We start from the raw sequence: 52,934 nt of genomic DNA, 5'->3' as shown, positions 1-52,934 counted from the left end.
GGACGTCGCAGAGCCGTCCCGACCCAAGCTGGACGTCGCAGAGCCGTCCCGACCCCGAGCGCGTCGCATCTGCGGGAGGAACAGAATCGCGGCCAGCACGGCCGGCACCGCCCAGATACCCATGGCCCATCGCCAGGATCCGTCGAAGAGCGGCAGCATCGGCACAGTCAGGCCGGACGCCAGGGCTGCGCCGAGGAACAGTGCGGTCGAGTACAGGCCCATCATCAGTCCCGCCCGATGAGAGAAGTCGCTCTTGATCGCCGTGGGCAGCAGGACGTTGCCGATGGCGATGGCCGCGCCGACGAGGATGGTGCCGCCCAGAAGTGCCACCAGGCTCGGTTGCAGTCGCAGGGCGATACCGGCAGCGAGGACGATCATGATGATCCCGAGGACCCGGTGCATCCCGAATCGCCGTGTGAGGCCCGGTGTGAGGAACGCGAACGCGCCGAATGCGAACACAGGGATAGTCGTCAGCAAGCTCGCAGTCGTGGCGCTCAGCTGCAAGTCATCGAGGATATCGCCGAGCACCGGTCCCACCGATGCGACTCCGATGCGCAGGTTGAGTCCGATGAGGATCAGCCCGGCCCCCAGAAGCAGCAAACTGCGTCTGCTGTGTCCGCCCGTTGCCCTCCGTCGCCGAGGTGGTTCGACGAGGGCACTGCAATCTGCTTCCAGCGCGAACTCCACATCGAAGTTCGGGTCACGTCTTTTCATAGCGTACTTTCCATACTCCCCATTCAAACCGGCTTCGCCTCGGCGGGGAACCGATAAACTGACTACCAATGGACAAATTCAGCCACAAAACGACGAGTCCCGAGTTGATCCACCTGCTCGGTCATGATGAACGCACCCCCGCTCACACCCACGATCTCGGGCATCTGGTGTATCCGGCTACCGGGGTCCTGTCCCTTGTGACGCGAGACGGTTCGTGGATCGCCCCGTCGAACCGGGTCGTCTGGGTTCCGGCAGGGTTCGAGCACCAGCATCGGGCCCACGGGGAGACCGATATGCGCATCGTCTTCCTCCCGGATGGAATGGCGGAGCCTTTGGGCCCGTACCCAGCAGTCTTGGCCACGACCCCGCTCGCTCGGGAATCGCTGCTTGCACTGACCGGATCCAGACAACGCTCACGGGAGGGCACGGACCGGCTTCGCCTCGTCGCCATCGACGAGTTGAGTCTCACCGGTGAACAGCCGCTCTACCTGCCTGAGCCCCATGATGATCGCCTCTTGGCAGTGACCCAATTGGTCGAGGAGGATCTGTCGAATGTCGCTACGCTAGCCCAGCTGGGCCGCCAGGTCGGTGCGAGCGAGCGCACTCTGTCTCGGCTGTTCCAGCAGGAGACTGGAATGACTTTTCGGCAATGGAGGGCAGAGCTGAGAGTTCATCGCGCCCTCCTCCTCCTCGCCGATGGAAGAAGCGTCTATGAGACGGCAGCCGAGTGCGGTTGGGCAAACCCGAATTCGTTCATCACAGCCTTCACCGCCTTGGTTGGGATGAGCCCAGGGCGATACCGGCATTCAATGACGTCAAAGTGACCCTTCACGTCGCGGCCCTCCTGTTCCGCCGAGGCGGCCGTCCCTACTCTGCGTCAGCACCCCGATACGTCCCGAAGCTCCACAGCACCCCTTCAGGATCCTGAACGCTGAAGTCCTTGGATCCATAGTCCTGTTCGGTCAGCCCCATGACCTCGGTGGCACCGGCTGCCATCGCCCGGTGGTAGAGCTCCTCAACCCGGTCCGAGGCGATGTAGACCGAGCCTGCGGGGACTCCGGTCTTCGTCATGACACCGCCGTCATCGCGGACCGAGCCGAGCATGACTCCCCCACCTTCTGGCCAACGCAGTTCGGCGTGATCGACTCGCTGCGGGTCATCGGCGTTCGTGTATTCGGCGGCGACTTCGAAGCCGAAGGCGTCCTGCAGGAACGCGATCGCGGTCTTTGCATCTCGGTAGCGGAATGTGGGCCAGACATTGGCTCCGCCGGCGCCTGAGTGCTCCGTGTTGTTCGACATGTCAGTTCCTCTCTTTGTGGCTGGTATCCCCACCATCATCGGTCGATGGGCAGCACGGGGTATTGGACAAATGGGAACTATCGGGAAATCCGGCCGGAGTCGTCGCTGAATGACACCGCACCTTCGGGGCTCGAACGTCGCGCGACCGGATCGTCATCGAGCCAGCCAGTCGGGCTCGTGCCGGTCAGCAACCTGAAATCTCGATTGAGGTGCGACTGGTCCGTGTAGCCGCAGACCGCTGCGACCTCGGCCAAGCCTGTTCTCCCAGAGGCGATGATTCTCCGGGCGCGGTCGAAGCGGATGACCCGAGCCGCCTCCTTGGGACCAATGCCGAACTCAGCACGGAACTGCCCGTTGAGGTGTCGTCGGCTCCAGCCGACCTGGTCCGCTACGAGGGAGACAGGCAGTCCGCCATGACTGCGCGCAATCTGTCGCCAGGACTCGACGACTTCGGGTCGAAGGTGGGCTTCACCGTGAACTGCTCGGAGAAGAACATCGTCGATGGCGTCGAAGCGCTCCGGCCACCCCGTTGCCGCATTGACCCGCTCATGGAGTTCGACTGCGACCGGCCGAGCGACGTCGCTGAGGTCGAGGGAACGATGGGCGAACTCGACGGCGGGCATGTCGAAGAAGGCGCGGGGTGCGAATGGGGTGAAGTTGATCTGAACGCCGGCCATGGCCCCCTCGTGTTGGATGATGGTCGGCCATAGGTGCAGTCCGGCCAAGAGCACGTCGAATGAGTCGGTCTTCTCCGCCTTTGGCATGCACTGCTGCAGCGGTTGATCGATCGCGACGATGAACGTCAGTGAGCCGGATGGCAGACCCAGGTGCGTCCCTGCGGGGACGCCGGAGATGTCGTAGCCGACGTAGTCCCCGACGAAGGGGCGCAGTCGCGGATGCGGCCTGCGGATCAGATCGTCATTGGCCACCACAGACATGACAGCAGTGTAGCCCCGTGGCCTGACACCCATCTGTTCTCAGCAGGCCAGATGGCGCCGACCACATTCACGCGACGATTCTCCGCCCACCTCTTGACTTATGCAGGTATTTGCTTGCATATTGGAAACGTGACCGACGCAGACGATCTCGATAAGGCGTTCAAGGCGCTCGCCGATCCCACCAGACGACGACTTCTCGATGAGCTCCGGCGCGAGAACGGACAGTCGCTGCGCGACCTCTGCGAAGGAGTCTCAATGGCCCGGCAGTCATTGACCCAGCACATCGACCAACTCGTCGATGCCAATCTGATCGTCGTCATTCGCAAGGGACGGGAGCGACGCCACTATCTCAATCCGCATCCGATTCACGAAATCGAGCGGCGATGGACCCGTGATTTCGACCAGCAGCACCTTGACGTCATCGACGCCGTCAAGAAACGAGCAGAGGAGACAGCAATGACCACCACCAGCGAATTTCCCGATTACGTCTACGTGACCTATATCCGAGCCACCCGCGAGGATGTCTGGGATGCCCTCACCAACGCCGACATCACGCCGATCTACTGGAGTGGAATCGCGAATGTCTCGGACTGGCAGGCTGGCTCCGAATGGACCCACCGCAAAAACGGGGACCCTTTGGGCGACTACGACATCTGGGGCCGAATACTCGAGAGCCGTCCACCGGAGAGACTGGTCTTCACATTTCAACCCGCCGCACAGCCTCTCGAGACCAAGGGGTCGATCGTCACCTATGACATCAAACAGACCGGTGAGGTCGTCAAGCTCACCGTGAGCCACACGAACCTGCCGGACAAAGGCATGCTCAATGGTATTTCCCAGGGCTGGCCGGCCATTCTCGCCAGTCTCAAGTCCTATTTGGAGAGTGGCGAGCCTCTCCCCTACGACACCCCCTGAACGACAACGCCTATTGACAACTTCACTTACACGTTCATGACTCCGTGCACACCACCCGAAGCATTTTCATGGGCGGCACAGCCGAACATCTGGTGGAACACGATGATCTCAGGATCGGCCCGTCACGTGGGCGAGTCATTCATCTATGAGGTCCCGGGATTCCACTACTCGAAATTTCGAGTTCATGAGTCAACCGAAGGCAAGAGACTGTCCTGGCGGGTCATCCCGTCTGGACATCCTCAGGAACTCAGCGAGTGAGTGGGCACCGACATCGTCTTCGAATTCGTCGAGCTTCCCACCGCCACGCGGGTCGACTTCGCGCATATCGGCCTCCGGCCGCAGCTAGCCTGCCACACCACGTGCACGACCGCGTGGGGGCACCTCAAGCCGTGCTGACCGCGATACTTCAGTGGCGCGGGCAATTCGAGTGATTCCACAGTGTCTGCGTCGGCATGTACTGATGCAGCGATTCGCCGGTCGACACGATGAACGCCATCGGCCCCGACGAAGTGCCACGGCCGCGGCTGTGGGCTGCGGATCAGGTCAACGACGGTGACCGTGGACGTGTCCGCACGGGTAGTCCCACTCCCGGATGATCAGTCGTCCGGCATCGAGTTCCAGATGAGCGCGGAGGACTCCCTGTCCATTGCAAGTCCGAATCCGGCAGTGAGGACCTCGGTGAAGTCTGCGACGTCCGTGACAGTGCGCTCGCTGCGCTCGCCGTCGGGACTGTAGGACACTCGTCGCAAGCGGTGCCCATCCAGGGTGAGCTTGAGGCCGTCGGCCAGTGCCCGCACGAGGACCGGTGGCCCGGTGAATGGAGTTCCCGGTTTCGTTGATGTGAACCAGTTCGCCAGCTCAAGATCGGCCTGGGGCCGGGGCACATCGGCGAATGCATAGACGGTTCGGAATTCCTGGTCATCGCTCGTCCGAGACTGCAGAGCCCATTTCGCCTCTGCACGCATGTCCGGTTCCAATACCGCTTCGGCCGGGACGAGGCGGTGTTCACCACGCGGCGTCATCCGCGCTTGGCTGGAGGTCGACAGTTCGAGCGCGACTTCCGGCGTTCCACCGCCGAACCCAGGATCCACGAGGAAGCTGCGGCCATCGACTCGAACGATCGTCGCCTGGTGCGTCAGCCCACCTGGTGCGACCCGACCTTCACCGAGGTGGACCCGAGCCAGGATCGGGTGTGCCGACAGCCCCAGGTCAGTCAGAACAGCGCGGATGAGGATGGCGTGTTCGTGACAGTATCCACCGCGCCGAGAATCGAGCAGCTTGTCAGCCACTGACTCGAGATCGAGCGACACCGCCCTCAGCTCACCCCGGGCAATGTTCGCAACGACCTCGAGGTTCTCGAAGCAGATCGCCTGCGTGTGCGCTTGCAGAAGCTCATCGAGAAGGTCGATCAGCTGTGCAGGTGCCCCCTCTGTTCGGCGGTGCAGGTGTGCAGCAGAATCGCGGAGACCGAGCCGCTGTGCGTACCGATTGAGGAGTGAGAGCTGTGTCATGGGATGTCCTCCTGGGATGCAGTGTCAAGGTGAGCGCGGTATCGACGTGGTTGCTCTCACCCCCGCAGCACGGACTCCAGCAGGCCCGGGAAACGGGCATCGATGTCATCCCGACGCAGTGTCAGGCGACGGTTCCGCCCGTGCAGTTCGCTGATGATGACACCGGCTTCGCGCAGGACTTTGACTTGATGCGAACGCGTCGACTTCGGCGCGTTCGGATCCAGCGCCGAGCAGTTCGCCATGTCCATCGGACCCTCCTTGAGCTGCTGAACCAGAGCCAGTCTGGCCTCGTCGCTCAGCGCGAATAGCACAGACGTCAGTTCGATGTCCTCACGATCGGGATGCGGCAGTTTCTCATTGGCAACCATAGTTCGATAATAGTTGAACTGTTTGAGAATGTCGTATAACCTCCAAGAATGGTTCCAAAACTTTCGAACACTATGGAAGAAGCTCCTGCTTCCGCAGTTCTGCCGGTACCCACCTATGTCTGGTGGTCGCGCGAGCGCTGGCGTCTGCGCCTAGTCCTGATCGCCACCTCGGCGATGATGGCCGGAGCCAGCGCTCCATCACCGTTCTATCCCGTCATCCAGGCCGATTTCGGCTTTGCTCCGGTGATGATCACGGTGGTGTTCGCCGCTTACGCCGTGGCATTGCTGGCTGCACTGCTCACTGCAGGCGCACTCTCCGATCACATCGGGCGCCGCCCCGTCATCTGCGCGGCATTCGTCGTGCTCGCCATCAGCACGCTTCTGTTCTGGCATGCCGACAGCGCTGCGGCTCTGATCCTCTCCCGAGTCGTCCAAGGGATTGCCAGCGGAATTCTGCTGTCGACTCTCTCGGCGACGGTCGTCGACCTGGAACTGCCGCACAAGCCGGGCTCAGCCTCCTCGTGGAACGCAATTTCGGCTATGGCAGGCCTGGCCATCGGCGGACTGTTCGCCGGAGCAACTCTCGCCGTATTCGTCGAGAGCAGCGCCGCCGCGGTGGTCTTCGGGACCCTCGTGTGCACATATCTGCTGCTGGCCGGCATCGTCTGGGTCCTGCCGGAGACCTCGGCCCGACGCCGAGGAGCCTGGGCATCTTTGCTGCCGCGCGCGGCTCTGCCCAGGGAAGTCCGCAAGGCGTTCCTGTTCGCTGTGCCGGCCTTCGTCGCCGGCTGGGCTACGGGAGGCTTGTACCTCTCCCTCGGCTCAAACATCATCACCACCGAGTTCCATACGAGTTCCCACCTCGTCAGCGGACTCGTCGTCACGATGCTCGCCGGTTCCGGAGGACTGGCCGGATTCTTCATGCGCAACCGATCCGCGCGCACCGTCACCCTCTACGGCACGATCTCACTCGCCGTCGGCAGCACTCTCACCCTGGTGGCCCTGACCCTCACCTCGCCCGAACTGTACTGCCTCGCCGTCATCATCACCGGAACCGGCTTCGGTACGGCCTTCCCTGGTGCGCTGAAGACCATCCAGGCAGTCGTGAAGCCGGAGGCCAACGCCGAGGTGATGGCCGCAGTCTTCGTCGTCTGCTACCTGGCATTCGGTCTTCCGGTCGTCATCGCCGGGATCCTCGTCCCCGCCATCGGACTCTTCGCAACCGCCTGCTGGTACGGCGGTTTCGTGGCATTCCTTGCCCTCTGCGCGGCACTCCTGCGCTGGTTCAGCGACGGGCACCTGCACTCGGCCGGCACCCAGAGCGCTTAAGCTCACGCCCAGGTTTGGGGCTTCAACCCGTGCCCGCCCCGGTAGTTCGGTGAGCTCGGTTCGCTCCACTCGCCGAGGAGGTTCTCCGGCAGCGCATAGACGGTGACCTTGAGTGGGTGGCAGTTCTCGACCGGGTCTTCGTTGCCCTCGCCGAACATCGGCTTGGACAGGTCTCCTCCGGGGCATGTCGAGAGTGCTGCCAGAAGGTCCTGCTCCGCGAAGAATTCGAAATGGTCACCCGGCTGGGCGGGACAGGTCTTCATGAAGTATTCGTCTCTGTCGTTCAGTCCCGTGCATTGGAAGACGTTGAGGACATCGTGGACGTCGAACTCCGTCAGCCCGAAAGGGAGGACAGCGCGGACCAGGTTCGAATGGCAGTGGTAGTCGAAGTCGATGCCGTTGAGCATCTGTGAGACATAGGGGTCGCAGCGTGTGCCGAGGGTGTCGTGGAGGCGTCCACCCTCGGGATCTGTGCCGTAGTCGGCCAAGGTGTCGCCGACGATCGTGGCCATGGGGCGAAGGAAGGGCAGAGTCGACCACAGGCGGTCAAAGGTCGACAGGTGTGCGGCCTGGAGCTGACGGGTCCGCGAGGCCCAGAACCGCTCTCGGGGGTCGTGACGGTTCCACAGGTTGAGATCGCCGACCTGGGGGCCGTCGACGGTCGAGATCCGACAGACATGCCCGGCCGGCACATCCCAGGCCTGTCCCGAACGGATCGGGATGGTGAACTCATTGAGGACGTGACGGTCACCGACGTTCTCCCCGATCGCTGAGTAGAAGTCGTGGTCGGCTTCGAGACCGGGCCCCTGATAGGCGGCTTCGGTCAATCTCGGTTCGTGCGACATGTGGAGTCCTTCCTTGGATGTGAGCCTGACAGCCGACTACCGGACGGCAGCCGGACCACCACGAGCTTACGTGTCGGCCGTGTCCTTCCTCGTGGCCCCTTCCCTCTGCTTCCCCAGCATCCGCTTCCACGGCAATGCTGTCAGCAGGGAGAGGGCAGCGATGGCCAGGAACACCGTCACGATCGGCTGCGAGATGACTGCCCCGAAGTCTCCACCCGTCAGGCCGAGAGCCTGCTGCAAATTGCGTTCGAGCATTTCTCCCAGAACCAGTCCGATGACCAGCAGCGCTGGCGACATGCCGACCAGGCGCATCACATAGCCCAGAATGCCGAAGCCCAGAGCAATGTAGACGTCGGTTGCCGAATTGTGGATGCTGTAGCAGGAGATGAGGGCGAGCATGAGGATCACTGGTGCCATATACGGCATGGGAATCGCGAGGATCTTGGCCAGGAGCGGGGAGGCCGCAATGTTGATGATCACGCCGAGGATGGCGCTGATCAGAAGCGCGCCGATGATCGTCCAGCCTAAAACGGGGTTGGCATCGAAGAAGCCGGGCCCGGGGTTGAGCCCGTACATCATCAGATAGGCCAGCAGCACCGCAGTCGTCCCTGATCCGGGGATGCCAAGAGTCAGCAGCGGAACCATGGACCCGGACACGGCAGCGTTGTTGGCTGCCTCTGGTGCGACGAGTCCTCGCACTGCCCCCTTGCCCATCCCCGCCGAGGCGGGTGCCAGACGCTTCTCCAGACCGTAGGAGAAGAATGCGGCGATCGTTGTTCCTGCTCCTGGAAGGACTCCGGAGACGAATCCGATGACCGAGCCGCGCAGGCTCGGCAGAGTTCCCTGTCTGAGTTCGCCCGTGCTCGGGAAGAAGCGGCCGCTGAGCCGGGACAGCCCCTGGCTGGTGTTGCCCATCATGGTGCTGGCAAGGATCTCACCGACGCCGAAGACTCCGATGATCGCCACGATCGGTTCGATGCCCTCCAGCAGTGTGAACGTCCCGAAGGTGAATCGCGGCAGCCCCGATTGGAGTTCGATGCCGACCGTAGAGATCGCGACACCGATCACCACCGCGGTCAGACCGAGCATCGGAGCGTTTCCCACCAGCGTGGCGCTGAGCACGAGGGCCATGACGACCACAGCGAAGTAGGCGGCCGGGCCGAATGCCAACCCCAGTTCGGACATCGGGCCTGCGATGAATGCCAGCCCCAGAAACGCCAGAAGGCTGCCCACGAACGAGGCGAGGGCTGAGATGGTCAGGGCTGTGGCGGCTTTGCCCTTGAGGGCCATCGGGTGCCCATCGAGGGTGGTCATGATCGCGCCGGGGTCGCCTGGGATGTTAAGCAGGATCGCCGAGATCCGGCCACCGTATTCGGCGCCGAGGTACAGGGAGACCATCAGCGGCAGAGACAGTTCGGCAGGCATGGTGATCGCCACCGGCAGAAGCAGTGCGATCGCTGTCGAGGGTCCGACCCCGGGGAGGAGACCGGCGACGGTCCCGAGGAGCACGCCGAGGAGGATGACGAGAAGGAGAATCGGCGACGTGGCGATCGAGCCCAGTGCGCCCAGCAGTTCGGTCCACGAGTTCATAGGTTCAGTCCTCCGAAGAGCAGGTACTCGATCCAGCCGACGGGCAGGAGCACGTTCAACCACACGTCGAAGACGAGGAAGAGCACCAGGCCGATGACCAGGCCCACGACCAGCAGCCACGCCGCGCGCTTGAGTGACAGCCTGACTCCGAAGACGAATGTGGAGGTCAGGACCGAGAAGATGGCAGCCGCCTCGGCGAATCCGATGAGGAAGATCGACGCAGCGAACAGTGCGAAGAGCACGATGCAGATGACGACTCGCAGCAGCTCCGTCTTCGATACCGCCTGCACCTCGACGCGTCCGCGAAGCAGGGTGAGCACGCCGAGTGCGGTGGTACAGATCAGGACAATGGCGACAACGACAGGGAAGGTTTTGGGCCCGATCCCTTCGTCGGTCTCCGTGTTCGGCAGCAGCAGAGCGTTGACCAGATAGAAGACGGCGATGGCGCCGAGGACTACTGCGGCGATGCCCGTCGACAGGGCGGTGCTCTCTGTCTTCGCTCCCGCTTCGTGAGGCGTCTCGGTCAGTGTCGGTTCAGATGTCATTTCGCCAATCCCACCTTTTCGAGCACTTCGGTCGATTCCTTCTTCTCAGGCAGAATGACCGAATCCAACCATTCGTCGCCCGGCATATATGCGGGGTCGATACCCAAGGCATCTGCTTGGTCCTTGAACTCGTCCGACTCGACGCTGCTCTTGAGGGAGGCCTGCCACCATCGAACGGCTTCGTCCGACATTCCGGCGGGACCGAAGACGCCGCGCCAGTGGTTGATCGTGATGTCCATGTCGAGGTCGTGCCAGGTCGGTGCGCCCTTGGCCGGACCGTCGGTGAGAGTCTTCGGCGCTGAAACGGCGATGATCTCGACGTCGCCGGATTCGACGAGCTCCATCGCTTCTGAGAGTCCTGTCGAAGCAACGTCAACGCGACCACCCAGAAGTTCGTTGTTGAGGTCACCTCCGTCGGAGAATGCAACCAGGTTCAACGACGCCAGGTCCTCGATGCCGTATTCACTGGCCGGTCGGAGCACATTGAGCTGGTCATCGCTGGGGATAGTGCCGATGCCGAACTTCACGGACTTGGGATCGTCCTTGACGCTGTCGAGAACCTTCTGTGGTGAGTCGAACTCCGAGTCGGACCTGGCCAGCCAGACTTCATAGTCGGTGGTCAGCTGGGCGATCGGGGTGAAGTCGTCAAGTGACATGTCGGTGGTCCCGGTGATGTGGGACAGGAAGACACGATTGGATTCGAAGACCACGCTGGTTCCGTCATTCTCACGCTGAAGGACGGCCGCGCGGGCAGGGTTGCCGCCGCCTCCGCCCATGTTCTCGATCGTCATCAGACTTTCGACGCCGGCGGCTTCGAGTCCGTCCTTCGTCATCCGCGCGGCCAGGTCGAGTCCGCCTCCCGGCGATCCGGCTGCAATGGCAGTGACCCGTGGTGGCGGAAAGCCCTCGTTGCGGTCGATGTCGGGCATACAGGCCGTCGTCGACATGAGGGTGATCAGCGCGACTGCGGCGGCCAAGGGCTTTCGCATCGGACGTTTCGGTGGCAAAGAAGCTGATGTTCGCATCGGCGCGAACAGCGTGGTGAACATAGCGTTCGACGCTAGCAGTCAACAAGGTGGATTCTCAATGAAACTTGCGAATATGAGATGAGTCGTCTGAACCGGCGACGGCCAGTACCAGAATTCAGGAATCGGAGACCGAGACGACTTCGGCGGTGACCTCCATAGAGAAGATCACCGCCGATGGGGAAAAGCCATTGCTGACTGTCGGACGCTCAGTCCAGCAGGTCGTGCCGCACGATCGACTGTTCGCGGTCCGGGCCGACGCCGATGACCGACATCCGGCAGCCCGAACGCTCTTCGAGTGCGAGAACGTACTTCTGTGCGTTCTCGGGCAGGTCCTCGAAGGTCCGGGCTCCGGTGATGTCCTCGGCCCAGCCGTCGAAGTATTCGAAGATGGGTTTGGCGTGGTGGAACTCGGTCTGCGACATCGGCATCTCGTCCTGGCGGACTCCGTCGACCTCGTAGGCCGCGCAGACAGGGATGGACTCGATGCCGGTGAGCACGTCGAGCTTCGTCAGCACGTAGTCGGTGAACCCGTTGACGCGTGCGGCGTAGCGGGCGATGACGGCGTCGTACCAACCGCAGCGGCGCGGACGTCCGGTGTTGACTCCGAACTCACCGCCGGCCTTCTGCAGGTACTCCCCCATGTCGTCGAAGAGCTCGGTGGGGAATGGTCCGGCACCCACACGCGTGGTGTAGGCCTTGACGATTCCGACGACCCGGTTGATGCGCGTGGGTCCGATGCCCGATCCGACGCAGGACCCGCCGGCGGTCGGGTTCGACGAGGTCACGAACGGGTAGGTGCCATGGTCGACGTCGAGCATCGTGGCCTGGCCACCCTCCATGACGACGACCTCGTCACGATCCAGGGCGTCATTGAGCAGCTGTTCGGTCTCTGCGACGTAGGGGCGCAGACGTTCGATGAAGGGTTCGAAGTATTCGACGATCTCCTCGACGTCGACGGCCCGACGGTTGTAGACCTTGACGAGGAGTTCGTTCTTCTGGCGCAGTGAGCCCTCGATCTTCTGGCGCAGGATCGATTCGTCGAAGATGTCCTGGACACGGATGCCCAAGCGCCCGATCTTGTCCATATAAGCCGGCCCGATGCCGCGTCCGGTGGTGCCGATCGCGCGCTTGCCCAGGAACCGTTCGGTCACCTTATCCAGGGTCTGGTGGTAGGGCGCGACGAGGTGGGCATTGGCCGAGATCCGCAGCTTCGAGGTGTCTGCCCCGCGGGACTCCAGGGCTTCGATCTCTTCGAAGAGGGCTTCGAGGTTGACGACGACGCCGTTGCCGATGACCGGCGTGACGTTGGGTGAGAGGATTCCTGCCGGCAGGAGCTTGAGTTCGTACTTCTCACCGCCGACGACAACCGTGTGGCCTGCGTTGTTCCCACCGTTGGGCTTGACCACGTAGTCGACGCTGGTGCCGAGGATATCGGTCGTTTTACCTTTACCTTCGTCGCCCCATTGAGCGCCGACGACAACGATTGCTGGCATGAGAGTTGTTCACCTCGAAGTGAAGGGAGGGGATGTCATTACCGCATTAGTCTACTGGGTCACTATGACACGACAGCGAGCAGGCTCTACATCCGGGTGCTCGGGATCTGAGCCCGTTGCGCAAGGACCTGCTCACGCAGAATCTCCGCGTGCCCGCAATGCTGTGCCAGCTCACGCAGCATGTGAAGGTAGATCCAGCGCAGCGGCATCGGCCCCGACCGGTGCCCGGTGAGCACCGTGTCCAGAGTCATCTCCTCCACCGCGTGATGTGAGCGCTCGACAGCCTGCCAATACGCCTCGGTGACGCTTTCCACCGTGTCCTCATCAGCAAGGATGAACGAGTCTCCGGAGTCACTCGGCAGTCCGTATTCGGTTCGGTACCGCCCAGTTACCACTTCCCCGAACCACACGGTCTCGACGAAGATCGCGTGCTTGGCCAAGGACAGCAGAGTCGTCCGGCTCGGCACCAGGGAACGGCGGGCCTCGTCCTCGCTCATCCCATCCAAACAGGCCAGGAGCTTGCCCCGGTATTCGTCGACGAGTGCGGGCAGCTGTTCATCGATGGGAGCAGTTCTGATGTCACGCTCTTCGGAGTCGGCCATGTCCACCAGCATAGGCCTCACCCTCGCCGAGGTGGCCCGCCGTTGGCCTGCCGACTCACCCGCCCAGCCGCGCCTCTTGCCCCGCCGAGCTCGTCGTACTTATGCTGAGACCACCAGTAGTTCCGTCGTTCGGGCAAATTGCTCCTGAACATCGCCGGTGACGTCGACGTCAGGCTTGCAGCCCCGTTGGAGGTCGTCATGTCAATCGCGAGCCCGTCAGCTTCATCCTCAGCGTCATCGCGTCCCGCTCTTCCCTTCGCCAGCCGGGCCGACAGCCTCGTCGGCTCTGTCATCGATTCCTCCGTGGCGATGCTCGCCGCCTACGACCATGACATCGTCAAGTTCGGCATGGGCTCGCCCGCCCCCGATATGCTGCCGGCCGAGGATTTCGCTCGAATCGCGAACAGGGTCTTCACTCCGGAGAGCTTCACCTACGGGGAGACGCAGGGCGAGCCTGTCCTCATCGACGCGCTGCTGAACTACCTGCAGGAGACCGGGCAGATCCCTGCCGAGCACTTCGGCAATCGTGAGCGCCTGGTCATCACCACCGGCGGTATGCAGGGAATCGACCTCGGATTCAAACTCTTCGTCAGCCCCGGCGACCTCGTCCTCTGCGAGGCCCCCACGTATACGAACGGCTCGGCCACAGCACTGAGCTATGAAGCGGAGATCGCCGAGGTGCCGGTCGACGACGAGGGCATGCAGGTCGACGCGCTCGACGACATCGTGGCCCGGGCCGGTCGCGCCCCATCCGTGATCTATACGGTCCCGACGTTCCAGAACCCGGCCGGAGTGACGATGTCCCTGGCCCGCCGTGAGAAGCTCCTCGAATTCGCCCACCGCCACAATTCGGTCATCCTCGAGGACAATCCGTACGGCACTCTGCGCTTCTCCGGCGAGGACATCCCCTCACTCAGCCAGCTCAGCCCCAATGATCCGCTGATCTTCGGCGTGCGCACCTTCTCGAAGTTCGTCGCCCCCGGCCTGCGCATCGGCTGGCTCGACATCGACCCGGAGCTGCGCGGTCTGATCATCAACGCCAAGCAGACCATGGACTCGTGCACGAGCCTGCCCACCCAGCACATGGTCGCGAAGTGGCTCAACGACGGCAATGCCGAGACCCACGTCGCCCATCTGCGCAGCTCCTATGGCGAGCGCAAGGTGGCCATGACGTCCGGGCTCGAACGGCTCTTCGGCGAGGAGATCCGGTCAACGGATCCCGACGGGGGCTTCTTCCTGTGGGTGACGTTCAACGACGAGACCATCAACACCGAGGACCTCATGCCGGTGGCCCTGGAGGAAGGCGTGGCCTACATTCCCGGAACTGCGTTCTCCCAGACCGGTGACTTCACGAACGCTCTGCGCCTGTGCTTCGCCTCGGCGGAACCGCAGCGAATCGAGGAGGGCCTGCAGCGACTGCGCCGAGCCGTCGACAAGTACTCCTCGGCTCGCTCACACGCCCGCCATTGAGGGCTTCATCGACGCATTCACCTCAGAGGGCGCCGTCGATGGCTGGGGCCGCGAATTCAACGGTCGTGAGGCGATCAAGGCCTGGACCAACCAGGAGTTCATCGGTGCAACCGGTACCCTCACATCCGAAGAGGTCAGCGTCAACGGCGATGAGGTCACCGTCAACCGCTCGTCACCAATGGACTTAGACTGAAAGCCCAACGGGAGGACAGTCATGTCAGGTTTGGTTGCGGCTCACGGCCCATTCGACGCGAAGATGGGTTCGCGCATGGTGGAGAGGCTCATCCATCGCGGACCACACGGTTCGGGGCACAAGAAGCTGGACGAGGCGTGGCTGGGCAGCCGCTACCTGTCGATCGTCGACCCGCAGTCCGGGGACCAGCCGCTGTCGGGCGGTGCGAATCGCGACATCTGGCTGGTCGGGGACGGCATGATCCACAACCATCGTCGTATCCGCGCCGAGGTGGGGGCGCAGCGCTTCTGCACCGAATCCGACCTCGAGGCCGCCATCGTCCTCTTCGAAGACAACGGGCCCGCCGCATTCCAGCGGCTGTGGGGCCCATTCGCGCTGGCCATCGCCAGTTCCGACGGCCGATTCGCTGTCGGCCGCGATGTGCTGGGGCTCTCGCCTCTGTACTGGGTGAAGGACGGTGGCACAGTCGTCTTCGCCTCGGAGCTCAAGGCCTTCGACAAGAGTCTGCGGCCTCACGTGGAACCCTTCCCTCCCGGGCATGTCTGGACACCGGAGGGCGGCCTCGAGGCCACCCGTGAGTTCCCCGGCACCTCGCCCGTTCTGCTGCAAAGTCGCGCACCTGACGAAGAGCCGCCGGAATGGATCTTCGATGCCATCCGTGAAACCTTCATCCGCGCGGTCGAACGCTCCCTGGCTAGTCGACAATCAGTCGGCGTGCTGCTCTCCGGTGGTGTCGATTCGAGCATCGTCACAGCAATCGCCGCTCGCCGCAGCGCCGAGGCCGGTCGCAGACTCAAGACTTTCGCCGTTGGTCTTGCCGACAGCGGCGATCTGCACGCGGCCCAACTGGTGGCCGAACACTGCGGCACCGATCATCGTGAGCTCGTCTACACCGCTGAGGATGCCATCGAGGTGGTGCCCGAGGTGATCGCCAGCCTCGAGTCCTTCGACCCGACGCTCGTCCACTCCGCCGTGCCCAACTACTTCGTCTCCCGGCTGGCGGCACGACATGTCAAGATCGTGCTGGTCGGCGAGGGAGCGGACGAGCTCTTCGCCGGGTACACGCACTACGGTCGTCACGAGGTCGGTGAGGAGCTCCACGCCGAACTGCTCGAGACACTCAAAGGGATGCACATCGGCGGACTGCAGCGGGTCGACCGGGTGGCAGGCGCACTCGGCGTTGAGCCTCGACTCCCGTTCCTCGACCTCGACGTGGTCGAGCTGGCGATGGCTCTGGCACCGGAGTGGAAACTGGTCACCGAAGACAGACCAGCCAAATGGCTGCTGCGTCGTGCCTTCGACGGTTGGCTGCCCGATGAGGTGCTGTGGAGACGCAAAGAGCAGTTCGGCGAGGGCACCGGCATGAACGACGTGCTGCGTGAGCACTACGAGTCCACGGTGACATCTCAGGAGCTCGCCGCGGAAGCCGGTGCCCTGAACCCTCCGCTGCGCACCCTTGAGGAACTCGTCTACTACCGCATGTTCACTGCCTCACTGCAAGGAGTCAATGCTCAGGCGACGGTCGGCCGGTTCGTCGACGCCTGAGGCGACAGAGGGCAGCAGGGAGACAGCGGTCAGCCGCCGATGAGTTCCTGGTCTTCAAGCCATTCCTGAGCAACGTCTTCGGGCATCTCGCCTTCGGTGTCGACGCGGCCGTTGAGCTCCATGACGACTTCGTTGGTCAGTTTCTTCGAGATCGGGGCCATGATCTTCGCGATCTCCGGATATTCGTCCAGAGTCTCCTGGCGCAGGGTCATCGCACCCTGATACTGGACGAAGAAGTCCTTGTCATCCTCAAGCACGGTCATATCGTTGGCTTTGATCCGGGCATCGGTGGAGAACACCTCACCGAACTGGCACTTCTCCCCTACCTGTGGGTAGACGAGGTTGAGGTCCAGTTCCACGACATCAGCGAACTCGAACCCATAGGCCTTCTCAAGCCCGGGCAGGCCGTCGTCACGGTTGATGAACTCGCTGGCCGCGCACACCTTCGCCTGATCCTTATGGGCGCCGATGAACTTCGCAGCATCGGACATCGTCTTCAGCCCGTTCTTCTCTGCGAAGTCGTTCTTGACCGCGATCCGATAGGTGTTCTCGAACGGTGCCGGTTCCAACCAGGCAATGCCGTTCTTCGCATCGGCCTCGGAGACGGCCTTGAACAGGTCCTTGGGCGCATCCTTCGTCGTGTGCCCCAGGATGTTCACCCAGCCGGTGCCGGTGTAGTCCCAGTAGAAGTCGACCTCATCACTCTCCAGCGCCTCTCGCACCGTGGCGCTGCCGGAGATGCCGGTCTGGTCCTCGATCGAGGCACCGGCGTCTTCGAGTGCCTTCGAGGTGATCTGCGAAAGGACCACGGATTCGGTGAATTCCTTCGAGCCCGCGGTGAGCTCGGCTCCGTCGAGAAGCCCTGCGTTGGGACTCTCTCCCCCACTGTCACCGCAACCGCTGAGCATCAGTGTGGCTACGGCGGTCGCGCCGATCAGGGTGCTGAGTATCGATTTCCTGGACATGAGTTTCCCTCTCTAGATGATCTTCTTCGAATATCGCCGCAGAGCAAGTCGTCGCTTCCTCATAAGCCTTTGGGACGCAGGAAATCTTCCGCGATGCCGGCGATGTAGTCGATGAGCAGCGCGAGCACAGCGGTGAGAGCAGCACCGACGATCTGCACGAGAACGCGGTTGGTGGACAGTCCGGCGACGATGATGTCGCCTAAGCCACCAGCGTTGATATAGGTCACCAGTGTGGCTGTGCCGACGTTGATCACCAGCGCTGTGCGCACGCCGGCCAAGATGACCGGCACCGCCAGAGGCAGCTCGAGTCGACGCAGCACCTGCATCTTCGACAGCCCCATCCCGCGCCCGGCTTCCAACACATTCGCGTCGACCTGTTCGAGGCCGACCATGGTGTTGAGCAGCACCGGGATGATCGCATAGAGCACGAGACCGACGATGGCGGCCTGGAACCCGAGGAAGAGGAAGGCCACAGCCAGCAGCACCAGGATGGCGATGGTGGGAACGGCCTGCAGGATCGTCAGCACACCGATGATGAATGGGCGGACCCGTCGGGTCAGTGGTCGTGTCAGCAGCACGCCCAGCGGCACGGCGATGATCAGCGTGACGAGCGTGGACACCGCGGTGAGCACGATATGCTCCTGCAGCGCCTCGGTGATGGAACCGACATTGAGGGAACGCTGCTCGATCGAGTCGAGGTCCCGGCTCTGCACGTAGATGAACAGGCCGAGGCAGACGAGGCCGAGGATCACCGGGACGGTGAGATAGCCCATCAGGGTCCGGCGATGGGCGGCCGACGGGGTCTGAGCGACCACTCCGGAATCGGTCCGAGGCTCAGACGACGGGGCGCTCATGATGATCCCTGTGCTGGATCGGCACCCTCCGATGCGAACTCGGTGCGCGCCTCGGCGACGGCAGAGCTCCGCATGGAGCGGATCGTCTCATTGATCTGGTCGATGTCGACCACACCCTGGTAACGACCGCGTTCATCCACGACCACCGTCACGGCGTACCGGGCGGTGACCAGTTCATTGAGGGCGTCGCTGAGAGTGGCTCGCGGTTCGATCACGGCCTGCGGCACAGAGCCGACCTGGTCGAGTCGTTTCCCTGAGCCTCTGCGGAGATCGTCCGCCCCGGCCCACCGCACGGGTCGGCCCTCATCGTCGAGGACGAGAACGGCGCTGTGGTCGGACGCAGCGAGCAGTTCGTGGGCCCGCTCGTGGGAGTCCTCGTTTGTCACTGTCGGCCAGGTGCTGAGTTCGATCTCGCTGACCCGGGAGAGGTTGAGCCGCTTCAGCGAGGCGCCGGAGCCGATGAAGTCCTTGACGAAGTCGTTCGCCGGTGCTGTGAGGATCTGCTCCGGGGTATCGTACTGGGCGATCCGAGATCCTTCCTGCAGAATCGCGATCCGATCTCCCATCTTGATCGCCTCATCGATGTCGTGGGTGACGAACACGATCGTCTTGCGGACTTCGGACTGCAGGCGCAGGAACTCGTTCTGCAACCGGTCGCGGGTGATCGGGTCAATCGCACCGAAAGGCTCGTCCATCAGCATCACGGACGGATCTCCGCCGAGTGCACGAGCAACGCCGATGCGCTGTTGCTGCCCACCGGAGAGCTGTTTGGGATAGCGGTCGCGGTACTCATCCGGGTCCATGTTCACCATCGTCATCAGCTCGTCGACACGATTGCGGACGCGTTCAGCACTCCAACCGATCAGTCTGGGAACGGTGGCGATGTTCTGACCGATAGTCATGTGCGGAAACAGGCCGACCTGCTGGATGACATAGCCTATTCGCCGACGCAGGTCATCAGCGTTGGTCGTCGTGACGTCCTGACCCTTGAGGATGATTCGGCCCGACGAAGGTTCGATGATCCGGTTGATCATCTTCATCGTGGTGGTCTTGCCGCAGCCGGACGGGCCGACGAGGACGACGATCTCACCTTCGTGGATGTCCATCGTGAGTTCGTCGACGGCATTGACCTTCTGCCCCGGGAAACGCTTGGTCAGCCCCTCGAGACGGATCATGACGCTGGGATCTGAGCCCGATACGGATGGAGTGGAGTTCGTGGTCTGGGTCATCGGATACCTCGCGAAGTGGTCAGTCTTTGAACGGCGTAGAAGATGAGATCGAACAGAACCGCCAGGATCATCACACCGACGGCTCCGGACAGCACCAGATTGACCGCGACCGGCGTTCCGACTCGAGCCAGACCGGTGAAGATCAGCTCACCGTACCCGGGACCATTGACGATCGCACCGATGGCGGCGATGCCGAGCAGTACCAGTGTGGTCACCCGGACTCCGGTGATGATGACCGGCCAGGCCAGTGGCAGCTCGATGCGCAGCAGACGTTGGCGGCGGTTGAGCCCCATGCCTTTGGCCGATTCGATGATCGCGGGGTCGACTCCGCGCAATCCGGTGATGGTATTGCGCACCACGGGCAGCAGCCCGTAGAGGACAAGCGCCAGGAGGACAGGCCGCCACCCCAGCCCGAGTGGGCTCAGCAGCAGAATGAAGAGCGCGAACGACGGGATGGTGAGGAACGAACCGGTCAGTGCCAGGGTCAGATCGCGGGCCCGCTCATGCCGATATGTCAGTACACCGAGGGCCACACCGAGAACGGTGGCGATGATCACCGCTGCACCGACGACCACGGCATGGGCGATTCCGAGCTCGAGCATGTCGTCGGCACGCTTGACGAGGAATTCCAAGAACCCCATGGGCCACCTTCCTCATCGACGATGTGTCTCGCGATTCACACAGCTTTGCAAAGTTCCAGTGTAGTTGACGAACTTCCCAGCGGAGTTCAACATAACTCCCAGGCTTGTCCCCGCTCCTGCTGTGACCGTGTCAGTAGTTCAGGCGCACGGCGGTCTCGCGCAGATAGCGGTCCACCAGCAGATACGCATCGCGTGTGAGCGCTCGCCACAGCAGCAGGGCCAGCTGCGGATCGTCGGCCTCAAGCTCTTCGATCGCTTCGGGGGTGAGCACCATGAGTTCGACGGCACCGACGGCCTTCTCGGTAGTCTCCTGTCGATCATCGCTGCCCAGAGCCAGTTCGCCGAAGGTCATACCAGCACTCAGCGTATTCAGCCGGACCCGGTCACCCTGGGGGTCGGCTGCGATGGTGTTGACCTGCCCGGAGACGATGAAGTGGACGCCTCCGAATCGCTGTCCGACGCGGCGGATGACGTCACCGTCATCGTGAGTCCGTGGTTCCATATAACTGACCAACCGGGCCCGCTGCTCCTCATCCAGTGGGGCGAGCGCGGGACTGTCCGGGGCCTGCACTCTGTTCGGCTCGCCGATGTCAGTGCCCAAGGCGGCAAGCAGCCGAGTCTCGCAGTATTCCACCGCGCCACCTCGACTCAGGAAGATCGGCACTCCGGGTTCGGCGGACAGCTGCGTGTTGTCGAGGAGACCTTGGCGCTCGATCAGCACCAGCTGACGGTTGTCGGCGGTCAGTCGACGTTCAAGGGTCTCGAGCATCTGCACGGCCAGAGTGCTGCACTCGTTGACCTGCTGCATATCGAGAACTACGAGTGTCACCTCGTCGTCCAGATCGCTGACGGCACGGACCAGTGATTCGGTGCCGGCGAAGGCCAGGTCTCCAGTGACCTCGATGATCTGGCACCTCTCATTGAAGTGCTCGAGTATCTCGGCCTGCTCCTCGGTGCGACGGATCCGCGAGGGCAGCTGGGTGATTCCCACTCCGCGCCTCACCGTCGAGTTGCCGCCGGTAGCGGCACGCACGAAGTGCATCTCCATGTCGGTGGAGAACCTGCGGCACGTCTCGGATCCACGCACGCTGCTGCCGTGCTCGTCGAGCGGTGGTGAGAAGACGGCCAGTCCCGCCTGCCCCGGAAGAACAGCGAGCGTTCCACCGCCGACTCCCGATTTCGCCGGCATGCCCACACTGCTGACCCAAGAACCGGCATCGTCGTACATTCCCGAGGTCATCATCACCGACAGCACTCGCTCGACCTGTTCGATCACGAGTGCAGTCTCACCGGTGCTCGGGTTGGTCCCGCCATTGGCCAGAGTCGCCGCCATCATTGCGAGATCCCGGCAGGTGACTTGGGCCGAGCACTGACGCAGATAGTTCTCCAGTGCCCGCGTCGGGTTGTCGTCGATGATCCCGAACGAGCTCAGCAGGTAGGCCAGCGAATGGTTGCGGTCGCTGTTGCGCATCTCAACGTCGAAGACCGCTTTGCTGCCGGAGAGTCGGCGACCCGCACATGTGGAATAGAGGTCCATAATGCGCCGCGGGGCGGACTTTCCACCGCTGCCTTTGATCATAGATACCACCGCCAGTGCTCCGGCATTGATCATCGCGTTCGCGGGCCGACCTGTCCCCGGCGCCAGCGAGATCTCGTTGAACGGGTCCCCGGAGGGCTCGACGTCGACCTTCTCATCGACCGCGTCGATTCCGTGGTCGGCCATCGCCAGACCATAGCTGAACGGCTTGGAGATCGATTGGATCGAGAAGGCCTTGTCTGAGGCGCCAACCGAGTACACATGCCCGTCGACAGTGGCCAGGCAGATGCCGAAGTCCTGCGGGTCCGGCGCACCTCCCGCGGGATGGATCGGATAGGGCGTGCCCATGAGGTTGCCGCTGACCTCGTTGAGCAGCTCCTCCAGATACTGCTGGATCGGGGATTCCATGCACCCAACTCTAAGCCAGCGAGCAACCGGTCAGTCCGATGGAATGAAGCTGTGAAGCTGATGTCGAACACTGCGCAACCGGTATCGAATGCTGTCGAGCGCCATGCAGACTGTGGCACAATGACAGCGATGCCTCAGGTGTCACGGCGGTGGGGCTCGCCGTTCCCAACCTCGGTTCTCCGACAACAGTCCCTACCTCGACCGGCGTCAGCATGCCCAGAAGGTAGGAGTTCCCATGAGCAAGGCCCCCAGCGGCGACAGCCCCGTCCATCTGCGTCTGCCCTATTTGGGACTGGCACTCATCGGCGGCACCCTCGGCACCGCCGCGCGTGAGGCGATCACGCTGGCCTTTCCGTCGACAAGCGGCATTCCGTGGGCGATCTTCGCCGTCAACGTCCTCGGCGCCTTCCTGCTCGGAGTGCTGCTTGATGCACTGGCTCGGATGGGGCCCGACGAGGGGCGCAGACGTCGATTGCGGATCCTGATCGGCACCGGATTCACGGGTGGGTTCACCACCTACAGTGCACTGGCCACGGACACGGCGAGCCTCCTCGGCGAGGGACGTGTCGGGATCGGCTATGGGCTGGGTACTGTTCTCGTCGGCGGCATTGCCACGTGGGCGGGCATCGCCGCGGCGATCGCACTGCATGGAATGCACCATGCGACGGTGACGCGGCGAACTGTCGATGCACCCCAGAGCGGTGATTCGCTATGACTGCCCTGGTCTTCATCGCACTCGCTCTGGCCGGAGGCTTAGGCGCCTCGGCGCGCATGCTCCTCGACGGCTTCATCACGTCACGCATGAGCGGCGTCATGCCGTGGGGCACAATTGCCATCAACGTCAGCGGCTCACTCGGGCTCGGCCTGCTCACCGGGTTGGTCGGCTCTCAGATTCTGTCCGAGGCGTGGCAGCTGATCATCGGCACCGGATTCCTCGGCGGATACACGACGTTCTCCACCGCGAGCTTCGAGACCATTCGCCTCGTCCAGGAGCGCAAGTGGGCCACCAGCCTGGTCAATGCCCTCGGCACGCTGGTGACGGCGACTGCGGCAGCAGGGTTAGGGCTGCGGATCGGCGGGCTTGCCTGACCGGCAGCCTGCTCCACCTGCCTGACCCACCGCCTGGACAACTTGCACGACCTCGAGTAGGAGACGGGCCCGGTTCTCCGCGGTTCCTCCGTAGGAGTCGGTGCGGGTGTTGCTCAGCGGTGAGAGGAATTCGTGGAGCAGGTGCCCATGGGCGCCGTGGACATCGAGGGCGGGTCGGCCAAGCTCTCCGCTCTCTGACCTTGCTGAGCCGTGTGAGCCCGCTGACTCCGCTGGGCCGGCCGGGCCCGCTGGTCCGTCTGAGCCGTCTGAGCCGTCGAATGCTGAGAGCGTTCTCATCGCGTCGGGCACCAACCTCGCCGCGACCTCGGCCATACTGGACACATGGGACGCTACGGATGGTTGCTTGCAGTCGGGGTCATCCTCCTCGGTGCTCTGGGGTGGGTCGGTGCCGGCAAGACGCTGGCCGACGACGACACTCAGCTGGGCCCTCCTGTCGTCGTTCCCTCCCCGACAGCTGCCGACACACCCTCTGCGCCATCTGCGCCCAGTGACGAGCCGACCCTCGACACTTCTCAACGCCCGTCCCCACAGCCATCGGATTCGGCCGATACCGCCGGAACGGCCAAGAGCCCGGGCGGCAGCGATGGCAGTCACTCGTCTTCGAAGGCTCGGGATGCGTCGAGCGACTCCCACGGTGCCGATCGGATCAAGCCCGGGCCACCCAGGACCGCCGGCGACGATGACGATGACAGCGACGACGACAGCGACGACGACGATGACCACGACGACGACAGCGATGACGACGACTTGGATGATGACGACGATGACGACTGAGCTGCTCGGGGATGTGAATGTCTGAGGTTGGCCGTGGAGTGACCGCTCGAACACGAATACTGGGGTGGATTCTGCTCATCCTCACCATTGCCGTGTCCATCATCGTCCTCACCACCGCTCGCGCAGAGCTCTCCCGGGTCAAGCTCCAGGCACACGCTGAGCTGCAGCACGAAACGGAGAAGTTCCGCGATTTCGCGAGCATTCCGAACCCGGCTGACGGCAAGCCCTACAGCTCTGTCGAGGCGTTGATGACCAGCCATCTGCAGAACAACCTGCCCGAACATTCGGAGACCTTCTTCAGCATCATCGACGGGAAGGAGGACCAGCGAAGTGTCGACACCCCACCCTTCCGCCTCGACCAGGATGCCGATTTCGTGGCTCAGGCCGCCGAGGTGACGACCCCCGAATTCGCCGATCGCTCCACGCCTGCCGGCCCGGTGACCTATGCGGTCGTCCCCGTCCAACTGGAGGGCAGCTCGCAGGCGGGGCAGTTGGTCATCGTCGAATACCTCACCCCCGAATACGACGAGGCGTGGGCGACGATCTGGACGATGACGATCATCGCCGTCATCGCCCTGATCATGGCGGGCTTCTTCGGCTGGCTGGTCGCCGGACGGGTGCTCTCGCCGATCAGGCAGCTGAGCGAAACGGCCTCGCGCATCGGCGAAGAGGATCTCAGCAGAAGGATCGAGGTCACGGGCAATGACGATGTCGCCCACCTCGGCGTGACCTTCAATCGGATGCTCGACCGACTCGAATCCGGGTTCGACGGCCAGCGCCAGTTCCTCGACGATGCCGGGCACGAACTGCGCACCCCGATCACGGTCGTCCGAGGCCACCTCGACGTCATGGGCGATGATCCCCAGGACCGCGAACACACTCTCGACCTCGCCGGCGATGAGCTGCGACGCATGTCCCGGCTCGTCGACGAACTCATCATGCTGGCCGGCAGCGAACGCCCGGACTTCCTCGTACCCGCGACGACGGACCTCACCGATCTGGTGTTCGAGAGTTTCTCCAAGGCCACCGCCTTGGGGACCCGCCACTGGATCATCGACGCCACCCCGGAGGCATTCGGCGTCGTCGACGAGCAGCGACTGACTCAGGCACTGCTGCAGTTGGCGGCCAACAGCATCGACCATACGGACGTCGACGACACCATCGCCTTCGGCGGCCGCACGACCGAGGACGCCATTGAGCTGTGGGTCCGTGACACAGGCACCGGCGTGGCCGAAGAGGACCTGGAGCGCATCTTCGAACGCTTCGCCCGCAGCAAGAGGACCAAACACGGCAGAGTCGGAACCGGTCTGGGACTGACGATCGTCGACCGCATCGCCAAGGCCCACGATGGTACGGTCTCAGTCAGCTCGGTGGAAGGCGAAGGATCAACCTTCGTCGTGGAACTGCCATGGCGCCACCCGGAAGAGGAGGAGAGGTGACCCGCATTCTCATCGTCGAAGACGAAGAACGCATCGCATCGTTCGTGGAGAAGGGGCTGAACGCCGAAGGTTACGCAACCGAGATCGCCGACGACGGATACGCCGCGGTCGAACTCGTGCGCACCGGACTCTTCGACCTCGTCATCCTCGACCTGGGCCTGCCCGGTCTGGACGGATTCAGCGTGCTGCGACTGATCCGCGGCGAGGGTCTCGACCTCCCGGTCGTCATCCTCACCGCCCGGGAATCGACCGAGGACACTGTCGCCGGATTGTCCGGAGGCGCCGATGACTACATGAGCAAGCCCTTCTCCTTCGACGAGCTGCTGGCTCGCGTCCGCCTTCGGCTGCGGCCCTCGGGACCGCAGAACCCGAGTGTGCTCAGGGCCGGCGACCTCGCCCTCGACATCCACACCCGAAGGGCCCTGATCGGTGAGCGCGTGGTCGAGCTCAGCTCTCGCGAATTCACACTGCTCGAAACCTTCCTCCACCACCCCGATCAGGTGCTCAGTCGCGCCCAACTGCTCAGCCGGGTGTGGGGCCTCGACTTCGATCCGGGCTCGAACGTCGTCGACGTCTACGTGAGGTACCTGCGGGAGAAGCTCGGCCATAACACCATCGAGACCATTCGCGGTGCGGGATATCGGCTGCGCATCGACAGCTGAGACCTCATGAAACCTCGGCTCAGGTAAAGATGAGGGAGTTCTCATCTTCACCTCATGGTTGTCTTACGCGGGCGCGACATTCTTGGGAATGAACGTCATCAAGGAGGAAAAATGTCGCTTGTTCTCGCATTGGCCACTGACCTGGTCGCCATAGTCATCCTGGCCTACGTCCTGTACTTCCGTCGGCATCGTCGCCGCGATCTGCTGCTGTCCTATGTGGCGCTGAATATAGGTGTCGTGGCGGTGACACTGGCACTCGGTTCGGTCGAGGTCGGCGTCGGACTGGGCATGGGGCTCTTCGGCATCCTCTCGATCATCCGCCTTCGCTCGGATCAGATCACCCAGCAGGAGATCGCCTACTACTTCACGGCTCTCGCGCTCGGCCTTCTGGCCGGTCTGCATCCCGACCCGGCCTGGCTGACGCCGACGCTCTCTGCCCTGGTCCTGGTCGCCATCGCCGTGCTCGACAGTCCCATGGTGGCATCCTCGACTCACCGTCACACTCTGACCGTAGACCGGGCGATCACCGACCAGGACGAGCTCATCGAGCACTTGAAGGCCATGTTCAGCGCCGACACCGTCAGGGTCGAGGTCCTCGACATCGACTTGGTGCGTGATACCACGCTGGTCGATGTGCGCTACAAGACCAAGCCGCACCGTAGGTCACAGGCCCCTCATTCGCCTCTGACGCCTCAGAGTGCGGCCGGCGCGCGCCGCGAGCATTCGGTGGAGCTGCAATGAAGACGGCCAATGCCTCCACCGCCGAGGTGATTCCGGGGATGCCCGCATCCCGCGTGGATTTCATCGACTCGAGCACACCAGATACCCTCGGTCACCTCGATGTCTCCGATGTTCTCGAAGTTTCGGATGATCTCGATGCTCAGCTGCTGCGCATGGACCCGATCTCCCTGGAAGAGCTCAATGTCCAGGCGCGTCTGATGACGCGTGTCGATCGGAAGTACTTTCTTCCTCGGGCGCTGTTCGTCGAACTGCTGCAGGCCACCGAGGATGACTTCAGCGTGTTGGAGATCGGGGCCAAGAGACGGTTCGAGTACCGGACCGTCTACTTCGACTCACCGGAGTTCCGGTTCTTCCGCGACCACGTCCAGGAACGTCGCCACCGGTACAAGGTGCGGACCAGAACCTATGTGGAGACAGGCACTTGCCACCTCGAGGTCAAGTCGAAGGGCTACCGGGGCCAGACAGTGAAGGAAAGGATTCCTCATCCCCTCGACACCCCCGGATCGCTGTCGGAGACCGACGTCGGGTTCATCGATTCGATCATCGGCGGCGACTCGCACCGACAGGTCTCTGCCGACAGTCTGGCGCCGGTGCTCGAGACCATCTACGACCGGATCACTCTGTGTCACGACCATCAGCGGCTGACCTGTGACCTCAACATCCGGGCGATCAACGGCTCCGAGGCTCACGACGGTCCAGATGACGTCCTCGTCGAAACCAAGTCGGCAGGCGGGGGCGGGATCTGGGACGCCCTGCTCAAACAGCACGGCATCCGACCGCATAAGGTCAGCAAATACTGCGTGGCCGCCTCACTGCTCTACCCGGAGCTGCCGAGCAACCCTTGGAAACAGACGATCAAACGCTATTTCACATGAGTTCGGGGCCACAGGCGATCGCCTGTGGCCCCGACTCTGAGCTGCAGCGGAAGAGTCCCTACTCCCCTGCCGCAATCGCATCGATGGCAGCCGGGTCGGACGATCGCAGGAACTCTTCGATACGAGCAGCCTCTTCGCCTTCACCGATCGCACCGGCGGCACGGCCGAGGGCATTGAGCGCGCGGAGGAATCCGCGGTTGATCTCGTGCTTCCACGGGATCGGACCGGAACCGCGCCAGCCGGCGGCACGCAGGGAATCGAGTCCACGGTGGTAGCCGACGCGAGCGTAGGCGTAGGAGTCGACGAGGCGACCCTCGCCGTGGGCCTCGTCGGCAAGGATCGCCCAGGCCAGTGAGGAGGCCGGCAGTCCGGCGACGATGTCGATGGGCTCCTCACCGGCGTCGAGGCGCTTCTTCGCTTCGACGTCGGCGTGGTCGTCGGGCAGGTAGGTTGGCTGGGGGCCCAGCTGAGAGGCGTCGAGGTTCCCGATGTGCGATGGGTTGCCGATGGGCTGTGTCATGTCATCTCCTGATCATTGGTCTGGTGCAGGGTTTCAGTTGGACTTCACTTCTGAGGGCTGGATGGAATACGGGTTGGTGCTCAGGGCTCCGTAGATCCCAGCGTCGGCGAGTTCCTTCAGCTGCTTCTCGTCCTTGACTCCGGTGCCCCAGACCTTGAGATTCGACTCGGTCCAGGTGCTCACCGCATCAGGTTCGACGGCAACCATGCTGTAACCCGACTTCTCCAAGTCCTCGGGCGAACTTGAGGAATAGTCACCGGTGAACATCACAGCCACCTCGGCGTCGGATGCGGCCTTGGCGACCTCGGCATCATCGGTGCGCACGATCGTCGAATCGGCGATGTCCGCCTCGGCGATCTTCTTCAGCACCGGGCCTGCGATCTCGGGCGAATCGACGGCGGGCATGAGCACGGTGTCTCCGGCCATCTCATCGACCATCTGGTCCCAGGTGATGGGTTCGCCCGGTGAGGTGTTCTTGCGCGGCGGCTTGATGTCCTGACTCAGGAACGAATCACGATCCAGCGAGGCCAGGTCGTCCTTGAGCTCCATCGCCTTGGGCGCGGACTTCGGATCCGCGGCGACGATGGTGCCATCGCCCAGTTCCGACAGGGTCGGTGCGGGCAGGTAACCGAACTTCGCATTCTCGGTGAAGGCGAATTTGGAGTTCGCCGGGTACACTTCGGAACCGCCGTCGAGGGCGGCGACCGCGGGCTTGTTGAGCGAGTCCACGGTCAGGCGATCCTTGCTGCTGAACATGTTGAACCCGAGGACAGCGACGACTGCGATGACGACGATGATGCCGGCCCACAGCGGTGCGTTGAAACTCTTCGGCGCCGGACGCTCGGGCACCGGAGCGCGTCCGGTCTCGAACGGCTCGTCGGCAGGCTGTTCGCTGCGTGCCTGTGCGCGAGTGTTCTGTTCATGTTCGCTGCGACCGTACCGACGATTCTTCTTGCTCAACGACTGCCGTCCTTCGTCGATCCGGCCCCGGTGACCAGTCCCCGCAGGAAACCGGCACCCCAGCACAGGTGCATGGTGGGCAGGATGAGGCCGAACCAGGCGCGTTCGCGTCGTCCACAGTCCTTGGCCGCCGAGGCGGTCGCGAGGATTGCCGACACGTATCCCAGGCTGGGGACGTGGACCAGAGAGGTGAAGCGGCGCAGGAATTTCGGCCATGCCTTCGTCCGCCCCGTGAGCTGCAGGAGGGCTTCGATGACGCTGGCGCCCATCCCGAGGACGAGCACCGGTGGCGCGAAGTAGCGCAGCGAGTTGGCCGATCCGTAGCGACGGATGAGTTCAGCACGCCAGATGCCGGTGGCCCAGAACTGCTGGGCGATCTTCGACCAGGAGTCACGTGGCCAGTAGGTGACCTCCATTTCCGGGTTGAACCAGATGCGCCCGCCTGCGGTGCGGATACGCAGGTTGAGTTCCCAGTCCTGTCCGCGTTTGATGCCTTCATCGAATCCGCCGAGGTGGTCGAATACCTCACGTCGGTAGACGCCGAGGTAGGCCGACTCGGCCTCGCCCGCTTCGTCACCGGAATGGTAGGAGGGGCCGCCGAGTCCGACCGGAGACATGTAGGCCCGGGCGACAGCCTTCTGGAAGGAAGTCCGACCGCGGGCGAGCATGAGCCCGCCGCAGTTCGCGGCCTTGGTCTGACGCAGGGTGTCGATGGCCTGCTTCGTATAGTCGGTGCGCAGCCCGGAGTGTGCGTCCACGCGGATGATCACCGGGTGATGAGTCGCGGCGATGGCCAGGTTGAGGCCGATCGGCGTAGCCGCCTGCGGATTGTCGACGGTCTGGATCCGTGGATCGTTCGCCGCCATGTCCGCGATGATCCGGTTCGTGTCGTCGGTCGAGGGCCCGAGGGCAAGGACGATTTCCTTGTCTCCCTCGTAGTCCTGGGCCAGGATCGTGGTGATCGCTTTGGCGATGTGCTCGGCCTCGTTGAGCACCGGCATGATGAAGGAGACACCAGGGCGTTCGGCCAACGGCGGCAGACCCTCCGGGGTCAGGATCTCAAGAATTTTCGACACGCCTTCAATCTTGTCATATCGCCTGTCTCTCAGCTTCAAGGGTCCAATCAGGATTGGTTCCCTCTCGTCTTTAGAGTCCGCTTGAGTCGGATGCGTCTTCGGACGGCTCTGTCTGCTTGTCCCTGATAACAATGCTTTGCCGATATTGTTCGGCAGGAGCATCGAGGGTGTATTCCACGACTTCGACCTTCTGATTTTGCAGTGCCGATAACACTTGTTCAGGTGTGACTGCGAAGTACTCACGCCGAAGATTGATTCGGTTGATCCGCTCAGACGAAAACGTCTGATGAAGCATCGTCTCGATGCCAACTGCATCGCTCGAGAAGAAGAGCGCGTGAACGTCGAACGTAAAAGGGACTGATGCGTCGCCTAGTTCACGCACTCGGTCCATTGGGTCCAGACGCCGGGTCATGCCGATCTTGACCACGTTTTTCCCAAATGAACCGACATTCGAAATGACATAAACGTACCCGGCCCTTGTATTTGCGGCACGGTAATCTACGTCGGCGATTGAATGCTCAACATCCTGCAGCTGGGAGAGTGCACGCTCCAGGCCTTCAGAGTCGCCTCGATCGCGCATTGCATCGGCGAGGTTCTGGTAGTGCATCTGCTCTTTCAGCAAATCAGCACGTTTGGCCTTGAACTCAGCTTCCGCTTTTTTCTCTTCCCTGAGTTGCGTGCGACGCTCTCGCTCAAGCTCTTTCTCCCGGGCTTTGACTTGCAGATGTCGGTTGGCCAGTTCAATTTCCGACAGCCTCAATCGGTGGTATTCCTCCACGATATGCAGGTCGATCATCTGACCATTGCGCTCGACCTGTTCGCGAGCCTTCGACAGGCGCTTCGTACACGACTCAAGATTTCCGGCCTTTGCCGACTTCACCGCATTCTCCGCTTCGGCGTTATACGCACGAAGTAGGAGCTTCGACATGTTCTTGAGAAAGCGGCTCCCCTGACTCTTCGAATTGTTGAAGGTGAAACCGCTGGTCACCGTAGTCGCCGAATTCGACCGAACCATGCTCTTGTAGCGGGTACGAACTTGGTCCAGGTCCGCAGAAATCTGGACGGAGCTCTCAGCCGGATGCTCGAAATCAAACAATCCGAAATCCTGAACTTCTGCTTCAGCTCGGATATCGACGAGCTGTTTCTGCTCATCGGATATGAGCCCTCGCGTGGTTTCGAGCGATCTCTGCGCGACTTCCAGTTCAGATCTGATCGCCGTCAGCTCTCTCTGATGTGACTGCTCGATCTCCTCAGTTCGCTCGATCGTCTCCTTCTCGACCTGCTGAGCGCTCACGGCTCCGTCTATGTTGTTTTGGCGAATCCAATGGTTCAGCTCATCGAGCTCTTCTTGCAGTTCCCGAGCACGTCGTTTGCCGTTGAAGAGTCCGATCTTTTCGCTCGTGACTTCCGCTGCGTTGCTGCGCACGGGTTGGGACTGCGCCTGTTCTTGACGAGGCGTATCTTCGGTCGGTCCAGATTGACCCACGTCCGGGGGCGGTTGAGTGCTCGTTGGCTGAAGTGGCTGCTGCAAGCGTGGGGGCTGCTGAGGCTGCCGTGGCTGCGCGTGAGGTGTCCAACGCACGCCATCGAACCATCTGACCAGGGTGTTGTTTCCCGGGTCGACATACCAACCGGGAGGAGGAGCACTACTCATGTAGACATCTAAGCACAAGATCAGGTTCGCCCCGACCTCTTGACGAATGGGAAGGACGCGCTTTCCGAAACGATGGCCCGTCAGGCGAATCGCGCCTACAGCTTGTGCGACAAGACACACTCCCGTATATTTCCAACGTAGGACATCATACGTCTTATGTATAAGTCGGGATTTGGCACTGACGCACTCCCGTTCGGTCTTATTGTGGAGGAGGGAGCATGGACGCTCCGGGACTCGGCGGCCTGAATTGGGCCGTGATCATCATCTATCTGCTGGCCACGCTGGGAATCGGGGTCTGGTTCACCCGTAGGGCGAGCGCCGGAACCGATTCCTTCTTCAAGGCCAACGGCCGCATTCCGGCGTGGGCGGCAGGCTTCAGCATCTATGCCACAACCCTGTCGGCCATCACCTACATGTCCACGCCTGAACAGTCCTTCCTCACGGACTGGTCCTATGCTGCGGGCAACATCGCCATCTTCGCGATCGTGCCTCTGCTCGTCCTGTTCTACATCCCCTTCTTCCGCAAGCTCGACGTCACCACCGCCTACGAATACCTAGAAGAGCGCTTCGGGCCCACCATCCGCATCCTCGGATCACTCCTGTTCGTGCTCTTCCACATCGGACGTGTGGCCATCGTCATCTATCTGCCCACACTGGCCATCAGCTCGGTCACCGATATCAGCCCTGTGGTCGTCGCCGCCGCGGTCGGCGTTCTGTCCGTGGTCTACACCTTCCTCGGCGGCATCGAAGGCGTCATCTGGTCAGATGTGGTCCAGGGCATCATCCTCCTCGTCGGCGCCGCCGTGATCCTCGTCTTCGGCATCGCCGCGCTCGACGGGGGGCTGGCCACGGTGGCCGCCGACGCGGCCGCGGATGACAAGTTCATCTCGGCCGACAACTGGAAGTTCGGCGGCGCGGCAGCGGCCATCCCGATCGTCTTCCTCGGCTCCGTCTTCAACAATCTCCACCAATACACCGCCAGCCAGGACGTGGTACAGCGCTACCAGACGACCGACTCTCCCAAGAGCACGATCCGATCCCTCATCGTCAACGGATTCCTCGCCCTCCTGACGATTCCTCTGTTCTACGGAATCGGCACAGTCCTCTACAGCTATTACCAACATGCCGAGGCTCTCCCCGAGGGATTCAACACCTCGGCCCTGGTGCCCTACTTCGCCGTCACCGCACTTCCGGCGGGTATCTCGGGTCTGCTGATCGCCGCGATCTTCGCGGCCGCCCAGTCGACGATCTCCTCGAGCCTGAATTCGATCTCTGCCTGCGTCACCGTCGACATCAGGGATCGGTTCTTCCCACCCAAGAGCGGTATTGCCCGCACCGGTGTCGGCTTCTCCCGACTCGTCATCGTCATCGTCGGAGCACTCTCGGTCGGAGTCGCCCTCTACCTGTCGGCCACGGACCAGGCCCAGACCTGGGACCTCTTCCTGTCCATCACCGGACTCTTCGGGGTCCCCCTCGCCGGTGTCTTCGCGCTCGGCATCTTCACCAAACGTGCCAACAGCGCCGGAGTCCTCAGCGGCCTCATCCTTGGCGCCGCCGTCGCCTGGTACGTCCAGGACGTCGCGGGTCTGACACCCTTCGCCGTCTCGGCCGTCGCCTTCATCGGCGCCGTCGTCTTCGGGTATGTCATCTCCCTGTTCACCGGATCCCGGCAGCCACACACCGACCACGACGTGACCGCACTGACGATCTACGGCAAACGTGACCAGTACACACGTCGCATCCCATCCTCCCCGGCGACAGCCTCGGCGGGGGCAAGCAGCACCACCAAGCAAGGACACGAACATGAATGAGTTCCACGGCATCATCCCTCCACTCCTGACCCCGCGCACCGAGCGCGGAGAGCTGGACCGCGAGGGCACCGCCTCCCTCGTCGACCACCTCATCGAGGGCGGAGTGCACGGCATCTTCGCGCTCGGCTCCTCGGGTGAGGTCCCCTATCTCACGTCGAGCGAACGCGACCAAGTGCTGAGCACGGCCATCGAGGCCGCCAAGGGGCGGACCCCAGTTCTGGTCGGGATCAGTGAACAGACGACGGGCCGAGTCCTCGACGAGGCGAAGCGCCTGCTGTCGATCGGTGGTGACGCCGCCGTCGTCACCACCCCCTTCTACGCACTCTCCGATGCGGCCGAGATCGAACAGCACTTCCGCACGGTCGCCGAACACCTCGATGTTCCGGTCTTCGCCTACGACGTCCCTGTGCGAACCCACACGAAGCTGCCGCACGAGGTCACGGTCCGACTCGCCAAAGAGGGCGTCCTCGCCGGAGTCAAGGACTCCTCGGCCGATGACGTGTCCTTCCGTCGCCTGCTCATCGAGACCAAGGACCAGCCCGACTTCGCGGTCTTCACCGGCCACGAGGTGGTCGCCGACGGTGCGCTGCTCGGCGGCGCCGCCGGAATCGTTCCGGGACTGGGCAATGTGGACCCGGCCGGATACGTTCGCCTCTACGACGCCGCCCGTGCCGGCGACTGGGCCGCCGTCGTAGACGAACAGGATCGCCTGGCACGACTGTTCCAGATCACCGCCGCCCCCACTCCCGGACGCGTCTCCCCCGGTGCCGCAGGCCTCGGCGCCTTCAAGACGGCCCTGCAGCTCATGGGTGTCATCGGCTCCAACCGCATGGCCGAGCCGATGCTCGCACTCGATGCAGAGGAGACCAACCGCGTCAGGGAGGTCATCTCCGCCGAGGGGCTTCTGTGACCTCAGCTGCCATCGTCGCCGTCGATGTCGGAGGCACGAAGATCCGTGCCGGCTGTGTCATCGATGGCGTCCTCGATCACCTCCTTCAGGTGCCGACGCCTGCCCGTGCGGGGAGTTCGGCAATTCTGGACTCCATCGCCGAGGTGGTCCGCGGAGTCATCCGCGACACCGAGGAGTCGCTCGGTGCCGGGATGGTTCACCGTTGGAGGGTCGGGATTGGGTCTGCGGGAGTCATCGACCCGGAGTCCGGGACCGTCGTCTCCGCCACCGATTCCCTCGTTGGTTGGGCCGGGACCCAGGTGAGCGCTGGGCTCAACGATCGCCTCGGTCTCGAGACGCGAGTCGTCAACGATGTGCACGCTCATGCGCTCGGCGAATCCTGCGCGGGGGCGGCCAGAGGAAGCCGCAGCTCGCTGCTCGTCGCCGCGGGCACGGGCATCGGCGGTGGCTTCATCACCGGGGGCCGTCTGCTCACCGGCCGGAACTCTGCGGCAGGACACATCGGTCACCTTCCCGTCGCCGCAGCCCAGGGGCTGCCCTGCCCCTGCGGGAGTGAAGGGCATGTGGAGGCGATCGCCTCGGGCCCGGCCGTGCTCGGCGCTTATCGACAAAATGGCGGCAGCGCGGAGGTGTCCTCGACCCGTGAACTGACCGAGGTCGCACACTCCGGGGATGTCATCGCCAATGAGGTATTTGCGCAGGCCGGAGCGGCACTCGGCTCGGTTCTGGGCGGATTGGCCAATGTGCTCTCTCCCGACGTGATCGTCATCGGCGGCGGCCTTGCCGGCAGCGGCGAGCTGTGGTGGAGGCCTTTGCGCCAGGCGTTCGACCGCGAACTCATCCCCGCTGTCAGCGGTCTTGCCCTGCGGCAGGCACAATTGGGACAAGACGCCGCCCTCATCGGCGCCGCGAGCCTGTGGTCAGACGAGATGACCAGGACGCTGACCAGCAAGGAGCCTCAGTGATGTTCACTAAGCAGGAGATCCTCGATACCCTGCGCGGAGGTCTCATCGTCTCGGCCCAGGCCTACCCGGGCGAGCCCATGCGGGATCCTCGTACCATGGCTCAGGTTGCGGCCTCCGCTGTGCGCGGCGGTGCGGCCGCCGTGCGCATCCAGGGCATCAGCGACATCCAGGCCACATGCTCTGCTGTCGAGACTCCTATCATCGGTCTGTGGAAGGACGGTTCCTCCGACGTCGTCATCACACCGACCTATCAGCACGCCCACGCCGTGGCCCTGGCCGGGGCTCATGTGGTCGCCCTTGACGGCACTCGCCGCCAACGCCCGGACGGATTGACCTTGGCGCAGACCATCGCCCGCCTGCATACGGAGACGAACTCCCTGGTCATGGCCGATTGCGGCAGTTTCGAGGATGCACGCGGTGCAGCCGAAGCCGGTGCAGATCTCATCGGCACCACCCTGGCCGGCTACTCAGGCGAGCGCCCGAAGACCACGGGACCCGACCTCGAACTCCTTGCCGAGATCCGGGACGCGGAGCTGGGACCGATGCTTGTGGCCGAAGGCCGCATCCATTCACCGGCCGATGCAGCAGCGACCTTGACCGCCGGCGCCGAGGCTGTGGTCGTGGGCACAGCGATCACCCACCCGACGACGATCACGTCCTGGTTCGTCGACGCCTGCGAGCCTCGCTGACTGCCGGTCTCGCTGGCTGCGAGCTCTGACCTCAGAGCCTCTGTCCGTCGAGTTTGCACGCATAGATATGTCGGTAATAGTCACCCAACTGCAACCGTGAGGCGGCCTCGTCGTCGACGAGAATCGTGACATGAGGATGCATCTGCAGCACCGTGGCCGGCCACATCGATGAGACCGGACCTTCGACCATCTGGTGCACGGCCTCTGCCTTATGACCGCCGGTGGCGATGAGCATGAGGTGCCGGGCTTCGAGAATCGTCCCCAGGCCCTGGGTCAGACAGTGCTGTGGGACTGCGTCGACATCGTCGTCGAAGAAGCGAGCATTGTCGATCCGCGTCTGCCGTGCCAAGGTTTTGACCCGCGTCCGTGAGGACAGGGAAGATCCGGGTTCGTTGAAGGCGAGGTGACCGTCGGCGCCGATACCGAGGATCTGCAGGTCGACTCCCCCAGCCTCGGCGATGGCACGGTCATACTCCGCCGAGGCGGCGCTGAGGTCTTCAGCCGTCCCATCCGGGCCCTGCACCGCGCCCTTCGCGAAGTCCACGCGGGAGACGAATTCGTTGTCAATGACGTTGCGGTAGCGCTGCGGATGCGAGGCCGGCAGTCCCACATATTCGTCGAGCATGAAGCCGCGCACCTCGGCGAATGAGAGTCCGTCCCGTTCGTGACGCCGTGCCAACTCATCGTAGACGCTGAGCGGGCTCGACCCGGTAGCCAGACCCAGCACGGGTGAGGGCTCCTCGCGCACGAGGGCCTCGATGGCGTCGGCGACGAGCGTGGACAGCTCGCGTTCAGGGGCGATGATGACTTCCATCAGTTCTCTTCTCTCAATCGACGTCGCGGTCGAGGGCTCGGGCAATCGGATCATAGTGGACTGTGATCGCGGCGTGGAAGGCTTCGGCATCTCCGGCCTGAGCCGCCTCGAGCATCTCCCCGTGCGCTTTTGCGGTCTGTTCCAGATCGGCGGCCACGGCGACGTTGAGCCGGGGAAGCACTGCCGTGTGCACGTCCCAGAAAGCGGCGACGAGTTGGCCGACGAGCGAATTGTCCAAGGCCGACAGCAGCCCCGTGTGGAAGGCCCGGTCCTGCTGGGGAAACGATCGCCCGTCCTTGGCCATGGCGACCATGTCGTCGACAAGCGCTGAGAGCTCAGGGTTCGTTGTGCCCTGCAGACTTCTCACTATCGCCTCAGACATTCCGAAGTCGAGGGCCTGGCGGACTTCGACGACGTCCCGCAGTGCTCGCAGGTCATCGCCGGGGCTGAGCACTCCGCGGAAGACCAGTGCCTCGACGAGCGCGTCGAGAGACATCTCGCCGACGTAGGTTCCGTGCCCGTGCCGGACGTCGACGATGTCGAGCGTGGACAGTTTGCGGATGGCTTCCCTGACATTCGACCGGGAGACGCCGAGGCGGTCGCACAGGTCCCCTTCGGTGGGCAGGAGATCGCCAGGCCTGAGTCCATCGGAGAGAATGAGATCCTTGATCCGGTCAGATGTCGTTGTCTTCGCCATCCTCGCCCTCCACAGATCGATCAGCACCGGACCTCCATCATACGTCTGACATCAGATGTACTTCCAATGAAGGAACCACGCCGCCGAGCCAGCTCAGAGGCCGCGGGAGATGAGCTCCTTCATGATCTCGTTCGTGCCGCCGTAGATCTTCTGCACACGGGCATCGGCGTACATGCGCGCGATCGGGTATTCCATCATGTAACCATAGCCGCCGAAGATCTGCAGGCAGCGGTCGATGACATTGGTCTGGGCATCCGTCGCCCAGTACTTGCCGGCGGAGGCCTGTTCGGTCGTGAGCTTCCCGTCGATGTGCAACTGAGTGAGGTGGTCGACGAAGGTCCTGGTGGAGAACGCCTCAGTGGCACACTCGGCGAGGACGAACTTGGTGTTCTGGAACTTCATGATCGGCTGCCCGAAAGCCTCACGTTCCTTCGCATAAGCCACCGCTTCGCGCACTGCAGCCTCGGCAGTCGTCGCTCCCGCCACGGCGATCGCCATGCGCTCCTGGGGCAGCTGCTGCATGAGCTGGATGAATCCGCGACCTTCGACTCCGCCGAGGACGTTGCCGACGGGCACGCGCATGTCCTCGAAGAAGAGTTCGCGAGTGTCTTGGCCGCGTTGGCCGACCTTGTCCAGGACGCGTCCGCGGGAGAAGCCGGGCAGGTCGGCAACCTCGGCGACGATGAGGGAGACACCTTTGGCGCCGGGTTCCTCACTCGTCCGGGCGACGATGACGAGGATGTCGCAGTGCGTGCCATTGGAGATAAAGGTCTTCGAGCCGTTGATGACGTACTCGTCGCCGTCGCGCACGGCTTTCGTCTTCACACTCTGCAGGTCAGATCCGGTGCCGGGTTCGGTCATGGCGATCGCGGCGACCAGTTCGCCGGTCGCCATGCCGGGCAGCCACCGCTGCTTCTGTTCCTCTGTGCCGAAGGTGTTGATGTAGTGGGCGATGATCGTGGAGTGGACGCTGTTGCCCCAGGCCGCATCGCCGGCGAATCCCTGTTCCTGGAGGATGATCGCCTCATGGGCGAAGGTGCCGCCGCCTCCGCCGTATTCTTCGGGGATGGAGATGCACAGCAGTCCGGCATCTCCGGCCCGGTTCCACAGCTCACGGTCGACCTGGTGGTTGTCGATGAAGGTGTCCTGGTTGGGCACGATCTCTTTGTTCATGAAATTGCGCACGAGTTCGCGCAGGTCATCGGTTTCCTGCGTCTCCCAGGTACCGCGGTATCCGTCGAGGATCATGGGTGTTCTCCTTTGAAGTCTGTTTCTCTTTGTGTGATTCAGGCGCCGGGTGTGACGGGCGAAGCCGTGCCGGTCGAGGCTGTGCCGGTCGAGACCGCAGTGACCGGTTCGAGGGGAAGGTCGTGGGCTCGTGCCAGCTCCATCCACTGGCTCGTGGGCTTCGTGGCGAAGGCCGCTTCGAGGCTCACGTGATCGTTGCCGACGTGCTGAGCCAAGGCTTTGGCGAAGACGGGTTCGACGCAGCCGACAGCAATAGTCCCATCAGCTGTGTCATAGGTCCGGTAGAACGGTGATCCCCCACCCAGTGGGCCACCTGGCGAGCTGAGACCATGCCGGGCTGGTCCCGCGGCTCGGGCTGCGGCTTCGTCGAGCACGACGCGGTTGACGATGCTGGTCTTCTTCCCGTCGGTCTGCGAGTCGCGGTGGTGCAGTCCGGCCAGCGCTGCAGTCGCTGCGCTCTCGCCGCCGACGATGTCCGCGACGGGAATCGTCGGGGTCATTCCGGGAATGAGGGTTCCGTGGGCGGCCTGATAGGTGAGGTCGTGGCCGGGGACGTCCTCCCGCTCCCCTGCGAATCCGACGATTTCGACGTGGACGAGTCCGTAGCGCTCGACGATGGAGGGCAGTCCGAGCGCCCGTGCCGCTCGTGGCCGCATGGCGGTGATGAGCACATCGGCTTCCGCTGCGAGTTCGCGGATTCGGGCGATTCCTTCGTCATCCTTGAGGTTGAGCGTGAGGATCTCGTGGCCGGCGGTGAGCTCCCTGTAGTACTCGGGGACGACCTGTGCGACCGGGTCGCCCGTCGGGGGTTCGACCTTGATCACCCGCGCCCCGAGGCTTGACAGCCGTGCGGCCGCGTAGGGCCCCGGCAGATTGATCGCGAGATTGATGACCGTGACCCCGGCCAGAAGATCGTGCTCGCTCATTGATGGTCCTCCCGTTGACTCTGCTGCTGACCTTGCGAAATGTCTTTGAACCCAAGAAGTGCTTTCCCAATATTGAATGACTGTATAAGCTATTGAAAGATTGTTCAATCGTTTGGATGCGAGGATTATCCAGGACAGACTGTCCACGAGAGACGATGACCACAGATCACACCGTGAGGAGTGCCATGGCGGAGACCGACGACACCGGCTTTCAAGCCGCCGGCCGCGACGACCTGACAAGTCGTGCCCGGATTCGCAACGCTGCCTTGCACCAGTTCGCGGTCAAGGGTTTCGCGGGCACTCCGCTGCGCACCATCGCCACCGAGGCGGGCGTCGCCATCGGACTCATCGGCCACTACTTCGGGTCGAAGGAGGGGACCAGGGAGGCGGTCGAGAGCTGGATCGTCGGACTCTTCGCGTCCGCCCTCGATCGCGCCGATTCCCAATCGGCCGACACGGTCGCCGACGTCACCGTCCGTGACGAGACCGTGGCACAGATGCTCGCGGGCAATCCGCTTGTTGTCGACTACCTGCGACGACAGGTTCTGGAGCTGCCCACCGACGGGATGCTCATCTCGCGCCTGGCCTCCCTGACCATGGAAAGCGTCGAGGCCATGCGCAATGCCGGGCAGGCCTCGTCCAGCCGCGACCGTGTCGAACAGGTTGTCACGGCCATGGTCCGCCAGCTCGGCAGGCTCTTCCTGCAGCCGCTCGTCGATCAGGTCATCGATTCCTTCCCTGAGGAGGAACAGCCAGCCATCCATCCGGAACTGCGTGTGGAGATCAAGACCGCACAGTAGGAGGCTCCTGTCGCCGGCTGTCCGGCCGCCTTCAGATCGATCAGTCCTCGCGTCTCGGGTCCGGTCACGACTAGAGTGGGTCAGCAACAGATGTTGTAAGACCATCGCACCTACATAGGCTCGGAGCAATCATGGAAATCCTCACCGGTAGCGTCGTCGTTATTGTTGTCATCGTCCTCATCCTCGCCGTACTGCTGTTCGGCAAGCTGAGGACCAGCTTGTTCTTCACGGTCAAGACGCAGGAGAACATCATCGTCGAGCGATTCGGCAAGTTCAAGAAGGTCGCGAAGCCGGGCCTGAACTTCAAGATGCCGCTCGTCGAAACCACCAGCAAGCCGATATCGCTGCGAGTTCAGCAGCTTGAGGTCAATATCGAGTCGAAGACGAGTGACAATGTCTTCGTCACCGTTCCCGTGGCCGTACAGTACGTCGTGGAAGAAGACAACGTCACCGACGCGTACTACAAGCTGGCGAACTCCGAGGAACAGATCAGATCCTATGTCTTCGACACCGTGCGCTCCGCCCTGTCGGGACTGACCCTGGACACAGCCTTCGAATCGAAGGACGATATCGCCGAAAACGTCGAACGTCGCCTTTCGGAATCGATGCGCCGCTACGGGTTCAAGATCGTGAGCACCCTGGTCACGGACATCACCCCGGACTCGAAGGTGCGCGACTCCATGAACTCGATCAACGCCGCACAGCGCGATAAGGTCGCCGCGCAGTCCCTGGCCGAGGCCGACAAGATCAAGCGAGTCACCCAGGCTCAGGCCGAATCCGAGGCGATGCGCCTGCACGGTGTGGGCGTGGCCGCTCAGCGCAAGGCTATTGCCGAAGGCATCGCCGAACAGTACGCGAAGCTGCAGGAAGTGGGCATCGACAAGACCGCCGAGCAGCTGCTCATGATGACCCAGTACTTCGACACCATGCAGAACGTGGCCCAAGAGGGCCGCTCGAATGTGCTGTTCATGCCCTCGAATCCCGGCGGCCTGGGCGAGATGACGCAGGAGATCAGGAACACTCTCTTCGCGGCCAACGCATCCGAGGATGCGAAGAACACCACGGGGCTGCACGGAGCCACCGGGCCCCAGTCTCAGCAGCAGTCTGTGTCGAAAGCGGCGCAGAGCGCACGCGCCGATACGAAGTCGGCGATGAAGCGTGCAGTCGACGCCGTCAGGCACAACACAGACAACGAGGGCTCGACGACCGACGGTTCCTGAATCTTCCCACACCACCCATCGCGAAATCGATCACCAACGGAAAGAAGAACGATGAACACTCTCTACACCGCAGAAGCACTTGCCACCGGAGAAGGACGCGACGGACGTGGCCGCACCAGCGATGGCAAGGTCGACGTCGACCTTGCCACCCCCTCTGAGATGGGTGGGTCCGGCGAAGGGACCAATCCCGAACAGCTCTTTGCTGTCGGCTATGCCGCCTGCTTCCACTCGGCTCTGCGCCTCGTGGCCGGTAAGTCCCAGGCAAACGCCGACGATTCCGCCGTCGGAGCACAGGTGAGCCTCGGCAAGAACGATGGTGGTCGCTTCCAGCTGGCGGTGACGCTCGAGGTCACGCTCCCCCACCTCGATACGGCCGAGGCCGAGGCCCTGGCCAACAAGGCCCACGAGGTGTGCCCGTACTCCAACGCAACCCGCGACAACATCGAGGTCACCATCACCGTCACCGACGACTGACTGCCAAGCCACACGCCATGGGCGATAAGCCCAGACACGAATCGGGGACCGGACGCGATCATGCGTCCGGTCCCCTCTTGTGGTTCAGCTCCGCGTCACCCCGTCAGCATCGGCTGCAGCTTCAACCGCAGCAGCGACGGCTGGAGCGACCCGCTCGTCCATCGCACCGGGCACGATGTAGTCCGGTCGCAGGTCGTCGCCGACCAGATCCGCAATGGCACGAGCAGCGGCGAGCTTCATCGCATCGGTGATGTCGGTGGCTCCCACGTCCAGGGCACCACGGAAGATTCCGGGGAAGGCCAGGACGTTGTTGATCTGGTTCGGGAAGTCACTGCGACCCGTGGCCACCACTGTGGCGTACTTCGCGGCGATATCCGGCAGAACCTCCGGGTTCGGGTTGGACAGGGCGAAGATGATCGCATCGTCAGCCATCTGCGACAGGTGCGCCTCGTCGATGGTGCCACCGGAGACTCCGATGAACGCATCCGCACCGTCAAGTGCGGCATCGATCCCACCGGAGATCGCCCGCGGGTTCGTCTCGGCGGCAAGCGCCTGCTTGGTCTCGGTGAGGTCGCCACGACCTGATTCCACGATTCCTTTGGAGTCGAGGACGACGACGTCGCCGACTCCGGCATCACGCAGAATCTTCACCACGGCCACACCTGCAGCGCCTGCGCCGGAGACGACGACGCGCAGTGACTCGAATGGCTTGTCCACCACGCGCAATGCGTTTGTCAGCGCGGCAAGGACGACAACGGCCGTACCGTGTTGGTCATCATGCATGACGGGCATGTCGAGGGCGGCCTTGACGCGGTCCTCGATCTCGAAGCAGCGAGGTGCGGAGATGTCCTCGAGGTTGATGGCGCCGAAGGTGGGAGCCATGCGGACGATGGTCTCCACGATCTCGTCAGTGTCGTTCGTGTCGAGGACGATCGGAATCGCGTCGAGCCCGGAGAAGCGCTTGAACAGTGCGCACTTGCCCTCCATGACGGGCAGCGAGGCCTTTGGCCCGATGTCGCCGAGCCCCAGCACGGCCGAGCCGTCGGAGATGACGGCGACGAGGCGGCCGGTCCAGGTGTGGGTGCGAGCCAGCTCCGGCTCGTCCCTGATCGCGGTGCAGACCTTGGCCACGCCGGGTGTGTAGGCGATCGAGAGATCGCGCTGGCTCTCGAGCGGGCGGGTGAGCTCGGCGGAGAGTTTTCCGCCTTCGTGTGCGGCGAAGATCTCCCCATCTGTGATGGCAGGAGCAGAGGTCTGTGCCGACTGTGCGGCAGTTTCGGTCGTAGTCGTCATAGTTGATCCCTTAAGGTCGTGTGACGGCCGGCGGAAAACCAGTGCTGTCATCGAATTTCGTCGATCACTGTTCGTGCACCGTATGGTGCTCGAGACAGCGCTCGGTCAGGACTGAAGGCCACGCGAAGGTTAGTGCGGTGACGTCTGCGATGATGCGTGCTCTGACCCCTTTGTGAAGGAATCGGCGACCATGCGCAGTGCAGAAGCGGCACGCACAAGGGCGAGCTTCGACCTTGTGGGTCGCTTCCGGCAACTTGGCCAGCATAGTCCAACACCGTCGCCAGGTCACCCGAAATCGTCACCTCCGCCGAGGTTTCCCCTCATTCCAGCGGCATGTTCATCAGACCTTTGACCGCAGTTTGACCACCGCTGCGGGTAGCTGTGTCGCCTCCGATATTGAGGGCGACCCCGACTCAGCGCAGATAGAGGCGAGAGGGGTCGAGATCGTCCCTGAGCACCGCCAACTCTTCTGGCGTAGGCGCTTGAGTCGTCTCGAGGTCAGTCGCGACCTGCAGGTCCCATCCGGTCTGGCGGACAACCTCGGCGGGGTCGACTCCTGGGTGCACCGCGCTCAGCGTGAGCTCCTCGTCCCGGGCGAATCGAGTCATGATTCCCAGGTCGGTGATCACGTGCGTGACTCCTGCACCGGCGGGCATGGTGCCGACCTCGGACTGCGCGGCTCGGTGGGGGCTGGGCGAGGTGACGAAGTCGAGAGTCTCGACGAATGTGCGCGGGGTGTGCCGACGCATGACGAGGAAGATCTCGGCCGCCCCGGCCATGGCCTCGATCGCTCCCCCGGAACCGGGAAGCCTGCTGTCAGGGTGCTCCCAGTCATCACCAATCAGAGTCGAGTTGAGGCTGCCGTAACGGTCGACCTGCGCTGCACCGAGGAATCCGACATCGATGCGCTGTCCCTGCAGAACGTAGTTGAACAGATGCGTCATCGGAATCACCGAGGCGGCTCCCGGTACCAGCACAGAGTCGGAGATGGTGCGCGGCAGGTCCGGTGGCCTGGCCCCGGTGACTCCCGACTCGTAGACGATCTCGATCTCCGGCGCCACGGTGCGCTGAGCCAGTGCGGTTGCCAGCGTCGGCAGTCCGTGTCCGGCGAAGACGACTCGGCGCCCGGCGAGGGCCCGGGCCGAATGGATGGTGAGCAGTTCACTGCTCGTGATGTCCTCACCAACATTCTTCGTGTCGGTGTGTTCAGGTGTGCCAGCGGTCATTCCCGACCTCCATAGTTGACGGGTCTCGAATAGGCGTCACGAATGCCCAATTTGTCGAAGTGGTCGGCTCCGAGCAATGCCAGGAATTCCTCATGATCTGCGGTGTCATGGATATTGGTCTGCAGCCACTGCTTGACCGCCTCGGCGTCACGGGCCAGAGCCGACCAGTCTCGGGAGAACGCGTCGTCGCGGTCGTAGTATCCCTGCACGGCGTGCGGATGTGCGCCGCGTGGAACTTCAACGACAGCGTCAACGACGTGGGACGGGACGATGGTGCGGTTCGGGTCGGATCGGATGATGGACTCGTCGACGATCTCCTCGACCGTGACGATGAGTCGGCGACCAGCGAAGGCGGCCTCGGTCTGGATCCCGAGCATGCCCCAGGCCTGCACATTGCCGGCAGCGTCGGCACGTTGAGCGTGGATGACTGTGAGATCCGGGTTGAGTGCGGGGACGACGTAGATCGGTGATCCACCATAGGGATCGGGAACGGATTTGATGCGAGGGTTCTTCTGGGCGAGATCACTGCCGCGATAGGAGGCGATCGGCTGGAACGGGAGCTTCGAGGCACCCGCCTGATACCTTGCCACCATTCCGCCGTGGCTGTATTCGTCGAACCACAGCGGATCCGGATCCGAATGCTCCACTCTCCGTCGAAGTTCGTAGAGGGAGCCTGCCGAGCTGTTAGCCACGAAGGCAGCGATCAGTCCTGTGAGGCAGTTCGCGCCGAGGAGCTGGTCGACGATGACATCACACGACATGCGCGCCAGGGTGAGATTCGAGAACTGCTGACGGATGATCTCGTGTGCAGCTGCGACCGGCACGAGGTGGCCGAAGCCCTCCAGCGCGACAGTATCGCCATCGTTGAGATGGGTGCGGATCGCCTCTGACAGGCTCATCGTCTTGTCCATCGCGTCCTCCTCGAGCATCGACTGACTGTGACCTCGATCATCCTGTCAAACTCATATATACCAGTCCAATGCAGATTGGACTGGATATTGATACAGATTGAGCATAAGTCATCGGTACTTGGTCAGGCACGCGGTTTTCTCGACCGAACGATCGCTTAGGTCACATCGGCACCGTAGACTCAGACTCGACCAGCATTTGCGCGACCGGCTCCAAAGACGGACGGTCGAGATGAGGAGAACCATGAGCGTTGTGTATCTGGTCCGGCACGGACAGGCGTCATTCGGCACCGACGACTACGACCGGCTGTCCACGCTGGGACACGAGCAAGCCCGCATCACCGGCGAACATCTGTCTTCCCAGGAAGTTCAGCCCACACGAATCGTCCATGGTGAGATGCTGCGCCAGCGCCAGACTGCGGCGGGCGTCCTGACCGGCCTGCGCACCGAACCCAAGGGCGAAGTCGATGCCGGGTGGAACGAGTTCGACGCCAGCGAGCTCGTCAATGCGCTATCCGAGAGCGACCCACGTGCCTCCACCGATTCCACGATCTTCCAGCGCGTCCTCGAACAGGCATGCGCCAGGTGGGCCGCCGGCGCACACGACGCCGACTACACCGAAACGTTTACGGCCTTCACCAACCGCGTGGACCGCGCACTCGATGATGTGTGCACGAGAATGAAGTCCGGCGAAAGCACGGTCGTCGTCTCGAGTTCAGGTGCTATTGCCTGGACCGCGGCGAGGCTGCTGGGCGCAGGATTCGACCAGTGGCTCACGCTCAACCGAGTGACGATCAACTCCGGCGTCACGAAGATCATCACCGGCGCCCGCGGGACCAGCCTGATCTCCTTCAACGACCACGGACACTTGTCACCGGCCCAGGTCACCTACAGATAACCGGTTCGGTCTGCACTGACCGACGCATATACTCGCAGGCATGAGGCCTGGTACGAGATCACCGTATGAACGGGCTCTCGGCTCCCGAGTGACTCAGCTGCACCCGGTGCTCCAAAGCTACTTTGCAGCAATTCCCGCAGACTCTGTCGGCATCGGCGAAGGCGTCTTCGAACGCTTCGGCACCGAACGGTGGTGGCTGCGACCGCTCCTTGCGTGGTTGGCGCGACGGCATGTGATTGTGCCCGGGATGCACCGTCAGGTCCCGTTTCGGATCGAGAACCGAACAGTTGCCGGCCATCAGACCGCGGCCCGCACCCTGGAACTGGAATCGGGAACATGGACGATGGTCGACGCGGTGTCACTGTCTGAGTCGGGCCGAGTCGTCGATGTGCTGGGCGAACCGGCCCTCGTAGAGGCCGACTTCGACGTCGCGGCAGTCGATGGCGGGTTGAGCCTGAAGAGCCGGGCCGTAGCTGTGCGGTTGGGTCCTGTCCGCCTGCCTGTTCCGATGGTCATTCGTCCGGTGATCTCCCTGAGCGAGCGCTTCGACGCCGAGGTGGCACTCCAGAAGGTCAGTCTCACAGTTGATGTCCCTGCCCTGGGCCGAGTGTATGAGTACCACGGGTCATTCACCTATCGAATAGAGGAGGAGGCGTGACCTCGGAGACGAACCCTGCAGCAAGCCCTCATCGCCGCAGAGGAGATGCTCGGCACGGCCTTGTTCGCTCGAACTCCATTGCGTAACCTCGGGCCATGGCGAAGTATCGATGGACCGCAGCGAACATGCCCGCAATGGATGGTCGCACGGTGGTCATCACCGGAGCCAACAGGGGTGTCGGAGCCGCCACCGCAACCGCGCTCTCACACGCGGGAGCCCACGTTGTTCTGGCCGTCCGTGATACGCAGCGTGGCGAGAATGTCGCACGCACCATGGGCAGAAGCACCGAAGTCCGAGAACTCGATCTCGCCGATCTGTCCTCCATCAGAGCGTTCGCACAGTGGTGGAGCGCTCCACTCGACATTCTGATCAACAATGCAGGAGTCGCCGGTCACCGAGGTGCTCAGACCAAGGATGGATTCGACCTGCAGTTCGGCACCAACCATCTGGGTCACTTCGCACTGACGAATCTCCTCCTGCCGCGCATCACCGACCGGGTGGTGACCGTAGCGTCGGGGGCGCACAAGGCCGGCGATATCCATTTCGACGATCTGGGCCTGCGCAATCGCAGGTACGGCTTCGCGGAGTCATATGGCCAATCCAAGCTGGCGAACCTGCTGTTCACTCTCGAACTCGAACGCCGCCTGCATCGGGCGGGCTCTCGCGTTGTCTCCTTGGCTGCGCACCCCGGCTACTCGGCGACAAGCTTGGGGACCCAAGGCCAGCACAGAGCTCTCGTTGCCGCTGCCAATCTCGCAGGACGCCTCTTCGCCCAAACCAGCGAACACGGGGCACTGCCCACACTGTTTGCCGCGACTCACGACCTACCCGGTGCCAGTTACGTCGGTCCGGACGGCCGCGGGGAGCTGCGCGGCTCCCCGACCTTGGTGGGACGGTCTTCGAAGGCCAGTGACCTTGCTGCCGCCTGCCGGCTATGGGAGGCCTCTGAGGAGCTCACTGGCATCAGCTTCGGGCTTGCTACGGACTGATGGTTCACTCACAACTCTCTGCCCTCGCTTGTTTCCGCGCCGTGAGTTCGGTGACCAGGGTGCGCACGAGTGCGCCGAGGCGGAACCTGTCGGGGATCACCGGCTCGATTCCGTGCTCCACCAGTGGTGCCGCAGTGACATTGCCGACCACAGCAGCCAGCACACCGGACTGATCGGTGAACGCGGCGAGGACCTCCGGCAGTAGGCCCTGTTCGCGGGCGGCATCCAAAAAGGCGGTGACCCCGGGCGCCGAGGTGAAGGCCACGGCATCGCATTGGCGCCGTGCGACGAGACCGATGGCTGTCACCACGGCATCCCGGTCGGGGGCGGGGCCCCACCGATAGACCACCAACGAGCTGACCTCGGCACCTGCTGCGGCGAAGGCCTCGTCCAGACCGTCGGCGCCGGCTCCATGGTGCTGCACCGCGATCCGGAGGCCGCGCACGCCCTCACCGAGCAGCACCTGCTGGATCTCGGTGTTCGTCTCGGACTCGGCAACCCAATCCGGTGTCAGACCTGCCCCCTGGATCGCACCACGCGCCTTGGGCCCGCGTGCGATGATCCGAGCACTCCCGAGCATTGCGTGCCACTGCTCACTGAGACCCTCGGACTCGGCCACCTCGGCCCAGCCGTTGAAACCGACACCGGTGGTCACCACGACGACATCGGGTTGCGTGTCGATGAGGGCGCGAGTGCGAGCACCGAGCTCGGGGTCGTCGATGTTCGGGATGACCGACAGCGTGGGCGCGTGCACGATGGTCGCACCATGCCGCTCAAGGGCAGCGGCGAACTGTGGGGCCTTCCGTTGCGCGGTGAGAACCACACAGCAGCCGGACAGTTGGCTGCTCAGGCCGGTTCGAGACTCCTCCATGCACACATCCTGGCCCCCGCAGCTCATCAGAGCAACTCACGGATCGAGTCAAGAGCCAACCACCTCGGCTCCACTTCACCCGTGCATCCGCGCGCCCTTCACTACCCGGTCGACGGCATTCTTCGGCCCGCGCAGAGCGATTCCCACCAAGTTGAGATCCTCCGCCGCCACGGCTGCCACAGCTTCCCGATTCGCCGCATCATGTCCCGCTCGGCAACTCCGGAAGTTCCGTTTCGCAAACGAGTGCTCTATCTCGAGCCCGAATGGCTGCCCCACAACGCCGTCGATGCCGCCGCGGAGACTCCGACGCTCTTCGATCCGAATGTCATTTCGGCCGTCGACCAGATCGTACAGCCGCACCTGAAATCACCAGTCGACACGGCTTCTGACGCACCTCTTGCCCGTCGACTCCGTCATCTGCTCGATGATCGTCTGCAGGAGACCTTCACCATCGCCGAGGCGGCCGCCCAGTCCGGCTTCCACGACCAGTCCCATCTCACCCGGCACTTCCGCCGGACGTTGGGGACGCCCCCGGGAGTCTTCGCGGCCTGATCCGAGTTCTCCCAAAGACTGACAGACTCCTATGATCCGCTTCATCTCGCCTGACAAGCACCACCGGATGCCAACACAGAGTCGCAATCACACCGTCAGCAGTCCACCGTTCAGTGACTCCCCGTGCACGCTACAACCCTTTCCGCGCGAAGCGGTTACAGTCGTGGTCCTACTCGACGACTCCGCAGGCCACGCGCATCTTGGCGTCACCAGCACCCGCTGTTTCCTCATCCGCACCCTCGGAGGCGTAGCGTTCGGGAATGTTGGCGAAGTTGTCCGTTCCTGAATGAATCATGACTGCACTGCCATCGTCATCAGCCAAGTCCTCCGGGCTGAACCGGTCGGTGGTGAAGGACAGCTCACCGGTGCCGTCCTCATTGACGAGCAGGCTGGGCAGATCACCAGCGTGGTTCGGGTGCTTGGCCTCGTCGGAGCCCATATGCCCCCCGGCGGAGAGGAAATCGCCCTTCTTCTCGGGCTTGTCCGCAGCCGCGCTATCAGGTTCGCATTTACCCGTGGCATGAACGTGAAATCCATGGAATCCTGGCTCGAGTCCCTCGACTTTCACTGAAACCTCGGTCCCGCTCTTGGTCCGACCAAATGATGCGGTGCCGGCTGCTGTACCGTCAGATTTCTGCATGTCCGCCTTAGCCTCCGCCGAGCTGGCGGAGGTGCTGGCATTGTCCGATGCGCCCTCATCGCTCGTCTGTGCTGAACATGCGGCGAGCAGCAGCGTCGCTGATGCCAAGGCGGGAAGGGCAAGGGTTCTCTTGTTCATCATGACTCCATCATCATTCCAGGCGGTATTCAGCGTCTGTGACCAATACTAGATGGACTGCTAAGGCCCGAACAAAACAAGCCGTCCTGTAATCTGGCCGAAGGAGAACGATTCAACCATCCGCGCTGAGCAAGACTCGAGTTCAGTCAGGCTCCCTTGCTGCACAATCCCACACCACCCCTCCGGCAATACAGTGTATTGGTGACTTGATGGTCACTAGCGCAATCGACCAATACGGAGTAATGGAAGGGGGATGAGGGAACTTCAGCCACCAGAGGGCATCGGCAGCAGAGACAAAATCCTGCGGGCTGCCGCGACGATGCTCGGAGGGGTCACGCCGGCCCGCTTGGCAACTGCCCGCACGCTCACCATCGCTCCGGGCACCTTCATCAACGGGCTCTCGATCGCACAAGCGCTGCCGTCGGACGACACACATCTGCCCACCGAAATCGACGCGCTGTATGCGGTCGCCGATTGGGTCTTATCGCAATGACTATTTGGCGCTGGCGGCGCGGACACCTTCGATCGGCACCTGCCCTGCCTGCACCTATGAAGCCGAGTGCTCCCGCGCCAAAGCGATGGCCTCACGCGCAATCTCGCCAGGGTGCGATTCCGGTAGCCAATGGGATGCGCCTTCGAGGGGGACAAATCGGTATGGGCCTTCGACATATTCGGCGGTCAGCTCCGCAGTGGCGCGAGGGAAGGCGATATCTTCACTACCCCACACGAAGGTCGTCGGCACTGTGACTGGGGTGCTCGACAATCGAGCTCGGCCGTCCGCCGCCTGGTAGTACTTCAGCACCGAGTCCATTGCTCCAGGCTCGCTCAAGCGCGCTGTGTAGGAGGCCGCCATGTCATCAGGTACGTCACCGGTGTAGAGATCGATGAGTCGTTCTCCGTCATTGCGCAGCAGAGTGCGGGCAACTCCGTCCGGATGGTCTTGGATCGAGCGCATGTATTCCATGCGCTCGTACTGGTCCGGGTCCGCCTGCACCTGCTTGGCATGGGCGATCGGGTGCGGGGTCGAGACGACGGTGTTCGTCAGCAGACGCTCTGGATGGTTCGCGGCGTAATGCCATGCGACCATCCCACCCCAGTCGTGGCCGACGAGGTGGAAGCGACCCAGTCCCACCGAGCGTGAGATCTCGTCGAGATCCGCGACCAGGTGGGGCATCGTGTACTCATCGACGGAGACAGGACGTGCTCCAGGAGAATACCCCCTCTGGTCATAGGCGAACACGCTCATCCCCTGTTCCAGGAGCAGGGCCGCTGTCTTCTCCCAACAGGCCGCGAATTCGGGCCAACCGTGCAACAGCAGCGCATCGCCGAGCTGCGGATCAGGATGAGCCGGTATCGCCTGGAACCCGGCGAACTCACCACCCGAGGTGCTCACCGTCAGCGCCTGCGCATTCGCAACGAACGGCAGTTCTGCCAGACGGGCTGCCACCGAAGCATTGTCGAAAGGAGCGCCAGTACTCCGACCAGGTGATGGTTCGGATGTCGTTGACGTTGTCGTTGACGATGCCATGGAAACTCCTAGGTTCGGCGGGACCCGTCGGCAGGGATGCCCAGCGCGTTGACCCACAGCTTCGTTGCGGTCTCCACGAGAAGGTCATCGGTGCCCCAGTCCGGTTCTTCCAATGCGTATTTGAAATAGGCCATGCGCCCGACCATCAGCGACAATGCGCTTGCCGACATAACCGGGTCAAGGCTCGGATCGGCAAACCCCTCGTCTTGGAGCTTCTTGATCCACCTGCAGTTCCGTTGGGCGAAGGCTCGTCCACGGTCGAGTCGCAGGCGCCTGAACTTCGGGTCGACCGCGGCCACCTGCTCGAGCAGGAGCATCAGTTTGGCGTTGCGTTTATACGCCTCGACATAGGCACGGTTGCCCGCTTCGAGCGACTCGACGACGCTGCGATCCTTGTGGTGCCCCTGCGGCGGGCCGGGGTGGAGCATATCCTCTTGAGCCTCATGCAGAACGGCAGCTAGAGCCTCTTCTTTGCTGTCGAAGTACGTGTAGAAGGTACCTGTGGAACACTGGGCCTCCTTCGTGATGTCCGTCAGTCGCGAATCGATGAACCCATCGCGTTCGAACACGGTGCGGGCAGCGGCCACCAGGGACGCGCGTGTGCGGATGCCTCGAGGAGTGGACGGGAGATCACGCGTCAGCGTGGGGTCCACCAGTGCGGGGAGATCTTCACCCTGTTCTTCGGTCTTCGACATGGTCAGCCCATCATACAATCCGTCGCCATTGCGGCTGCGGGCCTCAGCAGAGTCATGGCGCCAACCCGTTCTCTCTGGCGATGTCCCACCCGTGATCGATCATGGCTTGGATGTTCTCCGGGGTGAGGGTGATTCCCGCGGCGTTCTCAGGGTT

General features: G+C 63.0%; 58 protein-coding genes (1 of these 58 only partly in view). 24 read left to right on the top strand and 34 right to left on the bottom strand.

Features of this window, described 5'->3' with window-relative positions:
• The coding region (locus JFC13_RS13725) for an MFS transporter (protein ID WP_198397629.1) at positions 1 to 714 on the bottom strand (714 nt) is incomplete at its 3' end.
• A 68-nt stretch (positions 715 to 782) separates the two neighbouring features.
• On the opposite strand from JFC13_RS13725, the gene JFC13_RS13720 reads away from it, so the two are divergent.
• A complete protein-coding gene (locus JFC13_RS13720; RefSeq protein WP_198397628.1) occupies positions 783 to 1,538 on the top strand; it encodes a helix-turn-helix domain-containing protein in 756 nt (251 codons plus the stop codon).
• A gap of 43 nt (positions 1,539 to 1,581) precedes the next feature.
• On the opposite strand, the gene JFC13_RS13715 is transcribed toward JFC13_RS13720, so the two are convergent.
• The gene (locus tag JFC13_RS13715) at positions 1,582 to 2,013 is read right to left on the bottom strand and encodes a VOC family protein (RefSeq protein WP_198397627.1); all 432 of its coding nucleotides are present in this window, start codon (positions 2,011 to 2,013) and stop codon (positions 1,582 to 1,584) included.
• 77 nt (positions 2,014 to 2,090) lie between these two features.
• Positions 2,091 to 2,951, bottom strand: a complete 861-nt coding sequence (locus JFC13_RS13710) for a helix-turn-helix domain-containing protein (RefSeq protein WP_232488601.1) — start codon at positions 2,949 to 2,951, stop codon at positions 2,091 to 2,093.
• 129 nt (positions 2,952 to 3,080) lie between these two features.
• Here JFC13_RS13710 and JFC13_RS13705 point away from each other — a divergent pair, with 129 nt between their 5' ends.
• Complete coding sequence (locus JFC13_RS13705) at positions 3,081 to 3,866, top strand: ArsR/SmtB family transcription factor (protein WP_198397625.1); 786 nt, start codon at positions 3,081 to 3,083, stop codon at positions 3,864 to 3,866.
• Between the two features lie 189 nt (positions 3,867 to 4,055).
• On the opposite strand, the gene JFC13_RS19695 is transcribed toward JFC13_RS13705, so the two are convergent.
• From JFC13_RS19695 to JFC13_RS13695, 3 genes are all read right to left on the bottom strand, one after another.
• Positions 4,056 to 4,190, bottom strand: coding sequence for a hypothetical protein (locus tag JFC13_RS19695; protein ID WP_269770048.1), 135 nt, complete (start codon positions 4,188 to 4,190; stop codon positions 4,056 to 4,058).
• Between the two features lie 272 nt (positions 4,191 to 4,462).
• Complete coding sequence (locus JFC13_RS13700) at positions 4,463 to 5,377, bottom strand: arylamine N-acetyltransferase family protein (RefSeq protein ID WP_198397624.1); 915 nt, start codon at positions 5,375 to 5,377, stop codon at positions 4,463 to 4,465.
• Positions 5,378 to 5,433: 56 nt separating this feature from the next.
• Entirely contained in the window at positions 5,434 to 5,745 is a 312-nt protein-coding gene (locus JFC13_RS13695; RefSeq protein ID WP_198397623.1) for an ArsR/SmtB family transcription factor, read from the bottom strand.
• Positions 5,746 to 5,793: 48 nt separating this feature from the next.
• On the opposite strand from JFC13_RS13695, the gene JFC13_RS13690 reads away from it, so the two are divergent.
• Positions 5,794 to 7,074 (top strand): MFS transporter, encoded by a 1,281-nt coding sequence (locus JFC13_RS13690; RefSeq protein ID WP_232488599.1) that lies wholly within the window; start codon positions 5,794 to 5,796, stop codon positions 7,072 to 7,074.
• 2 nt (positions 7,075 to 7,076) lie between these two features.
• On the opposite strand, the gene JFC13_RS13685 is transcribed toward JFC13_RS13690, so the two are convergent.
• From JFC13_RS13685 to JFC13_RS13660, 6 genes are all read right to left on the bottom strand, one after another.
• Positions 7,077 to 7,919, bottom strand: coding sequence for an urea carboxylase-associated family protein (locus tag JFC13_RS13685; protein ID WP_198397622.1), 843 nt, complete (start codon positions 7,917 to 7,919; stop codon positions 7,077 to 7,079).
• 66 nt (positions 7,920 to 7,985) lie between these two features.
• Positions 7,986 to 9,509 carry a tripartite tricarboxylate transporter permease gene (locus tag JFC13_RS13680; protein WP_198397621.1) on the bottom strand — a complete coding sequence of 508 codons (1,524 nt, stop codon included), beginning with the start codon at positions 9,507 to 9,509 and terminating at the stop codon, positions 7,986 to 7,988.
• A complete protein-coding gene (locus JFC13_RS13675) occupies positions 9,506 to 10,054 on the bottom strand; it encodes a tripartite tricarboxylate transporter TctB family protein (protein WP_198397620.1) in 549 nt (182 codons plus the stop codon). The genes JFC13_RS13680 and JFC13_RS13675 overlap by 4 nt, the downstream gene beginning before the upstream one ends.
• Entirely contained in the window at positions 10,051 to 11,043 is a 993-nt protein-coding gene (locus JFC13_RS13670) for a Bug family tripartite tricarboxylate transporter substrate binding protein (protein ID WP_198397619.1), read from the bottom strand. The genes JFC13_RS13675 and JFC13_RS13670 overlap by 4 nt, the downstream gene beginning before the upstream one ends.
• Positions 11,044 to 11,288: 245 nt before the next feature.
• A complete protein-coding gene (locus tag JFC13_RS13665) occupies positions 11,289 to 12,575 on the bottom strand; it encodes an adenylosuccinate synthase (protein ID WP_198397618.1) in 1,287 nt (428 codons plus the stop codon).
• Between the two features lie 86 nt (positions 12,576 to 12,661).
• On the bottom strand, positions 12,662 to 13,177 hold the full coding sequence (locus JFC13_RS13660) for a DinB family protein (protein WP_198397617.1): 516 nt from the start codon (positions 13,175 to 13,177) through the stop codon (positions 12,662 to 12,664).
• A gap of 198 nt (positions 13,178 to 13,375) precedes the next feature.
• Between JFC13_RS13660 and JFC13_RS13655 the strand changes: the two genes are divergently transcribed.
• On the top strand, positions 13,376 to 14,647 hold the full coding sequence (locus JFC13_RS13655) for an aminotransferase-like domain-containing protein (protein WP_198397616.1): 1,272 nt from the start codon (positions 13,376 to 13,378) through the stop codon (positions 14,645 to 14,647).
• A gap of 214 nt (positions 14,648 to 14,861) precedes the next feature.
• Complete coding sequence (locus tag JFC13_RS13650; protein ID WP_198397615.1) at positions 14,862 to 16,385, top strand: asparagine synthase-related protein; 1,524 nt, start codon at positions 14,862 to 14,864, stop codon at positions 16,383 to 16,385.
• 29 nt (positions 16,386 to 16,414) lie between these two features.
• Here the strand turns inward: JFC13_RS13650 and JFC13_RS13645 are convergent, their stop codons facing one another.
• The 5 genes from JFC13_RS13645 to glsA form a co-directional block, all read right to left on the bottom strand.
• The gene (locus tag JFC13_RS13645) at positions 16,415 to 17,350 is read right to left on the bottom strand and encodes an ABC transporter substrate-binding protein (protein ID WP_198397614.1); all 936 of its coding nucleotides are present in this window, start codon (positions 17,348 to 17,350) and stop codon (positions 16,415 to 16,417) included.
• Positions 17,351 to 17,409: 59 nt separating this feature from the next.
• Complete coding sequence (locus JFC13_RS13640) at positions 17,410 to 18,204, bottom strand: ABC transporter permease (RefSeq protein ID WP_198397613.1); 795 nt, start codon at positions 18,202 to 18,204, stop codon at positions 17,410 to 17,412.
• Entirely contained in the window at positions 18,201 to 19,433 is a 1,233-nt protein-coding gene (locus JFC13_RS13635) for an ABC transporter ATP-binding protein (RefSeq protein ID WP_198397612.1), read from the bottom strand. The genes JFC13_RS13640 and JFC13_RS13635 overlap by 4 nt, the downstream gene beginning before the upstream one ends.
• Positions 19,430 to 20,074, bottom strand: coding sequence for an ABC transporter permease (locus JFC13_RS13630; protein WP_198397611.1), 645 nt, complete (start codon positions 20,072 to 20,074; stop codon positions 19,430 to 19,432). Before JFC13_RS13630 ends, JFC13_RS13635 begins: the two co-directional genes overlap by 4 nt.
• Positions 20,075 to 20,204: 130 nt before the next feature.
• A complete protein-coding gene (glsA, locus tag JFC13_RS13625; protein WP_198397610.1) occupies positions 20,205 to 22,019 on the bottom strand; it encodes a glutaminase A in 1,815 nt (604 codons plus the stop codon).
• A gap of 235 nt (positions 22,020 to 22,254) precedes the next feature.
• Here glsA and JFC13_RS13620 point away from each other — a divergent pair, with 235 nt between their 5' ends.
• A complete protein-coding gene (locus JFC13_RS13620; RefSeq protein ID WP_198397609.1) occupies positions 22,255 to 22,734 on the top strand; it encodes a fluoride efflux transporter FluC in 480 nt (159 codons plus the stop codon).
• Complete coding sequence (gene crcB, locus JFC13_RS13615) at positions 22,731 to 23,108, top strand: fluoride efflux transporter CrcB (protein ID WP_198397608.1); 378 nt, start codon at positions 22,731 to 22,733, stop codon at positions 23,106 to 23,108. Before JFC13_RS13620 ends, crcB begins: the two co-directional genes overlap by 4 nt.
• On the opposite strand, the gene JFC13_RS20040 is transcribed toward crcB, so the two are convergent.
• Entirely contained in the window at positions 23,079 to 23,441 is a 363-nt protein-coding gene (locus JFC13_RS20040) for an oxidoreductase (protein ID WP_408610771.1), read from the bottom strand. The genes crcB and JFC13_RS20040 overlap by 30 nt on opposite strands.
• A gap of 9 nt (positions 23,442 to 23,450) precedes the next feature.
• Here JFC13_RS20040 and JFC13_RS13605 point away from each other — a divergent pair, with 9 nt between their 5' ends.
• From JFC13_RS13605 to JFC13_RS13585, 5 genes are all read left to right on the top strand, one after another.
• Positions 23,451 to 23,903 (top strand): hypothetical protein, encoded by a 453-nt coding sequence (locus tag JFC13_RS13605; protein WP_198397607.1) that lies wholly within the window; start codon positions 23,451 to 23,453, stop codon positions 23,901 to 23,903.
• A 38-nt stretch (positions 23,904 to 23,941) separates the two neighbouring features.
• Positions 23,942 to 25,342 carry a sensor histidine kinase gene (locus JFC13_RS19925; RefSeq protein WP_198397606.1) on the top strand — a complete coding sequence of 467 codons (1,401 nt, stop codon included), beginning with the start codon at positions 23,942 to 23,944 and terminating at the stop codon, positions 25,340 to 25,342.
• On the top strand, positions 25,339 to 26,004 hold the full coding sequence (locus tag JFC13_RS13595) for a response regulator transcription factor (RefSeq protein ID WP_198397605.1): 666 nt from the start codon (positions 25,339 to 25,341) through the stop codon (positions 26,002 to 26,004). Before JFC13_RS19925 ends, JFC13_RS13595 begins: the two co-directional genes overlap by 4 nt.
• A gap of 111 nt (positions 26,005 to 26,115) precedes the next feature.
• Positions 26,116 to 26,745, top strand: a complete 630-nt coding sequence (locus JFC13_RS13590; protein WP_198397604.1) for a DUF4956 domain-containing protein — start codon at positions 26,116 to 26,118, stop codon at positions 26,743 to 26,745.
• Positions 26,742 to 27,620, top strand: a complete 879-nt coding sequence (locus JFC13_RS13585; protein WP_198397603.1) for a polyphosphate polymerase domain-containing protein — start codon at positions 26,742 to 26,744, stop codon at positions 27,618 to 27,620. The genes JFC13_RS13590 and JFC13_RS13585 overlap by 4 nt, the downstream gene beginning before the upstream one ends.
• Before the next feature lie 58 nt (positions 27,621 to 27,678).
• Here the strand turns inward: JFC13_RS13585 and JFC13_RS13580 are convergent, their stop codons facing one another.
• The 4 genes from JFC13_RS13580 to JFC13_RS19920 all read right to left on the bottom strand — a co-directional run bounded on the left by JFC13_RS13580 (position 27,679) and on the right by JFC13_RS19920 (position 31,830).
• Positions 27,679 to 28,140, bottom strand: coding sequence for a DUF3151 domain-containing protein (locus tag JFC13_RS13580; protein ID WP_198397602.1), 462 nt, complete (start codon positions 28,138 to 28,140; stop codon positions 27,679 to 27,681).
• A gap of 33 nt (positions 28,141 to 28,173) precedes the next feature.
• Positions 28,174 to 29,100 carry a hypothetical protein gene (locus tag JFC13_RS13575; protein ID WP_198397601.1) on the bottom strand — a complete coding sequence of 309 codons (927 nt, stop codon included), beginning with the start codon at positions 29,098 to 29,100 and terminating at the stop codon, positions 28,174 to 28,176.
• Positions 29,097 to 30,176 carry a glycosyltransferase family 2 protein gene (locus JFC13_RS13570; RefSeq protein WP_198397600.1) on the bottom strand — a complete coding sequence of 360 codons (1,080 nt, stop codon included), beginning with the start codon at positions 30,174 to 30,176 and terminating at the stop codon, positions 29,097 to 29,099. Before JFC13_RS13570 ends, JFC13_RS13575 begins: the two co-directional genes overlap by 4 nt.
• A gap of 70 nt (positions 30,177 to 30,246) precedes the next feature.
• Positions 30,247 to 31,830 carry a DUF4041 domain-containing protein gene (locus JFC13_RS19920; RefSeq protein ID WP_408610770.1) on the bottom strand — a complete coding sequence of 528 codons (1,584 nt, stop codon included), beginning with the start codon at positions 31,828 to 31,830 and terminating at the stop codon, positions 30,247 to 30,249.
• 218 nt (positions 31,831 to 32,048) lie between these two features.
• Here JFC13_RS19920 and JFC13_RS13560 point away from each other — a divergent pair, with 218 nt between their 5' ends.
• Genes JFC13_RS13560 through JFC13_RS13545 form a run of 4 tightly spaced genes read left to right on the top strand, consistent with a single transcriptional unit; the run spans position 32,049 to position 36,205 of the window.
• On the top strand, positions 32,049 to 33,641 hold the full coding sequence (locus JFC13_RS13560; RefSeq protein WP_198397598.1) for a sodium:solute symporter: 1,593 nt from the start codon (positions 32,049 to 32,051) through the stop codon (positions 33,639 to 33,641).
• A complete protein-coding gene (locus JFC13_RS13555) occupies positions 33,634 to 34,551 on the top strand; it encodes a dihydrodipicolinate synthase family protein (RefSeq protein WP_198397597.1) in 918 nt (305 codons plus the stop codon). The genes JFC13_RS13560 and JFC13_RS13555 overlap by 8 nt, the downstream gene beginning before the upstream one ends.
• On the top strand, positions 34,548 to 35,516 hold the full coding sequence (locus JFC13_RS13550) for an ROK family protein (protein WP_332839415.1): 969 nt from the start codon (positions 34,548 to 34,550) through the stop codon (positions 35,514 to 35,516). The genes JFC13_RS13555 and JFC13_RS13550 overlap by 4 nt, the downstream gene beginning before the upstream one ends.
• Complete coding sequence (locus tag JFC13_RS13545; protein WP_198397596.1) at positions 35,516 to 36,205, top strand: N-acetylmannosamine-6-phosphate 2-epimerase; 690 nt, start codon at positions 35,516 to 35,518, stop codon at positions 36,203 to 36,205. Before JFC13_RS13550 ends, JFC13_RS13545 begins: the two co-directional genes overlap by 1 nt.
• A 31-nt stretch (positions 36,206 to 36,236) precedes the next feature.
• Here JFC13_RS13545 and nagB read toward each other — a convergent pair whose 3' ends face one another.
• The 4 genes from nagB to JFC13_RS13525 form a co-directional block, all read right to left on the bottom strand.
• Positions 36,237 to 37,019 carry a glucosamine-6-phosphate deaminase gene (gene nagB, locus JFC13_RS13540; protein WP_198397595.1) on the bottom strand — a complete coding sequence of 261 codons (783 nt, stop codon included), beginning with the start codon at positions 37,017 to 37,019 and terminating at the stop codon, positions 36,237 to 36,239.
• Between the two features lie 13 nt (positions 37,020 to 37,032).
• The gene (locus tag JFC13_RS13535) at positions 37,033 to 37,716 is read right to left on the bottom strand and encodes a FadR/GntR family transcriptional regulator (protein WP_198397594.1); all 684 of its coding nucleotides are present in this window, start codon (positions 37,714 to 37,716) and stop codon (positions 37,033 to 37,035) included.
• A 93-nt stretch (positions 37,717 to 37,809) separates the two neighbouring features.
• A complete protein-coding gene (locus JFC13_RS13530; protein ID WP_198397593.1) occupies positions 37,810 to 38,964 on the bottom strand; it encodes an acyl-CoA dehydrogenase family protein in 1,155 nt (384 codons plus the stop codon).
• 38 nt (positions 38,965 to 39,002) lie between these two features.
• Entirely contained in the window at positions 39,003 to 39,890 is an 888-nt protein-coding gene (locus tag JFC13_RS13525) for a CoA transferase (RefSeq protein WP_198397592.1), read from the bottom strand.
• Positions 39,891 to 40,075: 185 nt separating this feature from the next.
• Here JFC13_RS13525 and JFC13_RS13520 point away from each other — a divergent pair, with 185 nt between their 5' ends.
• The 3 genes from JFC13_RS13520 (at position 40,076) to JFC13_RS13510 (ending at position 42,384) form a co-directional block, all read left to right on the top strand.
• The gene (locus JFC13_RS13520; RefSeq protein WP_198397591.1) at positions 40,076 to 40,690 is read left to right on the top strand and encodes a TetR/AcrR family transcriptional regulator; all 615 of its coding nucleotides are present in this window, start codon (positions 40,076 to 40,078) and stop codon (positions 40,688 to 40,690) included.
• Between the two features lie 131 nt (positions 40,691 to 40,821).
• On the top strand, positions 40,822 to 41,910 hold the full coding sequence (locus JFC13_RS13515; RefSeq protein WP_198397590.1) for an SPFH domain-containing protein: 1,089 nt from the start codon (positions 40,822 to 40,824) through the stop codon (positions 41,908 to 41,910).
• 51 nt (positions 41,911 to 41,961) lie between these two features.
• Positions 41,962 to 42,384 carry an organic hydroperoxide resistance protein gene (locus tag JFC13_RS13510; RefSeq protein WP_198397589.1) on the top strand — a complete coding sequence of 141 codons (423 nt, stop codon included), beginning with the start codon at positions 41,962 to 41,964 and terminating at the stop codon, positions 42,382 to 42,384.
• An 84-nt stretch (positions 42,385 to 42,468) separates the two neighbouring features.
• On the opposite strand, the gene JFC13_RS13505 is transcribed toward JFC13_RS13510, so the two are convergent.
• From JFC13_RS13505 to JFC13_RS13495, 3 genes are all read right to left on the bottom strand, one after another.
• The gene (locus JFC13_RS13505; RefSeq protein WP_198397588.1) at positions 42,469 to 43,677 is read right to left on the bottom strand and encodes an NAD(P)-dependent malic enzyme; all 1,209 of its coding nucleotides are present in this window, start codon (positions 43,675 to 43,677) and stop codon (positions 42,469 to 42,471) included.
• Positions 43,678 to 44,090: 413 nt separating this feature from the next.
• Positions 44,091 to 44,903, bottom strand: a complete 813-nt coding sequence (locus tag JFC13_RS13500; protein ID WP_198397587.1) for a CoA-transferase subunit beta — start codon at positions 44,901 to 44,903, stop codon at positions 44,091 to 44,093.
• Entirely contained in the window at positions 44,900 to 45,832 is a 933-nt protein-coding gene (locus tag JFC13_RS13495; protein ID WP_232488598.1) for a CoA transferase subunit A, read from the bottom strand. The genes JFC13_RS13500 and JFC13_RS13495 overlap by 4 nt, the downstream gene beginning before the upstream one ends.
• Before the next feature lie 223 nt (positions 45,833 to 46,055).
• Between JFC13_RS13495 and JFC13_RS13490 the strand changes: the two genes are divergently transcribed.
• From JFC13_RS13490 to JFC13_RS13480, 3 genes are all read left to right on the top strand, one after another.
• On the top strand, positions 46,056 to 46,709 hold the full coding sequence (locus tag JFC13_RS13490; RefSeq protein WP_198397586.1) for a histidine phosphatase family protein: 654 nt from the start codon (positions 46,056 to 46,058) through the stop codon (positions 46,707 to 46,709).
• Between the two features lie 40 nt (positions 46,710 to 46,749).
• Positions 46,750 to 47,367 carry a DUF4166 domain-containing protein gene (locus JFC13_RS13485; protein ID WP_198397585.1) on the top strand — a complete coding sequence of 206 codons (618 nt, stop codon included), beginning with the start codon at positions 46,750 to 46,752 and terminating at the stop codon, positions 47,365 to 47,367.
• 95 nt (positions 47,368 to 47,462) lie between these two features.
• Positions 47,463 to 48,356: an oxidoreductase gene (locus JFC13_RS13480; protein ID WP_198397584.1), complete on the top strand. Its 894-nt coding sequence runs from the start codon at positions 47,463 to 47,465 to the stop codon at positions 48,354 to 48,356.
• Positions 48,357 to 48,360: 4 nt separating this feature from the next.
• Here JFC13_RS13480 and JFC13_RS13475 read toward each other — a convergent pair whose 3' ends face one another.
• Positions 48,361 to 49,227, bottom strand: a complete 867-nt coding sequence (locus JFC13_RS13475; RefSeq protein ID WP_198397583.1) for a uroporphyrinogen-III synthase — start codon at positions 49,225 to 49,227, stop codon at positions 48,361 to 48,363.
• Between JFC13_RS13475 and JFC13_RS20090 the strand changes: the two genes are divergently transcribed.
• Positions 49,123 to 49,779, top strand: a complete 657-nt coding sequence (locus JFC13_RS20090) for a helix-turn-helix domain-containing protein (RefSeq protein ID WP_425546566.1) — start codon at positions 49,123 to 49,125, stop codon at positions 49,777 to 49,779. The two genes, JFC13_RS13475 and JFC13_RS20090, sit on opposite strands and share 105 nt — an antisense overlap.
• A gap of 169 nt (positions 49,780 to 49,948) precedes the next feature.
• Here the strand turns inward: JFC13_RS20090 and JFC13_RS13460 are convergent, their stop codons facing one another.
• Positions 49,949 to 50,560 (bottom strand): superoxide dismutase family protein, encoded by a 612-nt coding sequence (locus JFC13_RS13460; RefSeq protein WP_198397582.1) that lies wholly within the window; start codon positions 50,558 to 50,560, stop codon positions 49,949 to 49,951.
• 250 nt (positions 50,561 to 50,810) lie between these two features.
• Here JFC13_RS13460 and JFC13_RS13455 point away from each other — a divergent pair, with 250 nt between their 5' ends.
• The gene (locus tag JFC13_RS13455; protein ID WP_198397581.1) at positions 50,811 to 51,050 is read left to right on the top strand and encodes a hypothetical protein; all 240 of its coding nucleotides are present in this window, start codon (positions 50,811 to 50,813) and stop codon (positions 51,048 to 51,050) included.
• A gap of 54 nt (positions 51,051 to 51,104) precedes the next feature.
• Here the strand turns inward: JFC13_RS13455 and JFC13_RS13450 are convergent, their stop codons facing one another.
• The 3 genes from JFC13_RS13450 to JFC13_RS13440 all read right to left on the bottom strand — a co-directional run.
• On the bottom strand, positions 51,105 to 52,004 hold the full coding sequence (locus JFC13_RS13450) for an alpha/beta fold hydrolase (RefSeq protein WP_332839413.1): 900 nt from the start codon (positions 52,002 to 52,004) through the stop codon (positions 51,105 to 51,107).
• 89 nt (positions 52,005 to 52,093) lie between these two features.
• Entirely contained in the window at positions 52,094 to 52,780 is a 687-nt protein-coding gene (locus JFC13_RS13445; RefSeq protein ID WP_198397579.1) for a TetR/AcrR family transcriptional regulator, read from the bottom strand.
• Between the two features lie 52 nt (positions 52,781 to 52,832).
• Positions 52,833 to 52,934 carry the 3' end of a phosphotransferase family protein gene (locus tag JFC13_RS13440; RefSeq protein WP_198397578.1) on the bottom strand. It continues 924 nt past the right edge of the window, so only the last 102 of its 1,026 coding nucleotides appear in the window; its start codon lies beyond the right edge, outside the window — the gene reads right to left on this strand; the stop codon is at positions 52,833 to 52,835.

Source organism: Brevibacterium antiquum, assembly GCF_016107655.1.
In the GTDB taxonomy this organism is placed as follows: domain Bacteria; phylum Actinomycetota; class Actinomycetes; order Actinomycetales; family Brevibacteriaceae; genus Brevibacterium; species Brevibacterium antiquum.
This window is presented reverse-complemented; position numbering and strand designations above follow the sequence as displayed.

Coding starts and splice junctions, on each gene's coding strand:
- JFC13_RS13700 (WP_198397624.1), bottom strand. CDS start 5,377: ATGACACAGCTCTCACTCCTCAATCGGTACGCACAGCGGCTCGGTCTC.
- JFC13_RS13585 (WP_198397603.1), top strand. CDS start 26,742: ATGAAGACGGCCAATGCCTCCACCGCCGAGGTGATTCCGGGGATGCCC.
- JFC13_RS20040 (WP_408610771.1), bottom strand. CDS start 23,441: ATGGCCGAGGTCGCGGCGAGGTTGGTGCCCGACGCGATGAGAACGCTC.
- JFC13_RS13445 (WP_198397579.1), bottom strand. CDS start 52,780: ATGTCGAAGACCGAAGAACAGGGTGAAGATCTCCCCGCACTGGTGGAC.
- JFC13_RS13520 (WP_198397591.1), top strand. CDS start 40,076: ATGGCGGAGACCGACGACACCGGCTTTCAAGCCGCCGGCCGCGACGAC.
- JFC13_RS13690 (WP_232488599.1), top strand. CDS start 5,794: ATGGTTCCAAAACTTTCGAACACTATGGAAGAAGCTCCTGCTTCCGCA.
- JFC13_RS13695 (WP_198397623.1), bottom strand. CDS start 5,745: ATGGTTGCCAATGAGAAACTGCCGCATCCCGATCGTGAGGACATCGAA.
- JFC13_RS13665 (WP_198397618.1), bottom strand. CDS start 12,575: ATGCCAGCAATCGTTGTCGTCGGCGCTCAATGGGGCGACGAAGGTAAA.
- JFC13_RS13685 (WP_198397622.1), bottom strand. CDS start 7,919: ATGTCGCACGAACCGAGATTGACCGAAGCCGCCTATCAGGGGCCCGGT.
- JFC13_RS13515 (WP_198397590.1), top strand. CDS start 40,822: ATGGAAATCCTCACCGGTAGCGTCGTCGTTATTGTTGTCATCGTCCTC.
- JFC13_RS13545 (WP_198397596.1), top strand. CDS start 35,516: ATGTTCACTAAGCAGGAGATCCTCGATACCCTGCGCGGAGGTCTCATC.
- JFC13_RS13525 (WP_198397592.1), bottom strand. CDS start 39,890: ATGAGCGAGCACGATCTTCTGGCCGGGGTCACGGTCATCAATCTCGCG.
- JFC13_RS19695 (WP_269770048.1), bottom strand. CDS start 4,190: ATGCGCGAAGTCGACCCGCGTGGCGGTGGGAAGCTCGACGAATTCGAA.
- JFC13_RS13455 (WP_198397581.1), top strand. CDS start 50,811: ATGAGGGAACTTCAGCCACCAGAGGGCATCGGCAGCAGAGACAAAATC.
- JFC13_RS13485 (WP_198397585.1), top strand. CDS start 46,750: ATGAGGCCTGGTACGAGATCACCGTATGAACGGGCTCTCGGCTCCCGA.
- JFC13_RS13635 (WP_198397612.1), bottom strand. CDS start 19,433: ATGACCCAGACCACGAACTCCACTCCATCCGTATCGGGCTCAGATCCC.
- JFC13_RS13460 (WP_198397582.1), bottom strand. CDS start 50,560: ATGATGAACAAGAGAACCCTTGCCCTTCCCGCCTTGGCATCAGCGACG.
- JFC13_RS19920 (WP_408610770.1), bottom strand. CDS start 31,830: ATGAGTAGTGCTCCTCCTCCCGGTTGGTATGTCGACCCGGGAAACAAC.
- JFC13_RS13680 (WP_198397621.1), bottom strand. CDS start 9,509: ATGAACTCGTGGACCGAACTGCTGGGCGCACTGGGCTCGATCGCCACG.
- JFC13_RS13720 (WP_198397628.1), top strand. CDS start 783: ATGGACAAATTCAGCCACAAAACGACGAGTCCCGAGTTGATCCACCTG.
- JFC13_RS13505 (WP_198397588.1), bottom strand. CDS start 43,677: ATGACGACTACGACCGAAACTGCCGCACAGTCGGCACAGACCTCTGCT.
- JFC13_RS13535 (WP_198397594.1), bottom strand. CDS start 37,716: ATGGCGAAGACAACGACATCTGACCGGATCAAGGATCTCATTCTCTCC.
- JFC13_RS13590 (WP_198397604.1), top strand. CDS start 26,116: ATGTCGCTTGTTCTCGCATTGGCCACTGACCTGGTCGCCATAGTCATC.
- JFC13_RS13640 (WP_198397613.1), bottom strand. CDS start 18,204: ATGAGCGCCCCGTCGTCTGAGCCTCGGACCGATTCCGGAGTGGTCGCT.
- JFC13_RS13530 (WP_198397593.1), bottom strand. CDS start 38,964: ATGATCCTCGACGGATACCGCGGTACCTGGGAGACGCAGGAAACCGAT.
- JFC13_RS13675 (WP_198397620.1), bottom strand. CDS start 10,054: ATGACATCTGAACCGACACTGACCGAGACGCCTCACGAAGCGGGAGCG.
- JFC13_RS13715 (WP_198397627.1), bottom strand. CDS start 2,013: ATGTCGAACAACACGGAGCACTCAGGCGCCGGCGGAGCCAATGTCTGG.
- JFC13_RS13560 (WP_198397598.1), top strand. CDS start 32,049: ATGGACGCTCCGGGACTCGGCGGCCTGAATTGGGCCGTGATCATCATC.
- JFC13_RS13670 (WP_198397619.1), bottom strand. CDS start 11,043: ATGCGAAAGCCCTTGGCCGCCGCAGTCGCGCTGATCACCCTCATGTCG.
- glsA (WP_198397610.1), bottom strand. CDS start 22,019: ATGGAATCCCCGATCCAGCAGTATCTGGAGGAGCTGCTCAACGAGGTC.
- JFC13_RS13580 (WP_198397602.1), bottom strand. CDS start 28,140: ATGACACAGCCCATCGGCAACCCATCGCACATCGGGAACCTCGACGCC.
- JFC13_RS13710 (WP_232488601.1), bottom strand. CDS start 2,951: ATGTCTGTGGTGGCCAATGACGATCTGATCCGCAGGCCGCATCCGCGA.
- JFC13_RS13630 (WP_198397611.1), bottom strand. CDS start 20,074: ATGGGGTTCTTGGAATTCCTCGTCAAGCGTGCCGACGACATGCTCGAG.
- JFC13_RS13555 (WP_198397597.1), top strand. CDS start 33,634: ATGAATGAGTTCCACGGCATCATCCCTCCACTCCTGACCCCGCGCACC.
- JFC13_RS13495 (WP_232488598.1), bottom strand. CDS start 45,832: ATGCTCGAGGAGGACGCGATGGACAAGACGATGAGCCTGTCAGAGGCG.
- JFC13_RS13655 (WP_198397616.1), top strand. CDS start 13,376: ATGTCAATCGCGAGCCCGTCAGCTTCATCCTCAGCGTCATCGCGTCCC.
- JFC13_RS13480 (WP_198397584.1), top strand. CDS start 47,463: ATGGCGAAGTATCGATGGACCGCAGCGAACATGCCCGCAATGGATGGT.
- JFC13_RS13475 (WP_198397583.1), bottom strand. CDS start 49,227: ATGGAGGAGTCTCGAACCGGCCTGAGCAGCCAACTGTCCGGCTGCTGT.
- JFC13_RS20090 (WP_425546566.1), top strand. CDS start 49,123: ATGCCGCTCAAGGGCAGCGGCGAACTGTGGGGCCTTCCGTTGCGCGGT.
- JFC13_RS13500 (WP_198397587.1), bottom strand. CDS start 44,903: ATGACCGCTGGCACACCTGAACACACCGACACGAAGAATGTTGGTGAG.
- JFC13_RS13660 (WP_198397617.1), bottom strand. CDS start 13,177: ATGGCCGACTCCGAAGAGCGTGACATCAGAACTGCTCCCATCGATGAA.
- JFC13_RS13620 (WP_198397609.1), top strand. CDS start 22,255: ATGAGCAAGGCCCCCAGCGGCGACAGCCCCGTCCATCTGCGTCTGCCC.
- JFC13_RS13650 (WP_198397615.1), top strand. CDS start 14,862: ATGTCAGGTTTGGTTGCGGCTCACGGCCCATTCGACGCGAAGATGGGT.
- JFC13_RS13510 (WP_198397589.1), top strand. CDS start 41,962: ATGAACACTCTCTACACCGCAGAAGCACTTGCCACCGGAGAAGGACGC.
- JFC13_RS13490 (WP_198397586.1), top strand. CDS start 46,056: ATGAGCGTTGTGTATCTGGTCCGGCACGGACAGGCGTCATTCGGCACC.
- nagB (WP_198397595.1), bottom strand. CDS start 37,019: ATGGAAGTCATCATCGCCCCTGAACGCGAGCTGTCCACGCTCGTCGCC.
- JFC13_RS13605 (WP_198397607.1), top strand. CDS start 23,451: ATGGGACGCTACGGATGGTTGCTTGCAGTCGGGGTCATCCTCCTCGGT.
- JFC13_RS13645 (WP_198397614.1), bottom strand. CDS start 17,350: ATGTCCAGGAAATCGATACTCAGCACCCTGATCGGCGCGACCGCCGTA.
- crcB (WP_198397608.1), top strand. CDS start 22,731: ATGACTGCCCTGGTCTTCATCGCACTCGCTCTGGCCGGAGGCTTAGGC.